This window comes from Dyella flava (genome assembly GCF_016904955.1).
GTDB classification, from domain to species: Bacteria; Pseudomonadota; Gammaproteobacteria; order Xanthomonadales; family Rhodanobacteraceae; genus Dyella_B; species Dyella_B flava.
On sequence record NZ_JADIKE010000025.1, the window covers coordinates 1 to 57,671 of the forward strand.

The window sequence follows — 57,671 nt, forward strand, 5'->3', positions numbered from 1 at the left end:
CGCCAACGCTGGGTGACGCACCTGGGCCATATCGATGGCGGCTGCCTCTCCGTCGATGCCTGGGTGCGGATGGAACCGCAGCCACCGGCACACGGCAGCGTGGTGAACACGCGCCAGCCCGTGGCCTGCGCCACGGTATGCCTTAACCGCCCCATTGACTGGCGTTATCAGCTGATTCCGTTGCGGGTGATGCACCAACTGGCACAGCAAGCCGGAGTTCAATGGAGCAAGTCCCCCGATGACGATCCCGACATGAGGCTTCCTGACGGGCTGCAAGCCATTGCGGCAAAGCTTCTCGCCGAACAGTCTCTGGACCCTGATGAAGAAGCCATGCTTGTACGTGGGTATCTACATCAATCCGCCAACTGGAACATCACCAACGACAACGTGCACGAAGGCGACGATGGCACGGTGCCGCATCACAAAGGCGGCCGCTCCATCAATCTGTTGTACGTCAACCGTCCGCAACCTCCCGCGAAAGATGGCGGAGTCAGTCAACGCAAAGTGTTGCGCAATGAAAATCGCTGACGTGCTCAAGCGCCTGCTGCCATGGCTCGCGTTGTTCCTCGCAGGCTGTGCGCTGACACAAAGCACTCCCCGCAACGGCCTGCCCTACGACAGTTGGTATCTGGGATTCCGGGCACCAGCACGCATGGAGGTATGGCTGGAAACAGCGGATATCGAAGATACGCAGGGGCGGATTTTCGTGGGCATGATGCAAGGCATCGTGGCACTGGCATATCGAGGTGATCCAGTAGGCTGGGGCCCCCGAATAAGTTCGGGAGCAGGCCGTGATATCTACAACGCAGGCTTGCCCAAGCGTATCTATGTGCGCTGGCAATCGCTGGTGGAACCACAGACATATCGGGCGATCATCGAAATACCGGAACAAGCGCGCCAAATGATGTTGACCAAGGTGCAATCGGTGTTGCGCGCGGACGACTACGAATACCAGAGTGACCTGAGCATTGGTTTGGCACCAGGTGGTTGGATCAAGGTATGGGTGAAGAGTCCCGCCAGTCGAGCAGTGGAAGTGCTTTGCATGCGCGCCCAAATCGAACCGAAGGGCCCCTATCAAGGGCATTACAACGGTGAGTACGTGAGATTGAATCCCGAGATCCATGATTACCTGAAAACCCACACCATCCCCTACGACTCCTGGAAATGCCCGGGCATGTAACCGCACACCATGGAGATCATCGACACGCACCTGTATGCCGTCGAAAAGCCAGTGGAGCAAAACGGCAGCCTGTATATGCCGTTCCCTGGCAACACCCGGGCCTACCAGCTTGCCGACGCCGAACGCCAACGCTGGGTGGCGCACCTGGGCCATATCGATGGCGGCTGCCTCTCCGTCGATGCCTGGGTGCGGATGGAACCGCAGCCACCCGCACACGGCAGCGTAGTGAACACGCGCCAGCCCGTGGCTTACGCCACGGTATGCCTTAACCGCCCCATCGACTGGCGTTATCAGCTGATTCCGTTGCGGGTGATGCACAAGCTGGCGCGAGAAGCAGGCGTGTCTTTCAAGCCGGTGCCTGACGATAAACATCACCGCTTGCCTGCGAAATTGCAGGTGATTGCTGCCAAGCTGCTGGACGGCCAGCCACTCCATCAAGACGAAGAGGCCATGTTGGCCAGGGATTATTTGCATCAATCCGCCAATTGGAATCTCGCCGACGGCAGCGTGCACGAAGGCGACGATGGCACGGCGCCGCATCACAAAGGCGGCCGGTCCATCAATCTGTTGTACGTCAACCGTCCGCAGCCTCCCGCGAAAGATGGCGGAGTCAGCCAACGCAAAGTGTTGCGCAATGAAAATCACTGACGTGCCCAAGCGCCTGTTGCCATGGCTGACGCTGTGGCTCGCAGGATGCGCACTGACACAAAGCACTCCCCGCAACGGCCTGCCCTACGACAGTTGGTATCTGGGCTTCCAGGCACCTGCACGCATGGAGGTATGGCTGGAAACAGCCGATATCGAAGACACACAGGGAAAAATTTTGGTCGGCATGATGCAGGGCACCGTCGCACTGGCATACCACGACAATCCGGAAGGATGGGGAGACAGGATTCCTTCTGGCAAAGGCCGTGATATCTACAACGCAGGCTTACCCAAGCGCATCTACGTGCGCTGGCAATCGCTAGTTGAGCCACAGACGTATCACGCCATCATCGATATACCAGACCAGGCGCGTCGCATCATGCTGACCGACATCCCTCCCGACAAGCCTGGAGGCCTAAGCGGAACGCGGCGTTTTCTGAGCATTGGCCTCGCGCCCGGAGGCTGGATCAAGGCGTGGCTCTTGGGGCCGGGTAGCCCGCCGGTGGAAGTGCTTTGCATGCGTGCCCAAATCGAACCGAAAGGCCCCTATCAAGGGCATTACAACGGTGAGTACGTGAGATTGAATCCCGAGATCCAGGATTACCTCAAAACCCACACCATCCCCTACGACTCCTGGAAATGCCCGGGCATGTAACCGCACACCATGGAGATCATCGACACGCACCTGCACACCGTCGAAAAGCCAGTGGAGCAAAACGGCAGCCTGTATTTGCCATTCCCTGGCAACACCCGGGCCTACCAGCTTGCCGACGCCGAACGCCAACGCTGGGTGACGCACCTGGGCCATATCGATGGCGGCTGCCTCTCCGTCGATGCCTGGGTGCGGATGGAACCGCAGCCACCGGCACACGGCAGCGTGGTGAACACGCGCCAGCCCGTGGCCTGCGCCACGGTATGCCTTAACCGCCCCATTGACTGGCGTTATCAGCTGATTCCGTTGCGGGTGATGCACAAGCTGGCGCGAGAAGCAGGCGTGTCTTTCAAGCCGGTGCCTGACGATAAACATCACCGCTTGCCCGCGAAATTGCAGGTGATTGCTGCCAAGCTGCTGGACGGCCAGCCACTCCATCAAGACGAAGAGGCCATGTTGGCCAGGGATTATTTGCATCAATCCGCCAATTGGAATCTCGCCGACGGCAGCGTGCACGAAGGCGACGATGGCACGGCGCCGCATCACAAAGGCGGCCGCTCCATCAATCTGTTGTACGTCAACCGTCTGGACAAAAATGGACCGGAAGTAGTTAAACGCACCTAACTACCCCCGGTCCATTTTTGCGCGTTGGGTAGGGACAGCGTGCCGGTTTTTTTGGGAAGAGAACGCAGGCCACCATGTGGCGAGCCGTTTCGGTCCATCGCCAGGAGGGCCAAACAGCAGCGAGTAGTTGCCATGTCCGCAACCCGAAGCGGGCACGAGCTCACGCCGATGTCATACGCATGGCTCTATATCGAATTTGCCCTTGCTATCGCATCGAGGCGACATCGTTTCGCCAGATATCGCATGCCATTGCCTCACGGACTGTGGAAGAATCGCGACTATTCAGGGGAAATCCAAAGGCGGGTTATGAGTCGCATCCGGGTGACAGGTTTGCTGGTGACCGCGTTACTGGCGGCAAGTCCGTTGGCTCAGGCAGCCGGATTCGATTGCAGCCGTGCCAAAGCAGGCGTGGAGCAACTCATCTGCAATAACGACCAGCTGTCGCAACTCGATGAACAGCTGACCCAATCCTTTGCTCAAGCTCGTGCCCGCGCCGGGCAGCATCTTGATGCCTTGTTGCGCGATCAACGCAACTGGCTCACCGAGCGCGACGCGGCGGTGTTGAAAAGTCCCGGCTTGGACGGCCTGGGCTCCCACGTCTACCAGGATCGTATCCTCTTTCTCGACCACTTGTTCCGTGATCCGAAAATAACGTCACCACTGCTGGCGGCCATCGGCGCGCATATGGCAGCTGAGCCGTCGGCTACCAAAGGAACGGGGCTATTCGTTACTTGGTGGCCATACCTTGGCGGCAGCGGAAAGGTTTTCAACATGGGGACAGAAGTAGAACTCGATCATGCAAAATCGCTCCCCTTCGATTCCAACGACGTACTGAAGCTGTCCAACGTTTTCAACAGCGTACAAACCGACACCCCTAACATCATCCTGCTGGACACTGCGCATTTCGGCGGTGCTTACGCCCATGAGGGCAGCGATCAGGATAGCGTGTGGCAATTGTTCAGTTGGCACGATCACGCCCTGCAGGCCATCGATCTTCCGAACGTGTTCAACCCCACTACCTCTGGAGATGACGGCAAGCTCGCTACTTACCAGGGCAAGGTTTACGCTGTGCTTATCGACGACCTGGGGCTGGCGACAAGCAACATTACGGCCCAACCCTACCTGGGTGACCACTGGGGTGATCCGCTGCGCCTGCAATTGCGTTACGACACTTATCTGTTGCCACCGGTTTCCTTCTGCAACGAGAAGGATTGCACTGGGCTCTTGGCGCTGGGCAACCAGATCATCAATCGCTACAACCAGACCCATGACAGCGACGCCTTGAACGCCGATCTTACTGCAGACCTGCAAGCGAAATTCGCCACGATGCGATTACAAGCGGAAAAGCAAGCAAATCACCTTTTATACAAACTACCGAATTTCAATAACAAGCCTAACTATGTCGAAGGTGATACATCCTTCCTGGTGTTTGACGAAAGCACCTTCGTTCCCGTGCAGTGGCACGGGGAAGTGCTGCTAGCCAGAATCGGCACCCGGGCGTACGGTCTGTATAGCACCGAGGATCTTTTGCTGGCCATCTGGCGCTGGGATGGCCGAACCTTTACGCCTGTGCTTGGCATGTTCAGACCCAAGCGACGTGGGGACTTTGTACTGGATGCGTGGCTTCCGCCGGATCTTCATACGCCGCACTAACTGAGCTCCGGTGGCAGCGCGTAGGTTGGGTTAGCGCAGCGTAACCCAACGATGTTTGTCGCTCCGGCCGAATTCCGTTGGGTTACGCTGCGCTAACCCAACCTACGCCGGCCCCTGCTTTCAGGTGTCCGTGAAATCGGAACTACTCCAAGTTCACTTCTTAAGTGAACCTGACCTTTGGGGCGCCGATCAGCCCCCGGTTTGACCAGATCTATCAGCTACGGGATGCTGCGGCTTGGGAGTATTGCCCGGCGAGGTAGTTGCGGGTGCCGACTTGTCGGCGTCAGCGGGAGATTTGTTCGGCGTACTGTCTGAGTTGTCGTCGGCTGCTTTGGATTGTCCTCGGGAGTACACAATGGCTTTATTGCCTTCGCACTGACCGACCACCTTGCCTCCGCTCTTATCTGCCTGATCAGCAGCCACCACATCCAAGCTGTAATTGCTCACACCATTCGCTTTGATTTTTGCGTCGATGTCGGATTTCACGGCATCGCAAGAGGCATGGGCGAACAGCGGCAACGTCATCAATGTTAACGCGGCGATAAACATACGAGGCTTCATGGTTCTTCCTTGTTGGTTGGTTTCAATAGCTGATAGCGGACATTCAACGTCTGGTTCAAGCGGCTTTGACAGGCGTCCGATTGGATGAGTAGTTAGAGAGCACAAACTTTCGCAAGCTATAAACGACAAACGCCGTAACGGGAAAAGCAACAAAGTACCAACACGTGGGGGCTAGCCTTATTACGTCAAGGAGCCCACCCAAGTCAAAGCTAATTGTGGCAACCCCGAAGATCAGACCGAATGGCACCGGAACAATGGTTATTGTGGCCGGGCCCCTACCTAGCGTGAACAACAGTGTGGCACAGGTGACCAAGACAATTGTTCGCGTCAAGGCGAATCGAGCATCAGAGCTTAAGCGCCGGCACGAGGGCGTCCGCTAGCCGATATGAAGGAGATCCTGGAAGATCCCATTGGAGCCGATTATCAGTGCGAGCTGATTAACCATGCTTCCGACTGACAAACCTCTTTTGTTTCTCACGAACGTAGTTGTCAATCCGTACAACGGCTGCCATGGCCTTTTCCTTCAATACATTGGGGTCTCCGTCGCTGCCTGACTGCGCGTTGGCGGGAAGATCAAAAACCATATGCTCGTACTGTGCCTCGGGCTGTCCGTGACCGAAAGGGGCAGGTGTTCCGAGCAGGCGAACGTACATGTCCATGCCCACTTCCAGTTCGTGGACGCAGCCTAGCAATGCATCTGTCAGTTTCGTGATTTCGTCACCCCATAGCGCTTCGGCTTCAGTTCGTATCGACTGCAATTGAACTACTGATTCACGCACCGGCTTAAATCTTTTCTCAAACATATGCAGATGCGCATTCCGGCTTTCTGTAACGTTCGCCGTATCCGATACATAGCCTGGAGGAAACTCGCTTTCCAGGATCACCCATCGGCGCGCGCTGTTGAAGCAATCCCGGGTGTTGAAAGTCGCTATCAGGAGGCGGCGCCCCACGTCCAAGTCTGTTTTGGCCCATTCAAGCGCGCGCCACTGTGAAAAACCACGTAAGCCTGCATAAACGGCGAGCAATATCCCTGCTGCAATGACCACGTCTTTTACGACCGCTGTCGTCCCAGGCCAATCGATTGCACAAGATATGGCAGGCAACTTTGCGATGATCATTTGCAACCTCCCTCTCTGAGCCCGAGAAGCTTAGGAGCAAGCAACGCTGAAGCAGGGTGCTTAGTGGCCGATGTCCTAACCGTTTGGTAAGCGAGGGCATCTGATCCCGTGTTTGGGAAGCCCTGGTGCCGTGGCGGGGGCCCGCCACATACGTGGGATGACCGACACCCAACCCACACTCCTTTGCCGGGATGCGCTTCCCTATGGGCGCGGCTCAAATCCCGCCTTTCGCCAAGCTTACGTGTTCACGTGCCTCGTGGTGCCCTCTGATGCCCTCGTATTTGTGGGTATCTCACAGGGTATGACATCCGATGTTTGGTACTCGAATAGCAATGTAAAAAACTGGTTAGATTGCTTATGTAGCCTGGGTTATGTCGCTTTAGGTCGAAAGCGAACACGCCAACCAGATGCTACCGGGGCAGCGCCGGTTGCGACTGCTGACTCTGGCTCTTCGCTATTGCCATGACCTGCTCAATCGCGTCGATGACAATTTGCGGCCGATCCAGCTGAATAAAGTGTCCCGTTTTCGACACAATCTCGTTTACCCCATGGGTCGACATGGCGGCGACTTCGTTGTGCATCTGCTCCCATACCAAGGTGCGTTGGTCCCTGATTTCCTGGGTTTCGTCTTTGGCTTTGGGGTATGGAGCGTGAGTCAACACGATGATCGGCATGTCGCCGAAATCGCGCCGCGTTGCTCTCGTTTCGTCCGCGCTCTTATAGAAGATATTTTCCCGCTCGGATAATGCGGCGCTCTGCCAGCTGGCTGTCGACCACACACGTGTCGCCGCGTCATTGATGGCCTGGCTCATATACGGGTCGGGCTCGGGAACGCATTTCTTATAGGCCTCCGTGCCTTTGACGAAGCCATGCTTCGCTTCATCGACGCACAGTCGCTGCTCCTTCAGCGAGGCCTCCCATTCGGCGTAGCCGTTCCAGTTGGGCGGACCAATTTTCCATTCACGCTGTGACTGGTCCTCATGTGACGGGTCGATCAGTACCAGACCGACCACCTCTTTGGGGTAGCGGTCTGCAAAGACACGCACGTTCATGCCGGCGGACGAGTGGCCAACAAGGATGTAAGGTGGCGCTATATGTGCCGCTTGAAGTAGCCGGTGCAGATCGTCCGCGATATTCAGCGTTGTACCGGGGCGAGTTGCCGGATCACTAAAGCCAAGCCCGGCTCGGTCGTACGAACACGTCCGCGTTTTTACTGCAATGGCGGGTTGCACCAGCCCCCAGGTGCTGGTCGATTCACCAAGACCCGCATCGAATACAACCGTTGGCGCGCCGGATCCACGGCAGTAGATATTCAATCTTCGTCCATGGTCTATGTCGACGAGATGCTGAGGTTTCGTATAAACCGGATCGGTAACCAAGGGACTCTTTGGTGCCTCTTGTCCATGGCTTTGAACAGCCGCAGTCAAACCCAACACCATGATCGCCATCACGGCGAAGCATCTAGACATAGTTCCCCCGGTTGGTCGAAACCCCTGACTAAGCGATGGGGTTTCGCATTTCGTTGCGCCCCTGCCCTAGCTTAATTGAAGTCGGGCCAACGTCGTGATGGGTCGGAGGTGCGCATTCTGCGCTCTCCGGACTCCGATACGTGGCGGTCACTATTTGGGCGTTTTCTCGCAAGAGACGGCGGACAAGAAGTCCTCAATGTGAGCCATGAACTCATCATGCGATTCGATATTTATAAGGTGTCCCCCAGGAATCATCTTGAGTACCGATCCCTTGATTCCTTTAATGAGTTGTCCAGCGTCACTCCGGGGCGCAAGACGATCTTCATCGCCACACACGACTAACGTTGGCATGCGAATCTTTGAAAGCTCCGCACGGCCGTCAAAGGCCAGCTGCGCATCGAGCAAGCGAAGCCAGTCTTCTCGCGATTGCTCAGCGGATTGATCTTCCGGGTAGACCTTATAGGGTGCCGCACGCGGATCGGATAGAAACTTTTCGGAAAACAACCATGGCAGCACCAGCTCATACAGCTGCTTAGCCGTGGCACCCGCTCGATAGACTGAGCCAACCGCCTTCAGAAAGAGGCTCGCCTGTTGATTGGTCGTTGCAAATGTTGCTGCCAGGACGAGGCTTTTAACGCGATGCGGAGCCGCCACCGCGAGCGCCTGGGCAACCAGTCCTCCCATCGAGAATCCAATGACGTGAGCCGACGAAATCCCGGCGTGGTCCAGCACGGAAATGACATCGTTCGCGAGGTCTTCGATGGAAAACGGCCCGGTGCTCCCTGCGGATTGTCCTGAACCTCGAAGGTCGATGGCCAAAACCCTGAAGCGCTCGCCGAGCGCTTTTTGCTCTGCCTCCCAAAACCCGCTATCGCCCCCAAGGCCATGGATGAGTATGACGGCGTCTAGCGCGGCCGCCGGGCTTTGTTCGGTCCAGTGAATACCTGATTTGGACGTGTACGCAGTTGGCATGCCTTCTCTCGTGACTTTCAGAGTAATGGTTGTTGCGGCACAAAATTTCCTTCTCGTCCAAGCATGCCATTGAACGGTGGGGTCACACGCTGAACGACCAATGTCTTATCGCGCAAGCCTCCCCTTCAATGGCTTCATAACGGCAAGAAGGAGTGCGATTTGAAAAGTTGGCCAACGCGCGGTGGCGAATGATTCAACGCGGCACCCGACAGCGCGGCAACGCTGCCGGACGCCTGACCAAGCAACCGCCCATGTAGGAGGCGCCAATGGATAAGCACAGCTTAACAATTCGCGGGAATATGTCCCGCGCACCCTTGGACATCCGTTCGGCTGGCTACAAGCCGCAAGAACAAATCAACCACCTTACTTGGCTGCAAATTGCATGTGGCCTTGTTGCGTGGACCGTGTTCCTGACAGGCGCACTTGCTCTATGCCTAAACGCCAGCGACGGCCTTGCCCAGACGGGTGTCGAATGAAAAGGTATCCGACCTTTTATCGAATCATCGAGCTCGCCCTATGCATGAGCGGAACAACTTTGCGTGTCGGCTCGGCTAGCTTTGATCACTTCGACTGCGGATCAACGCGCGAAGTACCATGATGACCACGCCCACCCACGCATTCATCACGCCGCGCCATATTCGCGCCGATGGCACGAAGGAAACCCTCACGACACGGCGCGTTCCCTACAAGTGCATGCAACCCATGGGCAATATACGTCGTGTCAGATCGCAAACGCTCACGTATCACATGGTGCAGATCGATGGACGATGGCAGCACGTTGTGTACCGACCGTCACACCCTGGCGTGCCCTACATCATCACGAACAACAAACGCGAGTTCATTTCGTTTGATGGCGTGGACTTTGGCGACGTTGATGGAGACGCGTAATTCGCTTTCCAAAATGGGGATGCGGCAGGGCCGATCGTCGACCGATCGAACGCCTGCATCACATCCCCCGAATCCGATCAGTTGGTGACGACCTGGAACGGAACCGAGCAGGTGGCCACTTGCGGGTAGTAGCCAACGCCTGGGCAGTAGTAATAAACCCGCCCAGTCGGTTGCGGCGGTGCTGCGGGGTCCACCTGCTGAACGGGTTGCGGTGGCGCACCAGGGTCTACCTGCTCAACGGGTTGAGGTGGTGCACCGGGGTCTACCTGTCCAACCGGTTGGGGTGGCCCCGGGGGGTATGCCTGCTCGACAGGTGGGGGCGGTGCGCCTGGGTCTACCGGCTCGACGGTTTGAACCTCTTCGACCGGTTCCTCGTAAACCACGTCAGACACAAAAACCGGATAGGGATAAACCGGCTGGTCATAGAAATACCAGGCGCCACCCACAAACCACCACCATCCCCAGCGTCCATTGTGAAACTCATGGCGCCAGCCACCGCCGCGCCACATGGCCTGGTCCGCGGGTGAGAAATGCGCAAAATCGTGACCCTCGAAATGATGGAAATTTCCGGGAAGGCGGACCGGACCGGGGCCTAGCGGGCGTGCATAAGCGCCCGCGCCGACGGGGCCATGCGGATAGGCCTGAGGGGGCACGTGGTTGCCATATTGCCCTGGGGCGTACTGTGGGTGGCCGGCTTGCCAGGCAGGCCGTGCGGGTGCCGCTTGTTTTTGACCGCCCTGCTCGTGCTGGGGAGGTTGATCTTGCGCCAAGACAGCAGTGGCCGGCATGGCTGCCAACAACGCAATACAAAGTAGTTTCCGCACAAAGATTCCCCAGTGGCTAAAAGACGTTCGCGTGAATCATTGCTCGCGGATGGCTAGCGCCGCCTGAATGCTCGACTGCATCGCAAGGAAGTGCTGCCATGGTCTTTCAGCTCCGCCCGCGGTCCCGTTTGAACACCTGGTACGCGCCTCGGGTTTCGCCCGGCGCGGCCCCAACCGGGTGTCTGCTTTGAGCTGCGAACATTGGCTATCTTTGGGAAGAACAAGAAGCGACGCCCAGTGTTCGAACAGACATAGGGCGCACTGTCGATCCGCCTCAAGGACGCGTCCATGACTACGACCAGTGTTCCAGTTCAGAGCGCAATACCAGGCTACCAGGGGAGTGTCGTGCCGGTGCTCGTCATTGCCGTGCTCTTTGGCATAGCGCACATGCTGACCAACGGGCAGTACGGTTTTCACCGGGACGAATGGCAGTTCCTGAGCGATGCACAGCATCTGGATTGGGGCTTTGTGCCTTACCCACCTTTGACCGCTGCAGTGGAGCATCTGGGTCTGAAGATGTTTGGCCTGTCACTCGTGGGCCTGCGATTGTTTTCGGTGCTCGCGCAAGTGCTGGTGATTCTCGCCAGCGGCCTTATGGCTCGCGATTTGGGGGGCGGACGGATGGCGCAAACCTTTACGGCCATCGCCGTAGCGCTGTCGCCGTTGCCAATGTTCGAGGCAACGGAATTCCAGTATTCCTCATTCGACCTGCTGTGGTGGGTGCTGATCGCCTGGTGCGTGATTCGTCTGAGGCGTGACGATGAGCCACGCTGGTGGGTGGCGATTGGCATACTCGCCGGCCTTGGCCTGCAGACCAAGTATTCGATCGCGTTCGAGCTCGCCGGCGTGCTGGCGGGGGTGCTGTTCACCGACGCACGACGATATGTCACGAGTGGCTGGTTCTGGGTCGGTGGCGCCATCGCACTGCTTATATTTGCCCCCAACCTCGCCTGGCTGATCCGGCACGACTTCGTTTCCTACCATTTTCTGCAAGGCATCCATGCGCGCGACGTACATCTGGGGCGCACGGACGGCTTCCTGCGCGATCAGTTCCTGTTGAACGCCAACCTGTTCGCCGCGCCTGTCTGGCTGGCGGGTTTGTTGGCCTTCTTCAACGACCGCCGCTATCGCATGCTGGTCTGGATGTATGTGGTGCCGCTGCTGCTGTTCCTGCTTGCGAAGGGCCGCTTCTATTACATCTGTGGTGCTTACCCGATGCTTCTGGCCATGGGCTCCGTTGTGGGCGAGCAATGGCTGCGCACCCTGCGCCCTGCATGGCGGGTTGGAATTACCACACTGGTACTTACGGGCGTCTTCGCCATCGGCATCTATGCGACGCTTCGTATCGTACCCATCGCATCAAGCGGTCCGCTGCGAGACTTTGCACTCCAAAACAACGGCGACCTCCGCGAAGAAATCGGCTGGAACGAACTCGTCGCACACGTGGCAGCCATTCGTGATGCCTTGCCGGCCGAACAGCAGGCGAATCTTGGCATTGCCGTGGGCAACTATGGCGAGTACGGCGCCATCGCCCTGCTGGGCCGGCGCTATCACCTGCCCACACCGATCACGACGATCAACTCCGGATGGCTACGCGGCTATCCGCAGACGCCACCCACCACACTTATCGTGCTGGGCAATTCGCGCGAGGACGCCGATGCGCTTTTCACCGATTGCCGCGTCGCTGGCCACACGACCAACGCTTTGGGCCTGCTCAATGAGGAAAGCCGGGATCATCCCGATATCTTCGTGTGCGGTCCCGCGCGAAAGCCATGGAGCGAGCTTTGGAAGCGCGGGCCGGATTTTGGGTGAGTTGTTGCACAACTTGACAGACGGTTGAAGGGATACGCGCTGTTAGCGATGGTAGCTTTGGGTCGGAATAGGACCTAGACAATCATCCTTCTTTCCGCCGCAGGTGGTTGAACAGATGACGTAACAGCGCGAACCACAGAGAACCCTCAGGGCCGGAGGTAATAAGACACACTTGATTACCTCCGGCCCCTATCGGTATCCCGTCTACCAGTTGTAGGCAATCTTCCCGAACCAGTAACGGCCGTCGAACCCGAACGGTGAGAGCGACGAGTATTGCAGGCCCACGGACGCATCTTCATCACCGGCAATATTGGCCAGGATCACCTTGGTGGGATATTGGTTGAACAGGTTGTCGACACCCGCCGAGAAGGTCCACTGGCGCCAGTTGTAGGAAGCCGTAAGGTCGGTGATCCAACGTGCGGCATATTCCTGCCCGACCGAGGGAGCACCAAAGTCGTTGAGCGATTGCGGCGTATCGATGCTTATCTCGCTGACCTCGCCATAGCGGGTGAGATCGGCGTGCAGCTTGAAGTGGTGGTAGTTCCAGTCACCGCTGAGGACGTACTTGGTACGCGGCGTACCATCGGTGAGCAGCGCCTGGCTGTACGGACCGAACAGTGTCGGATCGGTGACTCCGTCGATGCTGATCCGGTTGTAATTACCGCTTACGCTGCCGACCAGATTGCCCCAGTTGCCCAGATCCTGGATGCCGTTGAGCACAACGTCGGCACCACGACTGGTGACGTTGGCTCCGTTGAGGAAGAACTGGATTTCGCTGTATTGCGGATAGTTGGGATTGGTATTGTCCATCTGGTCGCTGTAGACGATCTGATGGTTGACGTGGACCTGATATACGTCGATCGTGCTGTTGAAGTTGCTGCTGGGCTGCCACACGCTGCCCACCGAGACGTTGGTGGATTGCTCCGGGACCAGCGGCTTGGCGCCATAGGAGACGGCCAGCGGATTGTTCGGCGTCAAGGTGCCGACCTGGACCAGCTGCCCATTCTGCACCAGGGTCACGGTGGAGCTGTAATACATCTGCGCCAGCGATGGCGCGCGGAAGCCGTTGGACACTGTGCCACGCAACGCGAACGTATCGGTGAACTGATAACGCGCCGACAACTTGCCGGCTGCCACGCTGCCGATGCCATCGTTGTAGTCCTCGAAGCGACCTGCGGCGCCTACTGACAGCTTGTCGGTAAGGTCATTCTCCAGGTCGACATAGACAGCTCCGTTGTTGCGCGACCAGCTGCCGGAGAGATTGGGTGTGATGCCTGGCCATACCTGCGATCCGCCCGTATACACATCACCGGTGTTTGGATCGATGGTGTTGGGATTGAAGTACCAGGACGCGCTGTCGCCGGAGCCGATGTCGTAGGAATCCTGTTTGAACTCCACACCCCAGGCAAATGACAACGGGTTCTTCAGGAAGCCCAGGTCGAATTCACGGTTGGCGTCCAGATCCAGCGTGAAGAGCCGCGTGGTGTAACTGCCGGCATAAAACGATGTCGGCGAGTAACCGGTGGAGTAATACAGGTTGCTGTTGATCGAGTTCTGTACGTCGAATTGCAGATTGTTTTCGCCGTAGTTGGCGGAAAGATCCCAGTTCCAGCCTAAAGCCTTGCCACGCACTCCGAACACGCCTTGATAATCCCTGGTCGGGTTGACAATCTGCGGCAAGTATCCGTTCGGATAGACGGCAGGCACGTTGTTGTCGTAGTCGTTCCAGAAGCGCCAGAAGCCGTTGGACGTGACCCTGCGGTCGCTCAAATCGAGGAAGCCGTAGAGCTCGGCGTTGTTGTTCAAGTCGTATTGGAAATTGATGACGGCCTGGTAGATCTTCTGGGCCGGTTCGCCATAGCGCTCGTAGGGTGTCGGCGGCGGGTAGTTGGTACCAAAGATGACGGAAGGTGGATAGTTGTAGGTGGGGTCGGTATTGGCCGCCCGATTGGTGCTCATCACACTCTGGTAGTTGAAAGACAGGCGCAGCCATCCCGGCGCACTGGCGCCATTGCTGGCTTTGCCGAGCGGAATGGCCATGGAACCTTCCACCCCGTTATTGGCGCCATCACCTTTGTCCATGATGCCGCCGTAGGTGTCTATCTCGTTCTTGCCCGGCCCGGGTGCACCCTTGAGGATGATGTTGACCACGCCGGCGATGGCGTCGGAACCGTATTGCGCGGCAGCACCATCACGCAGCACCTCGATATGATCGATGGCTGACATCGGAATCGAGTTGAAATCCACCGGTGCCGAGCCGCGGCCGACGGCATAGTTGTAATTGACCAGTGCCGATGTGTGATAGCGCTTGCCGTTGACCAGCACCAACACGTCATCGGGCGACAGCCCGCGCAGCGTCGCGGGACGCAGGGCGTCGTTGCCGTCGGTGATGGCGGTGTGCGGGAAGTCCAGTGAGGGCAACAGGACGTTCAGCGCACTGGCCAGATCGGTTTGGCCTGTCGCCGCCAGATCCTGGGGCGAAATCACATCGACCGGCGACAGCGACTCGGCCACCGTGCGATCGGTGGTACGTGTACCTGTAACAATAACCTGCTGCAATTGCTGGACGTTCTTGTTGTTCTGCTGCGAGCTGCCATCCGGTGAGGCATTGTCCTGAGCGTAGAGTGATGAAGCAGCCAACCCCGCAAATACCATCGACAGCCATAATGCGTGACGCTTGCATGGCATGCCTTTTCTGCCAACGGTCATAAAGTCCCCTTTTTGATTTTATAGACGCAAAACCAAACACGCTGATGGAGTGACATACCCGTCAGCGCACCGGCACCCCCAGTGCCGATGTCTGTGCAATATGCCAAGAAGATTCGCGTGAGGTGTTGCGCGACGCAGCAAGGGTGCCGATGCTTGCGCTTAGCTGACGAAAATTTGTTCGACGATGCAAACGATGGGAGATGGCATGTGAGTGGCGAATGTGGTGAGAGCCAACATCGCATGCATGTCGATTTGCGCCTGTTCGGTGGTGGCTGCGCTCGCATCACAGGAGGCAAGCTCATTGACCGTCCAGCTCCACAACGCTCACGTCAAAAGCCTTGGACTAGCCAAGACAGACGGCGCAGTTCAATGATTAGTTGGGCCGCCGGCTGCGTAACAGCCCCTTGGACGCCAGAACAAACAACAGGACGCCTGCAACAAAGGCAGGCCATGCAAGATACGAAGCGACAGCCGGAAAATAGAGCGTCGCCAAGACTCCAGCCGCGAAGCCAATTAGAACTCTTGCGATGATGAACATCCATATTTCACCGCCGCTTAGGTTTTGAACACGCCGACGATTTCCTTCGAGCATCGCTCTTCCTTAGTCGAATGTTTCTAGCGCCTAATGTTTTAGCTGAGCGGCCGGAAACAGCTGGCTGGCGGCAAATGCACCAGATGCCACATAGTGAAAGACCCGCTATCAGGAGGCCGTTCGCTCTTCATCCTTGAGAGCGGTCATGACATGTTCAACCGCTTCTTCAAGTGAAAGGAAGCTATCGATCTTCTGTACGCAGTCGATGACGCACCATGTGCTTTCCATTCGATAGATGTATCTGGAGTGCCGCCATCCGGCAACACCTTCGCGATGAAAAGGACCCAGCGCGACGAATATGGAATGGCCCAAGGACCAATCCCTGGTCTGAGCGTGGAATCCGGCAGACTTAAGATTTTCGATTGCCTCCATCTCATTCATTGATTGCGTCCTCTCAATTCCATAGATGGCTGTTTGGCTACTACCTATTTCCGCTTCGCGTTGCGACTTCAGCCGTTCGATGCAACACACTATAAGCCCGCGCAAGCAGATGGAGCATTGCGTTAACCGGCTGAATCCGCAGTCGAAAGCGAACGTCAACCCCAATCAACCTGCTTACAGCCACCTCACGGTCTCGATGCGCCCCACGAAAAGGATCGGATGCGTTTCTCGGACACCGTGGATTTGAAAGGCACCCCTACCCTTTTCGAGATGGATCATAGTGTAACCCTGGCTCTTCACCGGGGCTTTTTCACCCACCAGATGGCGCGTTGTATCCATGCGCTTGCCTGCCTCGGGTTCCATTCGAAGGTCGCCACGCTTTCCGGCGGCATCGTGTATTCGAAGCGCGTCTGGCCCTCTTCGACCGAGACGCTGCGCGCAACCGCATTGCTGTTTGCCACCACCAGAACAATCGATCCGTCGGAGGCATTCTGGAATGCCACATTGTCGATGCCCTTGTCCTCGGTCGCGGTGGACCCTACCCGAACGGCGCCGGGCAAGACGAATTTGCTGAAGTGCGCGATTGCGTAGTATTCATCGTTGCGGCTTATCACTCCGGTACGCGAGTCGATCGTGATCATGCCCTTGCACAAGGCGCACCCGCCGAAATGGGGCCCGTGTTGCTCGTCGAGTACCAGGTTCCAGTACACGACACCGCGAGCCCACTGCCTGGTTCCGGTGATCAACAGGTTACGGGTAAACCAGAGCAGCTCGCCGTTTGCGGCCGATGCCCAATCGCCCCCGGAACACTCGCTGATGTAGACATCCTTTTGGGGATACGCGCGATGTACGCGACCCTGCGCATACTGGCTGCCTTCATAACAATGCCAGGCGACGCCATCGATATAGCGCGCGGCATTGGGGTCTGCCAGAACGCTCAATGGTTGTTCGGGATGGCTCCAGTTGTGATCCCATTCCAGAATCTGGGTTTTTTGCGGGCGAGCTGCCAATTTCGGGCCGAGATATTGGGAAACGATGCGCGCCCGCGTCGCTGCAGGCATTCCCATGCCCGGATAGGTGATCGGCTCGAAGGCGGGCTCGTTTTGCACGGTCAAGGCGAAAATGGGAATGCCGTAGCCGCGGTAAGCATCGAGATATTTGACGAGATAGTCCGCGTAAGTACTTTCATATTGTTCCAGCAGCTCACCGCTGATCAGGTTGTCACTGGTCTTCATCCACGCCGGCGCACTCCATGGCGAGGCGATGATGTGCAGGTCCGGATCGATGGAAAGGACCTCGCGCACCGTCGGTATCACGTCTTTCAAATTAGCCGTGACGTTGAAATGCGACAGTTGCGGGTCGACCTGGCCAAGGGGGACGTCGTCCAGGGTATACGGCTTCAACGAGAAATCCGACGCACCTATGGTCAGGCGCATCATGTTCAGACCGAGGTTGGGGGGCGGACCATACAGCTCGTGCAACAATTCGCGGCGGCGCAGCCAATTCAGCTTGTTCTGCAGCAACCATGCCGACGAATCCGTCATGGCCGCGCCGAATCCGACCATGGTTTGATATTTCTTGTTGACGTCGATGACCACATCGGCAGGTAACGTGCCGCGAGCGGTCATCTCAATATCGGGCTGCTGCGCCAGCTTCAGCCGGCGATCCTGCGTGCTCAGCCACAGCTGGACGGAGGGCAGGACCGACTGCGTCGAAACGGTAACTTCAGGCTTTACGGTGAACGTGAAGCGTGGCGCATACAGGGCAACCAGCGTAAGCAGGACGATTAGGGCGCTGACCGCCCAACTGGATTCCGACTTGCGCTCATTCATGGCACGTAACTAGCCCATCGCTCAGGTTGCAGTTACTTGGATCACGAAGCCGCAAGCTTTCGCAGAAAAGAGCGGCGTGCTTTTTCTACAGAAGAAACGCACGATGCCCGTTTCCTTTCTCAATGATGCGCAAAGTTGCATACGAACGGAAGGAAGACTACATAACACGCCGAGTATTGACTACTAGCCATGGTTCCAAGAACCGGCGTGCGTTCGCCTCGGATCGAGAGCGGACTTTGTAAGCGTAACAAGACGCCGGTGGGCCGTATCCGGCTTTTTTGAAGCCTCGACGTGCCGTAATAGTATTGGGATCTCTTTCATCCACGTGGCAGTGAGCCCACGGCTGCATACCGAGGTAACGCGAGCCGGGGTATCCCAATCATGGCGTGATCAGCCTGCGGAACCGAAGAGCTTGTGCATGATGAACCAGCGGCCATCGCAACGAAGCAGTGAAAGCACGTTGTAGTAGTGGTTGCCGAGAAAGTGCAGCTCTGCCGTGACCGTAGCCATGTCGCCGAGTACTTCGATGGACCGCGGCGCCATGGTGAACGGCTCGCCGGCGCTCGACGGACTCTGGCGCGAGCCCACCGCTTCGATGTATTGAGCTGCGGAACGCGAACGGAATGTCCCGGTGACCATGTCTTCGACCCGAGCATTGGGGTGAAACACCTCGCGAAGTCCCTGCGCGCTTCCTTCATGCACACTGCGTAGGTAATGGTCCACCAGATCGAGCACGGCCTGATCGTCGTTCATAGGTTCAACCTGCTGTCGGCGCCATCACATCCGTGCGTGATCCGGCCACCGTGCGAACGCGTGAGATAAGCTGCTTTGCATCGATGTAACCAGGCGCAAGACTGTAGAGCTTGTCGCCGTCTTCGAGCAGCAACGATGGAAAACTGGCAATACCCCAGCGCCGTGCTTGCAGGAAATCGCCACGCGTTTCATCCATCGCTTCTGCCGATTGCCAGACCTTGAGGAAATCATCGGGCGTCGTCGCATAACCCTGATCGGACAATGCACGGGCACCCACATCCGCCAGTACTTCGCCCTTCGTGATGTCCTGTCCGTCGACATAAAACGCGCGCTGGATGGCGCGAAGCACCTCAAGCTGGTCAGCGTCAGGAGCCAGTTGGCGGACGGTGACTACGGCGCGGCACGCGGGCTCGGTGTTGTAGACCAGATTGTCGTTGGCGAGGAACGCCTGGCGATTGAACGGCAGTCCGCTTGCTGCTTCGACGCGGTTCCAGTGCTCAAGACGCGCAACGCGCTGGTGCCTGGGCATCACCGATGTTTCGTCAGGGCGAAGGCCGCCTACGACCACTTGCAGCTCAAGCCCGGGGGCGGCCTGGCGCAGCTCTGTCACTTCCTTGCCGAAGCCATAGCACCAGGAACACATGGGGTCAGCGACCAGAATAAGTTTCATGCTCATTTTCTCGAACAGTGTCTCGACTGCCCTGGATCCCATGCGCGGGCACGGTGGACACCAGGAATGGATGGATGACTCGACGTCGAGGCGCACTGTATTCCTGCGTTCCAACGCGATAAATATGGTTCAATGCACTTCACTTGATACGTGGCGTAACGAATCATGCGGCGCCAATTTGATGATGTGCTGCTGGGGAGCATCGAGCTGTTTTGTCTGGCAGGTGAGCTAGGCAGTTTCACCGCAGCAGCAGCGGCCGCTGGCGTGACGCCTGCCGCGGTCAGCCGCTCGGTGGCACGCCTGGAGGAACGCATGGGCGTTCGCCTGTTCGTTCGGACCACCCGGCACATTCGCCTCACCGACGTGGGCCGCGCCTACTTCGAAGAGTGCCGGCAAGCGCTGAGCCAGCTGATCGATGCGGAACGCATGGCGACGGGCCAGCAGCTTCGGCCGGTCGGTACGCTGCGCGTCAGCGTACCGACCACATACGCCCACTACCGCCTATTGCCGTGGCTTCCGGAGTTTCGAGCGCGCCATCCAGAGGTGCGGCTGGATATCCACGTGAGCAACCGCAACGTTGATTTTTCCGACGAAGGCTACGACCTGGCGATTCGCGTTCGCGCCCCCGCCGATTCCGGCCTCATCGTTCGCCACCTTGAAGACGCGGAATTGGTCGTCGTGGCCACCCCCGCATACCTTGCTCGACGGGGCACACCCATGACGCTGGCGGATCTCGGCCAGCACGAGTGCATCCAGTTCGACCTTCCCAGCAGTGGCCGCCGGATTCCCTGGCTGTTCCGGGATCAGGGCAAGGAGATCGAAGTGACCGGCGACGGCGGCTATGTACTCTCCGAGGACGTGCTTGGCGGGGTCACGCTCGCCCGCCACGGTGCCGGCTTGTTCCAGACGTATCGCTTCATCGTTGAAGAAGATCTGCGCGAGGGTCGTCTGGTCACGGTGCTGCAGGCGTTCGGCGGCCGGTCCCGACCTTATAACCTGCTGTACCCACATAACCGCCACGTACCGCTGCGCGTGCGCAGCTTCATCGATTTTCTGGTGCAAAAAGTGGCCTGATACTGCCGTTGGCTGGCGCGGGCCGCGTGGTGGCCGAGCCACTTGTTACGCCAGGTATCAACTGAAGTGCTTCGCAGCGGATTTATGCGCGGCGTGGCAATAACTAGCATGTGCCTCTGTCAGAACTAACGGTTCATCGGGGACGCCATGATCGATCTCTACACCTGGAAAACTCCCAACGGGCGCAAACCCGTCATCGCGCTGGAGGCGCTGCAACTGGACTACGTGGTACATCCCGTGGACATCAACCGCGACGAGCAGTTTCTGCCGAACTTCGTAGCCGTGTCGCCGAACAGCAAGATCCCGGCCATCGTTGACCGCGAAAACGGCATGAAGCTCTTCGAGAGCGGCGCGATTCTTCAGTACCTGGCCGAAAAGACCGGAAAACTGCTGCCCACCCGTGGCGCCACGCGCTACAGCACCTTGCAGTGGCTGAACTGGCAAGTGGGCGGCGTAGGGCCGATGTTCGGACAACTGGGATTTTTCGCGAACCGCGCGAAGGAACGACTCCCGCTCGCCGTGAATCGATACCTCACCGAGTCCAACCGCCTGCTCGACGTGCTGGAACAGCGCCTGTCGCAGTCGGCTTACGTGGGCAGCGACGACTACAGCATTGCCGACATTGCCATCTATCCCTGGGTCGTTGCCGTGATTACCAACAATCCGGCCTTGCTCGCCGACGCCCGCGCCAATCGTCCGTCGATGGACCGCTGGATGACGAAACTGGCCGAGCTCCCGGACGTGATCAAGGGCATGAATGTTCTACAGGAAGCCGGCGTCAGCTAGATCCTGACGTGGTATCTCGCAACGACCCGGAATGGCTGTCCGTGAAGGGCAGAGCGGCTTGTGGCGATGTCTGCTTCGGGTGGAAACAGACATGACGGCCCGCACCGTTCCCTCCCCGGGCTCTCAGCAGGAAATCCGGCTCGAATTCCGTTACAACCAATTAACAAACTGTGCAGTATAGTTAACCCATGTCGAGAGACATCAGTCCCATCGCCTAGCCGGGCCTCCCCTCCCCGCGAAGCAACGTAAAGATGGATGAACCAAAACCCGCGGGTCCCCTCGCGGGTTTTTTATTGCCCCGGCACTGAACTTCTGTCAGCGCGCCGATCGAACGAAGGTGGCACTGCAAGAATCCGATGCGGGTCGATTCTGAAACTTGATAAGTTGTTGCCACGCTCAAAAGCGGTCGACGTCGATCACTGCCTTGGCGAAATCCCGTGGCGCCTCCTGCGGCAGGTTGTGGCCGATACCGCCGGTGACGGGGCGATGTTCGTACTTGCCGGTGAACTTCTTGGCGTAAGCGCTCGGGTCGGGATGTGGCGCGCCATTGGCATCACCTTCCAGCGTGATGGCGGGCACGTTGATGTTCGGTAACGTAGCGAGCTTCTTTTCCAGCGCGTCATACTGTGCTTCGCCTTCGGCAAGACCCAGGCGCCAACGGTAATTGTGGATAGCCACGGCAACCTGATCGGGGTTGTCCAGGGCTGCGGCGGAGCGCGCGAAGGTGGCGTCGTCGAAGCCCCACTGCGGCGAGGCGAGTTCCCAGATCAGACGCGCGAAGTCGTGGGTGTACTTCGCGTAGCCCGCTTCGCCGCGCTCGGTGGCGAAGTAATACTGATACCACCACTGCAGCTCGGCCTTCGGCGGCAATGGCGCGCGATTGAGTTCCTGGCTGCCGATCAGATAACCGCTTACCGAAACCAGCGCCTTGCACCGCTGCGGCCATAGCGCGGCCATGATATCGGCGGTACGCGCTCCCCAATCGAAGCCGGCGACGATGGCTTGATCGATCTTCAGCGCATCCAGCAACGCGATGGCGTCCACGGCAATTGCCGCCTGCTGGCCGTTGCGCTTGGTGTCGGCTGAAAGGAAACTCGTGCCGCCGTAGCCGCGCAGATAGGGAATGATCACGCGATAGCCGGCGGCTGCGAGGATGGGCGCGACGTCGACGAAACTGTAGATGTCGTAAGGCCAGCCATGCAGCAGCAGCACTGGCTTGCCATTGGCCGGACCATCCTCGGCATAGGCCACGTCGAGCACGCCGGCCGTTACATGCTTGATGGACCTGAAGGAGGTATGGCCACCGCTTGCGATGCGCTTGCCGGCGGCGGGTGCCGACTTGCTCGTCTGGGCCTGGGCGAGAGAACTGAGCCCAATGGAGCCGAGCGCGAGGCCCAAAGCCGACGCGCCAAGCAAGGTTCTACGCTTCTGATCGATCTGGTCCGACATGACGCCTTTCCCCGCAAGTTGATGTGGGCGTAGAAGACCATGCCGGTGTGTCGCCTCTGTGTTGAGACATGGCGGAATTGCAAGGTCATGTAACAGAGCGTCGGCTGGATACAGTGGGATACAAAACTCAGGAAGCCGATAGCCTCGGCTGACTTGGCAATGCGATGGCTGTCTTCAATTGTCCCTCCGACGTTGAAGGTGGGGCAGTGTTTGGCCGCACCGAGGGGATTCAAAGCAACATGGATCCCCGCTTACGCGGGGATGATGGCTCGAAAAACGTGGGGTTACCGCATAAGCAGATTACGTTTGCTGGTGGTGCAATCACCGAACAAGCAAACGCCACGCGTTTTGGCACGCCCCAATCAGCAGCGCGACCACCGCAACGTATATCAACCTCGACGCAAACGCACACGCCTCAAGCACGCTCACGCCGGCCATCACCAGTATCAAGGTCAAGACCATCGGCGCGACGTATTCCACGAGTCGCGTATTTGACAGTTCCGAACTGCGATACCACCGCCAATGGCTCACATGCCAAATGATGCGCGCGAGGCTCAGCCACAACAGACCCCATCCAATCACATAACGCGAAATGCCTGGAACCAGGAAACACAATCCAATCAGCAGCACCGCCAGGAAGTCGAAAAAACTGCGCTTGGCGACCAGCAGTATCCAGCGCCGTTCTTCGCTCGATGCAGTATTCAACTTCAAGGAAAGCGAGACAAACAGCAGACCACTCAAGGTGGCCGCGACTTCGGCAATCGTTGCGTAGGCGGTCTGCCATTCATTCATGGCTCCATAACTCCTACTGTTTGTGCGATCCCGTGTGGTCAGAATCGGGCCAGGTTCACTTGGCTCATGCGAAGTCCCTGCCAAGCGAACCTGAACCCATTTTGGTTGCTATGGCCCCGCCGCTGTCAAACCATATCCGGTGGCGCGTGCCTCGATTTGCGGATCAAGCGCACGCGCGGCGGCCAGATCGGCATTACCCGCATCCGTCTGGCCACTGCGGATTTTCGCCAGGCCGAGGCCATAGCGCGACCACGCGGAACGCGGGTGTCCAGCGACGGCCTGCTCGTAAGCCTTGATCGATTCGGGATAATGCCCCAACCGCAACTGCACCAGGCCGAGACTGTCGAGGTAGGCAGGGTTGTCGCCATCGCGCTTGATCGCCTTGCGGCAATCGTGCAGGGCATCGTCGAGCATCTGGTTGCTCAGGCCACGCGCCCAGCAGCGCTCGTTGAGTGCGTTGCCGAGCATGGCGTCATTGTTATGCAGGCGAATCCAATCATCGAGCAAGGGTAGCGCGGCAGCGGGTTGGTCGAGTTGGATGTAGAGAGCGGCAATCGAGCGCGCCTGCGTTGATCCCGCAGGTGCCAGGGCGACTGCCACCGTCACGTCTGCTGCCGCGCCGGTACGATCCTTGTGCCAGAGACGAAGTTCGGCGCGCAGCAGCAACGCATCGACATTCTTGGGATCCAGGCTCAACGACTTGTCCAGATCGGTGAGCGCCGCATCGGGCTGTTTGTCCGCCCCTAATGCCCTTGCACGCGCAAGATAGTAAGCGGCTTGATCGGGCGCCATGCGAATCGCTTCGTTCAGATCGGCTACCGCAGCGTCCGGCTCACCGCGAGACAAGTCTGCTTCGCCGCGCAGCGCGTAATCGCCCGCCGTCTTGGGCGTTTCGCCTGCGGCGGCACCTACACCGGATTTGTCGCCGTCGCTTGGCGCTGTGGCGAAGGCAAACACGCGACCGCCGTTGTAGGTGAAATAAATTTTCTCCCGACTGTTGGCGATGAACATGCGATGGGCGAGGATAAAATCCGCGCCCAGCAGCATATCGGTTTCACCGTCGCCAAATTTTCCGTCGATGACCTGCATCTGGCTGTGCTGGATGGTTTCCGTGCCAACCGAAAACGAATCAATGTTTACGGTCCATGTCTTGTCTCTCTTGCTGCCAACGCCGAAGGTGCTGTTGCCTTTCTTGACGTCTGGCGCATCAAGGTCGATGCCGATTCGCTCGGCGGCGCTGCGGCTCAGCACGGTGGCGGCCGCCCCCGTATCGAGCATCGCCCGCACCTTCTTGCCGTTTATCGTCACGCTGAGAAACGTCCGTTTGTCGATCCGGTTATCGGACGGCTCGATTTCAGCCATGTTGTAGCCATCCTTGGACCAATACGCCAGCGGCGCTTTCTTGCACTGGTCTGTGTCGAACAGCGTTAATTTGCCATGCGCAAGATCGATTTCCAGATCGGCGACATCGAGCAGGTTGGCGCCGATCAATCCATAGCCCATGTCGGTACCGCCGACAATGAAATCGATGTTGTTGAGTGTCGTATCGAGGATGCCGAATTCTTTGACCCGCGTGAAATGCGCCTCCGCGGTACCGCCAACACCCGTAATGCGAAACCAGTCTGGCGCAGCTCGTAGCTTGAGTCCTAACGACGACGCGTCAGCGCTCGGCATAACGTTGAAGAAAGCCCCGGTGTCGAGCATGAACCGCGTATTGTTCCCATTGATCTTCACCATGGTCGTGGCTCGCCCGCCAACCATTTCCACCGGCAACGTGCCGTAGTCCTTCAATTGGCAAACCCCTGCCTGAGCCTGGCTTGCAAGCAAGACGCCTACGCAAAGACAGCAGAAACGCAACATCCTCATCACCATTTCCCCGTGTGCCATGGCCGCCAGATGGAGGCCTGTCCGTTGAGCACCGACATTTCCCGTAAACCATTTCAGCACTACCCCTCTTCCCTTAATCCTATTGGGCAATGCTGCAAGCTGGAAGGAGATAAAACAGGCAAATGTATTTGCGACCATGAGTTGCGCAACGACCTTGGCCTTCTCTCCCAGAGAAATTTGCCGCTCGTTGCTGTTTACCTGATGTCCGCAATTGAAAGCGGATATTACGAGTCTTCACGTATGACCTGGACGAATAGCTCGTTTGTTGGGTGGCCACTTGAAACTCGCAACCGTACGGGGATGCCATCTCCATGGCGATACGTACTTTTAATAGTGAAGCGGGTCAGGGTGCTTTACTCCGCTTGCAGGAAAAGCGCGCCGACCCGTTTTTTTGTTCCAATTAATTCGGCTGCGTTCTGAATGCGCAGCACGTATCAATATACGATCAGCCCGCCTGATCGTGACTCAAGATGTAACGAATCACAGGGGTAATTGACACTCGTTTCTTCTTCCACGCCGATACTTGCTGCAGCAGACCGGCTCCGTTATAGGAACCCCAGCCGCTCGCATTGTCGTATCCGGTAACGGCGTTGTAGTAGCCGTTATTACCCGTGGTCACGTCATGCATGGCATTGGCATACCCTAAGCTGCTCTCGCCAATGGAATAGAGCGCAGGATTGGCGAACCCTACACGGACTTCAGTGGTGTGGGATAACGCTTTGCTGATGAGGCTCCACACGGCGGCCCACTGAGGTGCGGCCGCGCTGGTGCCACCCCAGCCACCCCAGCCAGCACCGCCATCGGCAGTGCACTGACTGCAATAGATATAGAAGCCTGTGTCCGGATCGCCATCCGCGGTAACGTCAGGCACGTTGCGCATGGTTTTGGAGAACTGGCTGGACACCGCCTTGACGCCGGCCTGGTAGTCGGGGATCGGCCAGTATTCGCTGATACCGCCGCCGCTGCCCGACGGATACGGCGACGTATCGGCGTCGTACCAAACGGATTCTCCGGAATAGCCTTGCGACGACGACGTCGTCAATGTCGTTGCACCAACACCGGTTGCATAGGGTTGCGATGCAGGATCACTGACACCCTCGGCCATTCCCCCGCAGCCGTTGTAGCCATAGTCTCCGGTTGCGGCAAACAAGGCGATACCTTCCGCCGCCATCTGCGTCAATATCTCGTTCTCGTCGCTTGCTGCTTCTTGCGTGATCTCTTGTTCGCATAAGCCCCACGACGTGCTTACCTGGCCGACGTGGTCGTCCTCGGCGATTTGGAGGAGCATGTCCAGGCCGTCGCCAAACGAATTGGGTGCTGTATAAACGTAGATGTTCGATGGGCTGGAAATGGCCATCACCATTTCGATGTCGAGCATCACTTCGACGGCATTCGTCGTGTCTGTGTTTCCACCATCGACGGCGATTTGCGTAAGCGTCGGGTTGGGCAAATTGTAATTGCTGGCATACACCGCGGCGTCAGAATAATTGGCCCCCGAGAACTCGACCAATGCGACGGGCTCGCCGCCATTCTCGATGCTGTTGAGGTTATAGGCCGTCCTGATATCGGAGGGTGTGTAGAGTCCATATGGGCCGGACCCCGCGCTCGGTTTGCTGTTGGCAGAATGGTGAGTGGGCACCACAGACGGCCTGAGTGGCGTTTGGTTCAAACCCACAACGCCGCCGCCCAAGCTGGAAAGATCGGACGGTGCCGTAGGAGTGGCATCGGCAGCGAGGTATTGCTTGCCCTCCTTGGTTTGACGCCAAACCATGTTCGCCTTGAAAAGATCGCGAACGGCTGCCGCACTACCCGAGACACTGAGCATGGTGTGACCTGCGTGTTCACGGGTGATCTGCAGGCCATGCTTCGCAGCAAAGGCTTTCAGCGCCGAATAATCATCCGTGGAAGGCGCGAACCTGGATTCGAAATCCGACGCGCTCAGGAAATGGTGGTAATTCGGATTTAGCGGGTTGTACATGCTCTTCAGTTCACGGCTTAGCTCGTCTTGATTCCGCAATTTCAGGGTTAGCGCAAACCGGACGCTCTGCGAATCGTCCGCGGCTTTCACGGTGATATCGGGGGCCGCATTCGTGCTGTCCTGAGCCTTCAGCGGCGCGGCTGCCATTAGCAAGCAGGTCAATAAGAATGTGCCTGTCAGCCCCGCACACGTTTTCCGCATCGCGGATAACACACGGGCCTTTGACGTCCATTTGCGTTTTAGCACCATGATCTGAAGTCCTGAAGGTTAAAGCTGTAATCAGTTAGGGTCGTGTCCGTCGGTTGGCGATGGCTGCACGAAAATGCACCTCGGTGCGGCAACACACGGCAACGAGCGATTCCCGATCGCATGCCGCGACCGTGATAGCCCGCTGAAGGTCCCCTGGTTGCCGCCGACGCGTTCCCGAATTATGAGTTGTAAACCGTGACGCCGATGATCGTCGGACGACCCGCTGTACAGACTGTGTTCGAGACGGTAACGACGACTTGCGATCCCGTGGAGAAGGCGGTCAAGACAGCTGCGTACATAGTGTTGTAGCCTCCGTCGCTGATGCTCATGACGTATCCATCCGAATACGCGCAGCCCGCCGGATTAACAACTGCATTGGTCACGGTGATGCTAAAGGTGTCGGCGCTCCATCCTCCGCTGACCGAAACGATTGACCCTACCGCGCCGGTGGTTTGTGCGAATGCGGTCTGGAGCGAACCCAGGGCTACGACGCATACGATGGCGACGACCTGCATGATTACTTTCTTGAACATAATCCCCCCTTGTAGAAATTCCGTTTAAAAACACCAGTTACCTGCTTTGAAACTTTGAACAGTCGCGCCGCTCGCAGCTGATGCAGAGTCGCGTATAACCCCTTGTGCGCCTGCGTCGAAAACTAGGTGGTGAACGGGGCGTTCGTTACGGTCGAACAGTTATGGATCTTGCCGTTCTTATCACGCACCTGCAAGCGTCGAATTGGACACGCTGACCAGCGCATCTCGCTCATCGAGGGCATACCCGGTTTTGTGACGTTTGGGTTGCGGTTTCAGCCGGTCGATGCAGCACATTGCTGAATCGCGGTCGAAAGCGGACTCCATCTTGGGCGTGCCTTTTAGGGGGATTAAGAGTGCTTTAACTCATTGAATCGGGGAAGATGATCCGATACAGATTGTTAATAAGAATGATTCGCACTATCCTTACTCTTCTGGATACCGGCCCAGGGAAGCGGCGCAGGTGACTTCAAAATAGAGAAAGGGTGTGCGATGCGGGGGCCGAAAACGCGGGGGATTGAGCAACAGGCATGCGGTCCGATGATGCCGGAGTCTGTGCGGAAGCTGCGCTGGTCACGGCTTTATTCGCAGATACGCACCACTTACGGCGCGGCCGGGGGTGTTGTCGGGCTGAGTCTGATCATGCTGCTCGCCGCCCATGCCACCGAGCCAACTGCGCTGACGCCTTCACCTACGTCACCATCAACCGCTGCGAGCGATAGCGCACCCGCGAGTGCATCGTCCACCGTCCAGGCGCTGCAGCCGGTGGTGGTCACCGGGAACGCGTTAACGGTACAAGAGCAGAACCAGGCGTTCGACACGGCACGCGATCAGATTCTCCTGCCGAAATTCGGTGCGACGGAGTACACGATCGATCAGCAGGCCATTGCTACGCTGCCGCAAGGTCAAAACACGCCGATCGATAAAGTGCTGCTGCAGGCTCCGGGCGTTTCCTATGACTCGGCGATCAGCAATCCGGATTTTCACGTGCGCAATGAATACGCGAACGTGCAATACCGCATCAACGGCATCCAGCTCCCCGACGGCGTCTCCGCGCTGGGCTCGGTGCTGGAAACCAGTTTTATCGGCAATCTGAATCTGCTCGACGGCGCGCTGCCCGCGCAATATGGCCTGCGCACGGCAGGCGTGGTCGACATGACCACCAAGAGCGTTTTCGATAACAGCGGTCAGGTCGATCTCTACGGCGGCAGTCAGGGCACCATTAGCCCGAGCGTCGAATACGGCGGCACCACCGGCAACACGCAGTATTTTGTAACCGGCCGTTACCTGCAAAGCGATGAGGGTTTGGAAAGTGCCACGCCCACGACCAACCCGATCCACGATCACACGACCCAGGAAAAATTCTTCGGCTATGGCTCCACCCTGATCGGGAATAACAGCCGCCTGACCTATATGGGCGGCGCCTGGGTTGGCGAGTTCCAGATTCCGAACGTGACCGGGCAAACCCCGCTGGGCGATTATGGCCCGACCACTCTGTCTTCAGCCAACATCAACGAGAACGAGACCGATCGCTTTTATTTTGGCCTGGTCGCGCTGCAAACCCAGTACGAAGACGTCAATACCCAGTTCTCGGCCTTCACCCGCTACGCCGCCACCGACTTCGTCCCCGACCTGTACAACGATCTGGCCTTCAACGATGTCGCCTCGGCCGTTACGCGCAAGAGCATGGTCGATGGCGTGCAGTTTGATATGTCCGATCGCCTCAGCGATGCACACACGCTGCGCGCCGGCTTCGGGCTGAGCCTTGAGCAGACCCGGGTGAATAACCTGTCGACGGTGTTGCCACTGGACGCCGAGGGCAATCCCCTGCCTACGCCGATCAACCTGGATGATTACACGTCCAAGCGCGGCTGGGACGTAGGTGGTTATGTGCAGGACGAATGGACGTTGAGCCCGGATATCACCCTGAACACCGGTGTGCGCTTCGATCAGATGGAGCAATTCGTCACGGCCCACCAGTTCAGTCCGCGCATCGCGCTGATCTACAAGCCGCTGACGGATACCACCTTGCATGCCGGCGTGTCGCGCTATTTCACACCGCCGATGCAGGCACAGGCGACACCGAACAATCTGGCGCTTTTTCAGAACACCACGCAAGAGCAGACGATTACCCTCGATGATCCGGTGAAGCCGGAGCGCGCCACCTACTTCGATGTCGGGGTGGATCAAACGCTGCTGTCGGATATCACCGCCGGCCTTGATGCCTATTACAAACGCTCCACCGATACGCTCGATGACGGTCAGTTCGGTCAGGCGGTGGTGCTGAACCAGTTCAACTACGCCCATGGTTTCAGCCGCGGCGCGGAGTTCAAGATCAACTATCAGCACGATGGGCTGCGGGTATACGCCAACGCTTCGCACGAAATAACCATGGCCAAGGAGGTTGTCTCCAACCAATACCTGATTGGTGATCCGGTCGAGCTGGCTTATTTGGCGGAGCACTACACGCCGGCCTCTGACGCGCAAAAGCTCACCGCATCCACTGGCGTCTCCTATCGCTGGGGCAAGCTGCTGGCCAGCGTGGACGGCATCTATGGCAGCGGGTTGCACCAAGGTTTTGCCAATCTGCAAACCATTCCCGGTTATACCCAATGGAACGCTGCGATCGCCCGGGACTTCGCGCTGTGGCGCAACGGTCTGCAACCGCTTACGGTGCGCCTTAGTGCCATCAACCTGTTCGACCGTAGCTACCTGCTGCGTGGCGGCACCGGCATCGGCGAGTTTGCGCCCCAATACGGCCCGCGCCGCGAAATCTTCCTTGAGCTGACCCAGAAATTCGGTGGCAACTCATAACCCGTCGATCAGCCGTTCGATTTTTGCAAGCAATCGTTCGCAGGTATTTAGCGTTGACTGCGCAGGACATCCCGCAGAGCCTCGCTATAGGAGCGGCTGACTCTTAACGGTGTGCCATCGAGCAGACGCAGCAACGAGTCCTTGTTGGTCAATGTCTTGATGTCGGCGATCAGATCGACACGCACAATCGTCGAACGGTGAATTCTTACAAAGCGACTTGGATCGAGCTTTTCAAGCAAGTTGTGCACGGTCTCTCGGAGTAAGTAGGCCTTGCCCTTGACGTGCAGACCGGCGTAGTCACCCATCGCTTCCACCCACTCTATCTCGCCCGCACTCACAAAAACGGAGCGATTACCTTCCCTGACCATAAAGCGATCCGGAAACGGAGCCTTGTTTTCCGGCGGGGCTTGCGTCAGGTTTCTGGCCAGTCGTCGTTGCGCCAGCATTTGGCGCGATCTCGATAGAGCTTCGTCAAAGCGAAGATCGTCAACAGGCTTCAATAGGTAATCAAGTGCGGATACCTCGAAAGCCCCTAACGCAAATTGCTCATACGCGGTCAGAAATACGATAAGCGGCCGATCGTCCCGCGCTACGTCGCGTAATACATCCAGCCCGCTTATGCCTGGCATCTCGATATCCATGAACACCAAATCCGGCGCCAGCTGCGTAAGTTGCATCCTGGCCGTTTCGCTATCCTCAGCCTCGCCAACGACAATGACGTCTGGATGTTCGGCAAGCCGCCGAATAACGCCGCGGCGCGCAAGAGGCTCGTCATCAACCACCAGCACGCGCATGGGTTGATCAAGCGTTCGCATGGTCGTGATGCTCAAATCGCCGATACGGCATATCGATGGAGACTTGCGCACGCCCGTCTCCTGAAACATTTAGCGTCAAGCTCTGATCTTCGCCATAAAGGTGGCGAAGACGCTCTTCGACATTGCGCAGTCCAACCGTCATTCTGTCGCCGCCTGTCGCTTTCTCCGCATCTTGCACGGCGCCATCATTTTCAAGGAACAGCTTCAGGCGATCGCCTTGTACATGAAGCTGTAACGAAATCCGGCCTTTTCCGGGACGGTTTGCCACACCATGCCTGACTGCGTTTTCAATCAAAGGCTGCAACAGTAGATAAGGTATCGCCGCACTCATCGCTTCCGCGTCCACGCTGCACGACACCTCCAAGCGCGGGCCTAAACGCATCTTCTCGATATCAAGGTAATACTCCGCCAGGGACAGCTCCTCCGCTACGGAAACTTCGTGCCCGCCTTTAACGGAAAGCGTTGCGCGTAAAAAGTCGGCAAGCCTGGCAATGGTTCGCGTCGCGTCCTGCGGCCGATCGTCCATGATCAGGGAGGAGATCGCGTTAAGCGTGTTGAAGAGGAAATGGGGATGCAATTGATAGCGCAGCGCGAGCAGGGTCGCTTCTTTCGCCGCTGCCGTGGCTTGCAACGCGCGATGCCTCTCCTCGATGGTGACCCGGTAATAGCCTGCGGAGATGTAGATCGCACAATAGGCAATCAGCAATATCCAGATGGTCTGCGAGCGAAGAACGACCGTTTCCCAGCCAAATTGCCCCGATACGACGTGTGTGAAAAGCGCCGCCTTGTACATCAAAGCGGTTGCTCCCAGGGCCAACGCAAACGTCGCAACCGCCAATGCCCCGGTCATGCTCAGCAAGGTCGCACCGCGCGCCCACATCGCCTGCAGCAGCGGCGTAAGAAATAGCGCCGCAACCGAATAGAACGCAAATAGCAATGCGTCGAACCACATCAGACTGGGCTTGTCGAGCATCACCGTGAGCGCGCCGACGATGCAGGCAAGCAGGCATGGCAACCATCCCGCCAAAACGACCATATACAGCGGCGGTTTGCTACGCCTTGGGGTGTGCGTCTTCATTCGATGGTTCTATGCGGTCACTTGGCCGAATCGTACTGGTTTGGCTTGTGCTCGCATGAGTGCGAAACGTCCTGTCTCGACGAGGGTGTCGGAGTTATCCCACCCCACCTCACCCATCAACTCATTGATTTAACGATGAAATTGCGACAAAGATATTCTTAACCATTCGCTCGTGACGAGGTTATATGGCCTCCCCGCGTTCTGCGACAAGGACAATCAGCTAGCGAGGTCGGCGACCAGGTCGTCCCCACTGCGCATAGCACCTACTTCGGGGGAAAGGATGCTTGTCGCGACCAAAGCACGCACGCCCACCGCCGAATCAGATTGGTAATCCAATGCGCTGTGGCGGGTCGCGTGTACCGCTCGAAACCGATTTATATTCATATCGCTAACCGCCGTTCAAACGGCCAGGCGCTCGCCCGCCAACGATATCAATCCCGAATTTCCGATAATTTCTTTCTGCCTCGGCAAACAAACCTTACGCAAATCGTAGCGTTCTGTAATTGTGCGGCGGGCCTGATCGCGGATCGCTTGCATCCGGTCAGGTTCCTCGCATACACGGTTGATCGCATTTATCAGCTGGTCTGCCGAAAAGAAATCCACGAGCAGGCCATTCTTACCATCCTCAATCACTTCTTCCACAGGTGGCGTTCGGGAACCAATCACCAGGCAACCTGCAGCCATGGCTTCCATCATCGACCAAGACAATACGAAGGGGTAAGTGAGATAGATATGCGCAGTTGATACTTGCAATACTCGCAGAAAGGTTGAGTAAGGAAGCTTTCCAACAAAATGAAGCCGAGATGGGTCATAACGCCCCTCGATTTCGGCCAAGTATTTTTCGCGATAGGTGCCCTTCGGGAGCCGACTGCCGTACGACACATCATTTCCGCCTACGACAATGAAGTGCGCCTTTGGCCGCGCTTTCATAAGTTCGGGCAATGCCCGCATGAATATGTGAAAGCCGCGATATGGCTCAAGGTTACGACTCACATACGTAATAACCTCATCCTTACGAGTTAGCCGCAATTCCTTTTTAGGAAATTGCACGAACGCCTCTGAATCGGGAGCCACTGCATCTGTGTCAACCCCATCATGAATCACTTCAATCTTAGGTTGATACGTCGATGGAAACCGCGTCTTCTGCCAGAGCGTCGGCGCGATACCAATATCGGCCTGCTCCAGCGCCATCAAATGATGAAAATTTCTCACCCTTAGACGCAGAACATCCTCTGCTTTGCTTGGAAACTCGGGATCGAAGTTAAAGTTCTGGCCGGTCGTGTGGTAGTAGAACTCGCAAAAATGGATGAGTCGAGCACGTGGAAATACGTCCTTTAGAAATAAAGTTTCCCCCAACCCGGATGCGCATAGACCACGTCCGGATAGAAACCTGCCTTCTTTAGCCGCAACAAGGCCGTCAAAACCATGTGGCCCCGTTTAACTGCAGCCTCTGTGGCTCATACCAACTTAATTGACCGGCAACACCGCTAGCATTTCCGGAAAGAGAGTCGGTAATCGTCAAATTATAGTTGGACATAAAATTCTACTCGCTCCTGTTTTTAAGAATGGCACTTCCAAAATTTAAAGCCACATCAATGAAACGTCATATACGGATTCCCGCATCCCCCAGCACATATTTGAATAACTTTGCCATGCGATATCCATACGTAGCCACCCATAAAGCTGCTAATCCCCTGATTAATTCCAAGTTCGTGGGGAACTGCTCGCACAACTTCAACATAAGGGATAGATGCTATTTGGCTGTAGTCACGTTCTACTTCCGCTGGACTACTATAGACATGCTTTTCGTCTTGCCGGGCTGAATAAAAATGAAAGAAAGGATAATTAAGCAACGCTGCGAAAGCTTTCTTATCTGACCTCAGAAGAGCCGCTTGTACCGCGTAAGCTGTTTTTTCGTTAGCCTTCCTATCCTCTTCATCGGTTTGCGGCAGAGAAATATCTCTAGATAAATCTATGGACTCGGACGTAATTACCCCTACGCCTTCCCACGTGCCGGATAAGAACTGACAGTTGTAGTCTTGTAAATGATTCCGATCGATATATGGCCTGGACGGCACGTTAAAGTTCAGGTTAAGTTTTCCAGTAACTTTACCTAGATCATCCGTCTCGACTAGGTTCACTTCGTTGCCGTCATGGCTAACAGTGCCGGATACCTGCAATACGCCGGGCTGATGGTTGTAGCCATACTCTCCCACTAAAAGTCCCGATGCTGCCTGGTACTGAAGCGCCATGCGTATGTAGTGATTTCCCAGCGTTCCCTCGTACACCCATTCGTTTTGAAACTCTTCAACATAGCTAGGACATCCGCCACTCGCGGGACGACTAAGTAGCGTCGAGCACGAAAGAAGCACCAAGTTTAAAAAAAAGATAAGTCGGCGTTTGGTTATAACCATGGTTTTTACCTGGACCTGGACGGGTAACAACATGAGCTGAAGGTAAAACATTGAGCAAATTGCGATGCATAACAAAGTGGACGGTCAGCTCAGCACCGCAAGGATTGCCGCTGACATATGCCTTACCAGATTAAATTAGCTTTCGCGCCACGCGACTAGCACGAGCGCCAACGGACGCAAATTTGAGGCGCCTGCGTGATAGTTCTCGCAGCGCAAATAGGTATGGATGATCGCGACAAGCTTAGTAATCACCGTGACAGGTTGAGCAGCATCGACAAATGTCAGTCTCACGCGAATTTTGCATCGCAGCAAAATATCAAGAAAGTCCATATTTATTAATATATTACGCTTGACGCAGAAAAATTTGGATCGAGGCAAATTTTTCGTTTACAGTCGTCGTGACTGATTTGCAGATCCAGGGTCTGCGCATCACGGCGGTTGAGTGCGTTTTGCACATGATCGGGATCCGGTTTTCTCCCGAAAGTCTGTCGCTGACGCTTCCACCTAACGACAGCTTTTAATCATTCCGGGAGAGTCCGCATGGTGTCTCGTCGACAGTTCCTGCAGGGCATTGGCGCGTTTGCGGTATTGGGTAGCCCTTTGCCTGCGCTGGCACGGCTGGCCGATGGCGTTGCTGCAAAGAAGCCGCTGGCGAATGAAGTCGCCAAGGCGGCGGGCGGGTTTTCGCAGTATGTCGATGTGTTTATCGGCACCGGTGGTCATGGTCATACCTACCCCGGTGCATCGATGCCGTTCGGCATGGTGCAGCTCAGCCCCGACACCAATGATGCGGGTTGGGATGCGTCGTCGGGTTATCACCAGGCCGATGGCTCGATCATGGGTTTTTCGCATACGCATCTGAGCGGCACCGGTGCGGCCGATATGCTCGATGTGCTGGTGATGCCGGCGCAGGGTCCGGTGTTGTTGCAGCCGGGCGAGCGTGGCTTGCCGGATGTGAACTATCACTCGCAGTTCGACGGCGCGCCCGGTCCGGGACCGCAGCTGACGGCGAACAGCAAGGCGCATCCAGGCAAGGGTTACCGTTCGCGGTTTGATCGCGCTTCGGAGCACGCACGGCCCGGTTACTACACGGTGCATCTGACCGATCACGATATTCGTGCGGAATTGACCGCCGGCCTGCGCGCGGGTCTGCATCGTTACACGTTCCATCGCCAGGGCAGCGGACATCTGCTGGTGGATCTGGCGCATGGCTTCCACGATGACTACAAGGTGCCGTGCAAGGTCACCGATGCGCAGTTGCGCGTGGTCGGCAACGATACGCTGGTCGGTGGGCGTCGCGTGCACCAGTGGGCCGACGGGCGCCATATCTATTTCGCGATGAAGGTGTCGCGTCCGTTCTCGCAGGCCACGCTGTATTCGGAAGATGCCGCCGCGCCCGACGGCACCACCACCTTGCAAGGCACGCATTTGAAGGCGGCCTTGCATATCGACGATGTCGCCGGTGAGCCGGTGCTGGTCAAGGTTGGCATCTCGGCGGTGGATATCGACGGTGCGTTGCGCAATCTCGAGGCGGATATTCCGGGCTGGGATTTCGAGCAATTGCTGCAGACCGCCACGGATACCTGGGAGCGCGAACTCAGCCGCATCAAGGTCGACACCGCGTCCAAGCGCGACATGCGCGTGTTCTACACCTCGCTGTATCACACCATGCTCGCACCCACGCTGTTCAGCGATGCGGACGGGCGTTACCGCGGCATGGATCTTCAAATCCATCAGCTGCCGCAGGGGCAGAACAACTACAGCACGTATTCGCTGTGGGATATCTACCGCGCGCAGCATCCCTTGCTGACCTTGTATCAAGCCGACCGCGTGCCGGACCTGGTCAACTGCCTGGTGCGCATGGCCGAGGAAAGTCCGCAAGGTCCGCCGGTATGGCCGCTGCAAGGCGTGGAAACCGGCTGCATGATCGGCTATCACTCGGTGGTGTTGCTGGCTGAAGCGCAGGCCAAGGGCTTTACCGGCATCGATTACGACAAGGCCTGGCCGATCTATCGCAAGCGCGCGATGGACGATGACTATCGCGGCCTGCCCTACTACCGCAAGCTCGGTTACATCCCCAGCGACAAGGACTGGGAAGCGGTCAGCAAGACGCTGGAATACGCCTATGACGATTGGGCGGTCGCGCACCTCGCCGACGCCGCCGGTGAGAAAGAGCTGGCCAAGACCTTGCGCGAGCGCTCGCGCAACTATCGCAACGTGTTCGATGCCAAGATGAATTTCGTGCGCCCGCGTGGCGTGGATGGCGAATGGCTGGAGCCGTTCGATCCGCGCGGCATGGGTCATTCCAAGCAATGGCGCGACTTCACCGAATCCAATTCCTGGGAAGCCACCTTCCTCAACCAGCACGACCTGTATGCCTATATGGGCCTGTTCGGCGGCCCGGATGTGTTCGAGCGCAAGCTGGATGAGCTGTTCACCACCAGCCCCAAGCTGCCAGCGGATGCACCGCCGGATATCGCCGGCATGGTCGGCCAGTATTCGCACGGCAATGAGCCCGGCCATCACATGGCTTATCTGTATGCGTACACCGGCGCGCACTACAAGACGCAGGCACGCGTGCGCATGCTGACCGTCAGCATGTATCCGCCGGAACCGGATGGCCTGGCCGGCAACGAAGACTGCGGCCAGATGAGTGCGTGGTACATCATGAGCGCACTGGGTCTGTATGCGGTCGATCCGGTCAGCACCAACTACGTATTCGGCAGCCCCTTGCTGGACAAGGCGGAAATCGCCCTGGCCGGCGGCCGCACGCTGGTGATCCGCACGATCAACAACGGACCGAATCGTCCGTATATCAAGTCGGTGACGTGGAACGGCCAGCCGTGGACGAAGAGCTGGATCAGCCACGCTGAACTGGTTGCCGGCGGCACGCTGGAATTCCAGATGTCGGATACGCCGAACATGCAGTTCGGAGCTGCCTTTGCCGATCGGCCGCCCTCGTTTGGCGCGCCGGCCAGCGAAGCCATTGTTATCGACGCTGCTTAATCAACGAGTGTGACATGGCGGGCCCGGTGCGATTCACGGTCGTCCGGGCCCCCTCTTATGTCGAGCACAAAGCCTTCTTCCGCCCCCTCGATGCATTTGGACGTCCAACTTGTCAGCCGAGGCCAGTTGCTGGTTATTTCGGGCCATTCGTTCGGCAAGGGCATTCGGACGTCCGAACCAAATCGTAAACGGCCTGCACTAAGTCTTGCATCGCTGTGGGGTGATGCATGGTTGACATGATTACCCAGCATGTCAGCTCGGGCCGCTTCCTCTACTCCCTAGAACAATGGGAACGGTCCTTGAAGCCCCGGCAACCTGTCCCCGGTTGCCGGGGCTTCGCTTTTTTTGCGCGCTAAACCTGCTCTTGCGAGCATGAGTTCGTTCCGACAACGATAGGTTTGCCTCGGCGAAGTGCCGAAATGACGCCGCGCATGCAGCAAGCGACGGGCTTTAGACGGCCGCGAACGACAGCAGGCGCGCCCGATACTGACTCGGCGATTCCCCCGTCCAGCGCCGGAATGCCCGGGTGAAGTTGGCCGGATCGGAGTAACCCATGCGCACGGCGATTTCGTCGAAGCGCAGCACGGGATTGAGCACATCACGCAGCGTGGCTTCCTTGCGTGCATCGTCCACCAGGCTGCGGAAGTTCAGGTCAAGCCGTTGCAGCTTGCGCTTGAGCGTGCGGCTGGACATGCACAGGACGTCCGCTGCGGCTTCGATGCCCGGGTAGTCGCCCTCATGACGCTGCAGCACGTCCATGATGCGGGTCACCAGATCATCCGAACGGCGCAGGCGCGCGCGTTCGTGTTCGCATTGCATCTTGATGTATCGGTAGGTGGACGCATTGGCGTTGGCCAGCGGCCGGTCCAGGTCGGCGACGGGAAAACGGATCTGGCATAAGCCGGTATCGAAACGGGTCGTGACGAGACGCTTGCGATAGCGCGCGTAGTGCAGGGGCTCACCGTCCTTGTGCCAGATCTCGATATTCGGCAACAGTTGCTGGGTCAGTTGTTCGCACAGGCGGGTGGTCATCGTCATCAGGCGATCCACCGCGCAGATGCGCATCGGCACCCTCGGTGCGAGATCATGTATGCGCAGCTCCGCGTAACCATGGCATTCATCAAGCTGCATGGTGAAGGTGGTGGTGCGCAGGTCGAGGAATTCCACCCACAGCTGCAACGCCTCGCGCAGCGTGGCGCAACTCATCAAGCCGTAGCCGAGCGGGCCATGCCAGGTCAGCGTACTGTGCAGGCCGATGTGATAACCAATACCGGGATCACGGGTAAGGCGTACCGCGTTGGTCAGCAACATGGCGTCCTGATGGGTGGTCAGGCGCGCATGTTTTTCGAACTGCGCCGGCTGGATGCCGGTACCGTCCAGCGCCTGCTCGCGCGGGATGCCCTGTTGTTCCAGCAGTTGCAGCAGCGCCGCCGCGTATTCGATATGCACATCATCTTTGTACATCCGCTGCCTGCGGTGACCTGCACGCTCCGGCAGCGTGATGTCAGAAGCTGCTTTCGCTAGCGACACAACGGTTTGCTGCTGGGGAGCGGCGTGGAAATCCAGATCTCGAAGATGTCGAGCTGTCGCGTAAGCCATCGTGCTTCTCCCGCAATGACCAGCTGGTCCGCCGTGCGCCGGCCAGCCTGTTCAATCGGTGTGTTGAAATACCAGTCAATGACCCGTTCCAGGCCATGACACTGCGCCTGCGCGGCATCCAGCACCGCCAGCAATTCGTCGGCAAAGGCGTGCCAGGCCAGACTCACACCACGTTGCAACCAGCGCTTGTGCAGATCCTGCTCGGTGAGGCCGAGCCAGGCGGCGAGCTTGCGGCACGAGATGCTGCCGGTGGCGGGGTCGGAGATATCCACCAGGAAGTGGAGAAACTCGATGGCCGCTTTGCTTTTGCGTGAAACCATGGGCGCTGATCCGGTCGAGCACCGACGGATGCGGTGCCGCACAGACCCACCTTGGAATACAACTGTGCAGGAAATTTGGAGATTCCGTGGAATCGGCGCCTCGCGCTTGAAACGCGCCGGAAAAACAGGCGCTAATGCGGCCTAGGGCCTGTTTACACTATTTGCGTGGCTCGCGCCGGGAGCTGTTTGCGCGCCAGCCAAGGAAGAGCGAGGGAGTGTACGTCGGTAAACGACTGAGCGATGACGCCGGATGGTGGGCAAACAGACCCGACCCTTACGGGTTGTCGTTGAGTGGCCGCCATGCGGCAGCGCGCGGCTTGACTTGGCAGCCAGCCAAGCCGGCGCCACGCACTACCACCTGACGACCACTCAACGACAACGCGAGCTACGCAAATAGTGCAAACAGGCCCTACCACCCCACTGACCAGCAGATCCATGCGACCCGGCCTCTCCGCCAAACTTTTCCTGGCCATGTTCGCGGTGGCCATTTTTGCCGTGCTGGCGATGGGCATCGCCGCGCGCTGGAGCTTCGATCGCGGCTTTCTGGGCTACCTTTCCCAGCAGGAAGATCGGCGCATGCAAACCATCGCGACGTCGCTGACCGCCGCTTACCGTGAGCACGGCAGCTGGGAGTTTCTGCGCGACAACCCGCGCGCCTGGTTCGAAGTCATGCGCTCGATCGGCGGTCCCGCGCCGTTTACCGGCCACCCGCACGGCGGCCGCGGTCCGGGTGATGATTTCGGCATGCCGCCACCCGACGAGGGCGGTCCACCCCTCTCCGGCCATCCGCCGTCGCTCGCGCATGGCGACCTGCCGCCGTTCGGCAATCCTGGCCAGCCGCCGGCCATGGGCCATCCTTCGTCGTCACCGTTTGCCGTCTCCGATCTGACCGGCACCGGCATGCGCTTTACCTTGCTGGATGAGCAGGAGCGATTCCTGTTCGGCAATCCCACCATCCTGCATATGCCGCATACGCTGAAAGTGGCGCTGAACGTCAATGGCCGCACGGTCGGCTGGTTGCTGATGCTCCCATTCCGCGCGGTCACCGAGGCGGGCGACGTGCGCTTTCAGGAAGGCCAGTATCGCGCGAGCTGGCTGATCGGCGCCGCCGCGTTGTTGCTGGCCGCCTTGCTCGCGATCTGGCTGGCGCGCACCTTGCTGACTCCGGTGCATCGCATCGCCAAGGCCACCCGTGCGGTGGCAACGGGTGATTACACTGCGCGCGTCAGCACCCCATCGCGCGATGAACTTGGCCAGCTCGCGCGCGACTTCAATCATCTGGCGACCGTGCTGGAGCGGAATGAATCCATGCGCCGTGAATTCGTCGCCGATGTGTCGCATGAACTACGCACACCGCTGGCAATCATCCGTGGTGAACTGGAAGCGCTGGAAGACGGCGTGCGCCGTTTCGACGCGGCAGCCATCAAATCCCTGCAAACGGAAGTGAGCACGCTGAGCAAGCTGATCGACGATCTGTACCAGCTTTCGCTGGCTGATCTGGGCGCGATGGTTTATCGCAAGACCGATCTGGATATCGGCAAGCTGCTGGCCGCCACCGCCGAAGCTTTCCAGGAACGGTTTCGCAAGGCCGACTTGGCGCTGGAACTGCGCCTGCCTGCATCACCGGTGATGATTTACGCTGACGAGAGCCGCCTGCATCAACTGTTTGCCAACCTGATCGAAAACAGCCTGCGCTACACCAACGCCGGTGGCCGTCTTTGCATCGAATGCACACCTGGCGACGACAGTGTGACGATCGAGTTGATGGATTCGACCCCCGGTGTCGATGAAAAGAACCTGCCGCGCCTGTTTGAACGCTTCTATCGCGTGGAAGCCTCGCGCAATCGCGCCAGCGGCGGCGCCGGCCTTGGCCTGGCGATCTGCCGCGCCATTGTCGACGCCCATCGCGGTTCCATCGCGGCGCAGGCTTCGCCGTTGGGCGGCTTGTGGCTGACGATCGGTCTCCCTGTCGAAGGGAGCTGAGATGGAAGGTGCCGTCGACAGCCTTGCGCACATTCTTGTGGTGGAAGACGAACCCAAGCTCGCCGCGCTGGTCGGTGATTACTTGCAAGCGTCCGGTTACAGCTGGCATTGGGTCGCCGACGGCCGCGACGCCGTGCCGGCGGTGAAAGCACAACCGCCCGACCTGATCCTGCTGGACCTGATGCTGCCGGGGCGCGATGGCCTGGATATCTGTCGCGAGCTGCGCAGCTTCAGCGATGTACCGATTGTGATGCTGACCGCGCGGGTGGATGAAATCGATCGCCTGCTCGGTCTGGAGCTCGGCGCCGACGATTACATCTGCAAGCCGTTCAGCCCGCGCGAAGTGGTGGCCCGCATCAAGGCGATCCTGCGCCGCGCCCGATTACCGTTGGATGTCAGCAGCACCACCCTGAACATCGACGACGCTACCCATCGCGCCGTGTTCCACGGCGCCCTGCTGGATCTCACGCCGGTCGAATTCCGCCTGCTCAAAACCCTGGCCGCGGCGCCCGGCCGCGTGTTCTCGCGCGACCGTTTGCTGGACAACCTCTACCTTGATCATCGTGTTGTCACCGATCGCACGGTAGATAGTCATATCAAGAACCTGCGCCGCAAGCTGGAGCAGGTCGCGCCGGGGCAGGATCCGATCCGTTCGATTTACGGCGTTGGTTATAAGCTTGAGATCGACTGAGGGTGCCACTGTCCTGAGGTAGCCGCCATGCGCAGCGATGTCCTGATCGTCGGTGCAGGTCCCACCGGCCTGGTACTGGCGTTGTGGCTGACCCGGCTCGGCATCAAGGTTCATATCGTCGACAAGGCCGCCGAGCCCGGCACCAGCTCGCGCGCACTGGCGGTTCAGGCCAGAACGCTGGAGCTCTATCGGCAGCTCGATCTGACCGATGCGGTGATCGAAGGCGGCCATCAAATACCGGCGGTCAATCTCTGGGTGAAGGGTGAACGGGCGGCGCGTCTGCCGATCGAGGCAATCGGCGCGGATCTGACGCCGTATCCGTTCATGCAGGCATTTCCCCAGGATCGGCATGAGCGGCTGCTGATCGATCGCCTGGAAAGGCTAGGTATTACCGTTCAACGTCAAACCGAACTGACCGGCTTCAGTGAGCAAGACGGGCATGTACTGGCGCGTTTGCGCGGCCCCGATGGCCACGAACAAAACTGGGAAGCGAGCTATATCGCCGGCTGCGATGGCGCGCGCTCGCTGGTGCGTGAAACGATCGGCATGGGCTTTCCCGGCGGCACGTATCGGCAGGTGTTCTATGTGGCCGATGTCCAGGCAGCAGGACCATCGCTGGACGGCGAATTGCATATCGACCTGGACGAAGCCGATTTCCTGGCGGTGTTTCCCCTGGCTGGAACGGGTCGCGCGCGACTGATCGGCACCGTGCGCGACGAACGCGCCGAGCACGCCGAAGACCTGAAGTTCGAGGATGTCAGCGAGCGTGCGATCAAGCATTTGAAGGTGCAGGTCGATACGGTGCACTGGTTTTCCACCTATCACGTGCACCATCGCGTGGCCGAGCATTTCCGCATGGGCCGCGCCTTCCTGCTTGGCGATGCGGCGCATATCCATAGTCCCGCCGGCGGCCAGGGCATGAATACCGGCATCGGCGATGCGATCAATCTGGCGTGGAAATTCGCCAGTGTGCTGACCGGCTGCGCGCCGGAAAGCCTGCTCGACAGTTACGAGGCCGAACGCATCGGCTTCGCGCGCCGACTGGTGTCCACCACCGATCGCGTCTTCAGCTTTGTCACCGCGGAAGGACGCATCGCCGATATCATGCGCACGCGCATCACGCCCCTGCTGCTGCCCAAGGTGGCCCGTGTCGACGTGGCACGCGAATTCCTGTTTCGCACGGTGTCGCAGCTCACCGTGAGCTATCGCGGCGGTCCGCTCAGCCAGGGCTCGGCCGGTCATGTGCATGGCGGCGACCGGCTGCCCTGGGCCGTTGCCGGTTATGAAGACAACTTCGGCAGCCTCACGCTGATGAACTGGCAGGTGCACGTCTACGGCACCGCCCGGCAGGAACTGGTCGACTGCTGCAAGAGCCTGGGTTTGCCACTGCAGGTGTTCGACTGGCAAGCCGAATACGAAGCGGCCGGGCTTACCCAGAATGTGCTCTACCTGCTTCGGCCGGATACGTATATTGCGCTGATCGATCCGGCCGGCATGTGGGAAACACTGGATCGCTATTTTGTTTCGCGCCAGCTGAAGCCGTTGATGCCGGCGCATTAAAGCGAATCCCGCTCCCCCCACGTGTGCGACGGAAGCTGGACTCGTCCATAGATATCCGGATCAAGGCATTTAAATGGTGGCGATGATCCGTCCCACCGCCGCCAACACCGCCGCCCGCTGATCATCATCCATTTGCGCATTGACGTAATACGCCGTGACCAGCAATGGCTGGCGATTCGGCGGCCACATGATGACGACGTCGTTACGTTGCGTGGTACCCATGCCGGTTTTCTCGCCAACCTGCCAGTCGGAGGGCACGCCCGCACGCAGCAGCTTCATGCCGGTGCTGGTTTGCCGCATCCACTCAAGCAATTGTTTGCGTGATGCATCGGATAGTGCGTGACCAAGCGTCAGCTTTTGCAGATCCGCCAGCATGGCGTTGAGCGTGGTGGTATCGCTTGCAGGATCCGCGCTGGGGCGGTTGAGTTCGGGTTCGTTGTGATCCAGGCGGGTGATCGAATCTCCCAGCTGCCGTGCAAACGCGGTGACGGCGGCGGAAGGGCCGCCCAGGTGAGCAAGCAACACGTTCGCCGCGGTGTTGTCGCTGAGTGCTACAGCGGCCTGGCAAAGCTCGGCGATGGTCATGCCCGGCGCCCCTGCGCGCTTGCTGGTGACCGGTGCGTATTCCAGCAGGGCGTCCTTGCCGAATACCAGGCGTTGATCGAGCTGTTCCTGGCCACGATCGACGCGGGCGAGCACCGCCGCGGCCAGCAGCAACTTGAAGGTGCTGCACATCAGAAAGCGTTCGTCATCGCGATAACCCGCGCGTTTTCCACTGCCGGTGTCCAGCATGGCGACACCGAGGCGGCCGCCATGCTGGTTTTCCAGTGCCGCGAGTTCGGCTTTCACGCCGCTTGCCTCGGCAGCCCGCAGTAAAGAGGGACGCCATAGTACGGCGGCCGATGTGCCGATTACGGCGCCTTTCAAGAGGGTTCGACGATCCACGGGGTCTCCTTCAGGGGTGTCATGCGCGTCGTGCGCGATCGTTGCATCCTAGTCAAGGATGCGGGCTTCACGCGGTTGAAGTTGGGGCAAAACCATGGCTGCGATGAGAGCCCCCTTCGCCGGCCGCGCTTTTGGTATCAAGACACGCGGCTTAATTGGCTCTTGCCAAGCAGCTGTGTGGATGACGTGAATACGGTTTGGCATTTCCCTCAATCGTCGCAAACGGAGCATGGCATATGCGCATCACCGGTATGGGTCGACTGTTGTTTGCGTTGTCGTTGTTGGCGCTTGGTGTGTTTGGTCTGTATTCGGACGACTTTGCGCTCGTCTGGCAGCCGGTGCCTGCAGGTGTTCCCGGCAGAGCGTTGCTGGCGTACGTATCCGGCATCATTTTGTGTGCGATGAGTGTGGGATTGCTGACACGGCGGACGCTGGTGCCGGCGTCTTTCGTCGCCTGCCTTTACACGCTGGTGTGGCTGCTCGCGCTGCATATTCCGCATGTCATCGCCCAACCCTTGGTGGAGGGCAACTGGGGAGCGAGCGGTGAGATCATGACGCTGGTGAGTGCGAGCTGGATTCTTTATGCGTCTTCGGCGACGCCCGGCAGCCGTCTGTACTTTCCATCACTGGTCGGCGCGAAGGCGATCCGCCGCGCGCGGATGCTATTCGCCGTGGGCGTGCCGTTGATTGGTCTTGAACATTTTATCTACGCATCCGACACGGTGAATCTGGTGCCTGCGTGGTTGCCCGGTCGTCTGGGCTGGGCTTATTTCACCGGTGCTGCGCACATCGCGGCGGGGCTGGCGATTTTGCTGTCGGTGATACCGCGTCTGGCGGCGGTGCTTGAGACCTTGATGATGGGAATTTTTACGGTGCTGGTGTGGATTCCCGCCGTGGCCGCCAATCCGGCGCAACGGTTCGATTGGACGGCGTTGTGGATGTCGGCGGTGATTACGGCGGCGGGGTGGGTGGCTGCTGAGTCGTATCGTGGTATCGGGTATGCAACACAGCGCGCTTTTCCTCCTCTCCCCTCCGGGGAGAGGACTGAGGTGAGGGGCCAACCTCGCGATGAACTATCAAAGAAACATTGACGAGGTTCTGAATATTTCCGCAAGCGCAGCCCCTCACCCCAACCCTCTCCCCGGAGGGGAGAGGGAGAAAAAAAGCGGTCGGTGTTACACCGAACGTCCGGTTTCAAACAGGAACCACACCCGCCGTTCCGCTTCATCGATCCAGTTTTCCAGCAGGCTGGCGGTCGCCACATCGTTGTATTCGTCACACAGCGCATGCGTCTTGCGCATGTACTCGGCCACTCGCGCATTGTCCTCGCGCAGCTCGGCGAGCATGTCCTGCGGCGTGACGAAATCCGCATCGTTATCGGAAAGACGCTGCTGCTTGGAGATCTGCCCGATGGAACGCAGCGTGGTTCCGCCCAGCTTGCGCACGCGTTCGGCGATCGGATCGGTGGTCGCGTAGATTTCGTCGGATTGCTCATCCAGCATCAGGTGGTAGTCCCTGAAGTGCGGCCCCGTCATATGCCAATGGAAGTTCTTGGTCTTCAGGTACAGCGCGAAGATATCCGCCAGCAGCGCATTGAGTTCAGCGGAGATATCGCGCCGTGCATCCTCGCCAAGTGAACTGGGCGTTTTCAGGGGGGCTTTACGCTGTTGCTTGGCTTTGTCTGTCTTGGCCATGGCAGTTCCTTTCATTTCGGGTGGGGGTCGTTCAAAGGAGATGCTGACGCAGCTTTGTGACCTTAGGCCAGCATCGATATGACAGCAACTGCTTTGCCGCGGATCGGGCCGGATTTCCAGCGCCTACCGGCATGAATCGTCGTCAGTGTCATCTTTCGTGGTTAGACTGCCAGCCTACGCCGCGAAAGGTGCCGACGTTCTATGTCAGAAGCCGCTGCCATCCCGCTTAAGAAACCCGCCATGCTCCTCGCGGGTGTGGGCGCGCTGGGGGTGGTCTTCGGCGATATCGGCACCAGTCCGCTGTATACCTTCAAGACCGTGCTGGATATGACGGGCGGCGACAATCCGCACACCATCTACGGCGTGATTTCCCTGCTGATCTGGACGCTGATCGTGGTGACCACGATCAAATACGCCGGCTTTGCCATGCGCATCGACAACGACGGTGAGGGCGGCATCCTCGCCCTGATGGCGTTGCTGGGCGTGAAGCGGCACAAGCGCCCGATGATCGTCGCGGCGGGCCTGTTCGGCGCGGCGCTGATTTACGGCGACGGCGCGATTACCCCGGCGATTTCCGTGCTTTCGGCACTGGAAGGCCTGAATATCGTGGAGCCCTCGCTACAACACTATGTGTTGCCGCTGACCGCGTTGATCCTGCTGGCGCTGTTTGCCTTTCAGCCAGCGGGTACGGCCCGGATCGGGCGCGCGTTCGGGCCGATCATGGCGCTGTGGTTCATCACCATGGCCGTGCTCGGCATCTGGGGCATCGCGAAACATCCGGCTATTTTGTGGGCGCTCAATCCCTACTACGGTCTGGCGTATCTGCTGCATAGCGGCGGCGGCGGCTTCCTGGTGCTGGGTGGCGTGTTTCTCTGCGTCACCGGCGCGGAGGCGCTGTATGCCGACATGGGGCATTTCGGCGCCGGCCCGATCAAGCTGGCCTGGTCCGGCCTGGTTTTTCCGAGCCTGGTGCTCAATTACGCCGGCCAAGGGGCGATCGTGCTGGCCGGCGCGCCGACCGCGGGCAATATTTTCTATCGCCTGTGCCCGGCAGCGCTGACCGTACCGCTGATCGTCCTTGCCACCATGGCCACCATCATCGCCAGCCAGTCGATCATCACCGGTGCGTTCTCGATGACGCGGCAGGCGATCCAGTTGGGATGGATGCCGCGCCTGAAGGTGTCGCAAACCTCCGAGGAAGGCTACGGACAGATCTACGTGGGCGCGGTGAACTGGCTGTTGATGCTGGTGACGATCGGCCTGGCCCTGGGTTTCAGGAAATCCGACAACCTGGCGTCGGCCTATGGCATCGCGGTATCAGCCACCATGTTGATGACGACCGTGCTGCTGTTTATCGCCATGCGCGAGATCTGGAAGTGGCACCTGGCGGCAAGCATCGTGGTAGCCGGCCTGTTCTTCGTGGTCGATCTCTCGTTTTTCGCCTCGAACATGACCAAGCTGCTCGACGGCGGTTACGTGCCACTGATGCTGGCCATCCTGGTGTATCTGGTGATGTATATCTGGCATCGAGGGCTCGTGGCGCTGGGTGCGCGCCTGGGCGAGGATCCGATTCCGGTCGACGCCTTTCTCGACGAGCTCACCCGAAGCTGCGTTGCACGCGTGCCGGGCACGGCGGTGTTTCTCACCCGCGCCAAGGCCACCACGCCCGCGGTGATGCAGTTGTACGTCAAGCACACCATGGCGTTGCACAAGCGCGTGCTGGCAGTGACGCTGGATATTGCATCCGTACCCTACATCGCGCGCCGGGATCGCCTGGCCTTGGCGGAAATCCAGCCGAATTACTGGGCAATCACCGCACGCTACGGTTTCATGGAGCGACCGGATATGCCGGCATTGATGGCGCAGATTGCCACTCACGGTTGCCCGATTGATCCGACGCAGCTGACCTATTTCGTCGGCATGGAAAAGATCGTGGGACGGGAAGGGCCGCAACGTTTGCCGCACTGGATACGCTCGATCTTCACGATCATGCTGCGCAACTGTTCGCGCATGACCGATTACCTGCGCATTCCCGCCGAGCAGGTGGTGGATATCGGGCGGCAGGTTTCGATTTGAATGGACTGTGGGATACCACCACCCGCAGCTAGCCCACAAGCTTCATGTCACTTCGTCCTCATTTCGGCCGAAGCCGGAATGATCGCGCCATCTCAAACAACGGCTGCCCAATAAACCACCCTGCCTCACGCCCGGCGGACAGACAAACACGCCGCCGCCGATATGCGTGACGAACGGGTTCATCATGTCGAACTTCGGCATGTTGCTGCGGTTAAATAAGATTACTACGAATCATTCTCATTAATAATCGTGTGCGGACAAATCAGGGAAAAAGTGACGCGCAGCGTGACAAGCCGCGTGTTTCGGTCGGCGATCCATCGCGTATGTTCTTGCGGCATCACGGTGCAAACGCGGCACGGCTGCCTCGCCCAACCAGGTCGCCTCACGCCTGCCACAGCTGAAAACCGCTGCGTTTTCGAGCAGCGAATGCCGGGTATCTGTCTACATTTCAGCAGCACGACACCACGCACAGCCAGGCATTCGCTGGATGACGTCCGCACGCCGTTTAACGTTTGGACGTCTGTTTGAAATCCGCCTTCGCCAAGCGTGGCACGCTCCTTGCCTGCCCTCCCTCAAGCAGGCATGCACGGTCACTCAGGAATGAAACGCACGGGTGACACGGCAGGCCGAATCGTTCAAGCACTCGCGTGTACCGGGGGAATCAGCAATAGATGTTGACGGCATCAAGAACCGACAGGTGTTGAAGGGCGTCGGATCAACACGCTTCAACAAGCACTTCCGCGACACGCAACTACGCAAAGAGCTCAGTTGAAGGTCTTCCGTGACGGATCTCACGATGCAGTTAAACGTCGAGACACTATCGCTTATCAATGGCTGCCAGGCTTTGGTGCTTGCGCTGATCCTGTGGTTCGGCACGCACGGCGGAAGCATGCATGCCATCAACGGATTGCGCCTGCGCGCGGTCGCCCTGCTGCTGGAGGCGGGTGGGGACCTGACCCTGTTGCTCGCTTCGAAGATGTCGCCGCTCACCGTGGTGCTGGTGGGCAATAGCCTCAATCTCGCCGCACAGGCGGTAACGATCATTGCACTGCGGATGGTGCTGCAACGCAATCTGCGCTGGCGCGAGGCGACACTGCTCGGCGCCGCAGCATGGCTAGTGGTGACTTATCTGAGCACGGCCCACCCCGATTATGAACTGCGGGTGCTGTGGGGATCGTTCTTTCTTGCCTGCAATAGCGCACTCAATATTTCCGCGCTGCGGGGTGGTTGCCGCAAGAAAGAGACTCGCGCTCAGTGCCTTTTGCTGTGGACCTATGTGCTGAGTATCGTGCTGCTGGTCTGGCGCAATGTGTCACTGTGGACGCTTGCTACACCGCCGCACAGCATCAGCGCGCCCGGGCAGGTCAACACCCTTTATGTGTTGCTGTTCGGGATTGCACCCTTGCTGGGCAGCGTCGGCTTTCTGTTGCTCTATAACGAGATTCTGCAGCGCGAGCTGCATAATCTGGCGCGGATCGATCCGCTTACGGGCGTGATCAACCGGCTTGGCTTGCTGGAGGCATCGGAAACCTTGCTGGCGCGCGCCCGCCGGAAACACGAACCGGTCGGCGTGTTGTTGATCGATGCTGATCATTTCAAGAGCATCAACGACCGCTTTGGTCACGACGATGGTGATCGCGTGCTGCTTGAATTGGTCTCGAATATTCGGCGCGTATTGCGCGCCGGCGATTTGGTCGGGCGTGTCGGCGGCGAGGAATTTCTGGTGCTGTCGCCGTCCGTCAACGCAGGCGATCTGATGACCTTGGCCGAGCGTATCCGTGCGGCGGTCGAGCGCACTTCGTTTTACATCGCGGGCGAGCGTTATGGGCTTACGGTCTCCATTGGCGCCGCCATTGCCGATGACGGTGAGCCCGACATGATGGCGGCCAGGCGCAGGGCCGATATGGCGCTCTACGAAGCGAAGCGCGCGGGGCGCAACTGCGTGATGATCTCGGCGCATTGATCTGCGGCAGGTGCTAACGCGTCGGCTTGCTTGCGACCAGGGTGCCCGGCGCCAGCGTGCCGAAGCTCACCAGACGCCAGAACCAACTGCCGATGCCACGTGTCAGCGTGAACGGGAACCCGGCGGCGCGCAGCCGCGCAGCATACTGCGGCAGATGGCGAATGTCGTCGATAAGTACCTGGCCGCCCGGGCGCAATACACGCACGATTTCGTCGATCGCCTGATCGCGGCCTTCGCGCTGGTAGATGTTGTGGATGGCGGTGGACGACACCACGATATCGATCGTCTGATCGGCAAACGGTAGCTGGCGCATATCGGCGGTCCGCGTATCGACCCGCGCAGCGACGCCTTCACGTTGCGCGTTGATGGCCACGGCATCCGGACCATTGCCACTGAGATCCTCGCTCTGCCAGATATCGACGCCGGTGACGTGTCCCTGCGTTGCACGACGCGCCGCCGCAACGGCGAACAGGCCCCGGCCACAGCCGATATCGAGCACATGCTCGTTGCCGCGCCAGCTCAGTCGATCCAGCAGCTGTTCGCGCCGACGCACCTTGCCGTAGCGGCTCGTCCACATCATCGAAACGGCACCGACGGCAAATACCACGCCGATCCATTGCGTACCCTTGATGGTGATCGGCAGCCAGGTAGTGAAGCTCAAGGCAAACAACACCCAGCAGGCGATGGAACACAACGCGAGATTGCGCACGACCGGCGGCGCATCCAGACCGTACGGAAATAACTGTTTCATGACACCCCTCCTTGGAGCATCATGCTGATCGGCACGACCGGCGCCGTTAAGTGATGTTTGTCATGACATCACGCTGCTTTCCGTCAAGCTCGATCTACAGAACAGATAAGGGCTGCGGGACAGCGGCCCGCCGAGCAAAGCTGTGCATTTCCGTCCTTACATAAAGCTGGCATATGCCTTTACCCCTTGGCGTGCCTGCGCGTGAGCAGGCTGGCGGCCGAGGCATGAACGACGTCCACGCGGCCATAAGTCGCAGCGGCCGCGCCGGTCAACGCTCCCCAAACTGACTCGTTTGGTCCATAAGCGTCTTCACTACCGGGCGGGGCTTGTGGCAGCCTTCAAATCGGGCGGTACATCGTAGTATCGAAGCGGCGGCCACCAGCCTTCGGACACACTTGCGACAAGGCAGCATTACGCATGAGCCTGTTGTACGACCTGTCAGCCAATGCCGTGCGCCGCATCTACGACGCACGCATCAACACCCCACCGGTACTGGACACCGGCACCTATTTTCCCGGCGCCGGCAAGTTTGCGGACGCCTGGTCGACGATTCGCGAGGAGGCGCTGGCCATCGCGGCTGAACGCATGCATGCCATACCGCGCTTTCATGAAATCATGCCCGCGCAGGCGCCGATCTCCGCGAACGATGGCAAGGATTGGCGGCTTTTCATCCTGAAGGTGTATGGCGCCGAGGTCGACAAGAACATGGCGGCCTGCCCTACGCTGGCGCAAGCCCTGACCTTGTCACCGGATGTGCTGTCGGCGAGCTTGTCGTTTCTGGCTCCGCGCAAACACATTCCACGGCACCGCGGCCCGTTCCGCGGTGTGCTGCGTTTTCAGCTGGGCCTGTCGGTACCGGTTGATGCTGATGGGCGGCCTGCCGCCGTGCTGTCGCTCAATGATGACGAGCACCGCATTGGCGACGGCCAGCACTTGCTGTGGGACGACACGTATCCCCACGAAGTCTGGAACCACAGCGACGAGATGCGCGTGGCCTTGCTGCTGGATGTGCGGCGGCGCCACATGCCGATGGATATGCGCGTGCTCTCGGGCGCGCTGATCGCCTCGGTCGGCATGGTCGCCCGTTTGCGCGGTGTCGCCTGAGACATGCGCCTTCGCCCGCCGCATACCCCAGCCTGAACGACTCCAGCCAAAGCCACGCGGCAGGACAAACGGGCCTTGGGTTTTCCACCCATTTGCCGATATATCTTGTTGGCTCGCCGTCCATTCGACCGGGACGGCGAGAGTCAGTGATCCCTCAGCCAGCCTCCGGCGACGATCGGAGGGCCGCCACGGCTTGCCCCGCGGGCGGCCATGCCACCCTCGGCAAACTGGATGATCGATCCATCAGGCGGCGGTCCGGAACGATATTGATGCAGCTTCAAGCACAGCTCAGGGTAGGCGCAACGCTATTGCTGGCGGTGGCTGCGGGCATATCCGGCTACGTCTTCCAGGGCTATGCAAACGCCTACCGGCAAAGTACGCGAGACCTGCAGACACTGGCCTCATACAACCTGGTGCTGAAAGCCGGTAACGCGATGTCCGCCGAGCGCTCGCCTTCCAACATCCTGCTCAGCCTGGATCAGGATGCCGGGCCCGTGTACGCGTCGACCGCGATACAGATGGCCGATGCGCGCCATCGCACCGATGATGCGCTCGATCAGCTGGAACACATGCTCGCGGCACAGCCGCCGGCCAGTCCGGATCGGGACAAATTGTCGCGTGCCAGGAAGTCGCTTGCAAAAGGCCGCACCGCCATCGACCAGCTGCTTCAGCATGCCCCGGCCACCCGTTCATCCCAGGATCTGCAGGACGCCATCAATAAAATGGTCCTGGCACGCAAGCAACTGGATCCGCTGATCGGCGACTTCTTCGCCGACACCGTGCAAGACGCCCCGGACCAGGCCCGCATCATGCAGATGGCGCGCATCCTCAGCGATCTGCGTGAATACGGCGGGCGCATCGATTCCATGCTGCTCGTTCCGCTATCGGCGTCGGAGCCGATCGATCCGTCACGACACTTGGTGATCGATCTGCTGCGCGGGCATATCGATGAGCTGCATCGCCTGCTACCCGAACGCCTCGACCCCAGCGATCGACGGGCCGGCAGTATCGATAGCATGCGCGCGCAGGTGGAGCACGACTTTTTCGGCCACACGCTGCCGCTGATCGACAGCCTGATGGCGCGTTCCGGTTCCGACTACGGCATGAGCGCCGCCGCTTTCACCAGCCAGACCATGCCCGACCTGATGGCGCTGGAAAAACTCGAAGACCAGTTCATTCAGCGTGCCATCGACCAGCTGGCCCAGGTCAAAAACGACAATCGCCGTCACATGCTGATGATCGGCGCCTACCTGCTGGCGTTTTATCTTTTTCTGCTGGTCGTGCTGCGCGCGGCGCAAAGCTTTGTGATCCGCCCGCTGCTGCTGGCCCGGCAGGAAATCATCAATCTTGCGCACGGCGACCTGCGGCCAGCGCCGCGCGCCGGCAACAGCGCGGAGGTGCGCGCCCTGCACGAGGCGATCGATACCTTGAGAAGGCATCACCTCAACAGCATGCAGCTGGCGATCGAACGTGACGAACTCAGCAAGGCGCTGCGCCGGCAGGCGCATACGGATGCGCTGACGGGTCTGTTGAATCGTCATGCGCTGGAGGAAATCACCGGCGATCTGTCGGCTGAGCCGGTACGGCTTTCCAAAGACCGCGGCCTGATCCTGATCGATGTGGATTACTTCAAGCCGATCAATGATGAGCACGGCCATATCGTCGGCGACCTGGTGCTGCGTGAGGTGGCCAGTCGCATCATGCGTTCGGTCGCCGCGCCGCACATGGCGTTTCGCTATGGTGGCGAGGAGTTCGCCATCCTTACCACCGGCCTGTCGATGAAAGCACTGTGCCTGCTGGCGGAAGACGTCAGGCATGCCATCGCGGGCGATGAATTCACCGTGCACAACTCCTTGCGGCTGGGTGTCACCGCGAGCTTCGGCGTGGCCAAGGGCGATGCCCTCATCTTTACCTGGCTCGATCTTCTCAACGCCGCCGATACCGCGCTGTACCGGGCCAAAGCACAGGGGCGTAACCAGCTGGTATCGGCGCCCCGTGTCTCCGATGTGCAATACAGCGGGTAAAGCCTGACCCGTGGGGTTGCGCCTCGCCAGAAGATGTATGCGGTATCGCGATGGAAATGAAGAGCGTTATTCACTCGCCGTATCTTCGACACTGCGATGAAGGCCATCGTCGATGAAAGGTTCACGACACGCGTGCAGGGTCTCAAACCTGCATCAAGATCTGCGGCACCTCGCACATTTACTTGCCAAGCTCGGCATGAACCTTGCGCCTCGCATCTATTTTCACACCTGCTAAACAATCAACTAAGCTGCGTTGACATAACTGAAAGAACGCCGTTGCGGCGGCTTCATCATGTGTAAATCAGATGTAACACCCAAGTTGCTGTGAAGCACTGGACGTCCAAACGGGGCGGGAGCAACATCAGTAATCCCGGCGTCCGGCCGGGAGTCTTGGCGGGAGTTGAAACCAGTCAGCGCGACCGCAGCCTGCGTGGCTGCGTCGGGCCCACACGGCGGTCCGATGACTCACCAGTCCTTGTATCTAGCGGGGTAATGTCGACGAATCCATTGGCGGCTGGCAATAAATCCATCACAGGGGGACTCGCTTTTTTCATCTAGACGTTAGGGAGAAAAGACGTGAAAACCGAGCATGTGATGATTGGCGTATCGATCGCTGCGGCGCTTGCGACGTTGCCTTCGATGGCCCTGGCTTCAAATGCTGCGCTGTCGGGTATCGACACCACCGAGGCGCCGCGTGTCACGCAAACTGTCGATAACAGCGTCGTATCCACGCTGAGCAACACCCATCTTTCACTTATTGCCCATGCAACCCTGGCTGGCGCCGTCGACGACGCGATGCCTATGAACCATATGCAGCTGATCCTGCAACGCAGCGCCCTGCGCTCATCGGCCCTGGAGTCGTTGATCACCGCGCAGCACGATCCATCTTCCGCCAAATATCAACAATGGATCACACCCGAAGAATTCGGCAGCACCTTTGGCGTGGCGGATGCGGACATCAATGCCGTGAAGTCGTGGCTGACTTCGCAGGGCTTTACGGTCAATGCGGTCTATCCGAACAAGTCGCAGATTGATTTCAGTGGTACCGCGGGCCTCGTTCGCCAGGCGTTCCATACGCAGGAGAACCACTACATCGTCAGTCATGTCGACCATATCGCCAACGCCACCGACATCAGTGTTCCCTCGGCGCTGCAGGCGGTGGTCATCGGCGTAGCCGGCCTTAACGACTTCCGCCCGCAACCCTTGCACGTGCCGCCACAAGTGGCGCAATACGACAGCTCCAAGCACAGCTTCAAACTCCAATCGTCTTCCACGGTCAGGCCCGGCGCTCAGGCGGTGAACTTCCCCAACTACGGTGTGCGCGGCTTTGCGCCGTATGACATGCAGACGATCTACAGCGTCAGCCCGCTGTATACCAGCGGCCTTACCGGTACGGGCATCGTCATTGCGGTAGTGGAAGACCAGGATATGGACGTGACGGACTGGCCGAACTTCGTCAGCCAGTTCGGGCTCGGCGGCTACGGTGGCACCTTCAAACAGTTCCAGCCGCAGTTGACGCCGTCCACCGGCAACTGCACCGATCCAGGCGGTGCCAACCCTGATGGCGAAAGCATCGAGACGGTCCTGGATTCGGAGTACTCCACGGCAATCGCGCCAGGCGCCCATATCTGGGTCTCCACCTGTTCGGATTCTGACTCCAGCAACTTCTTCGGCGGGGTCTATCTGGCGGCGGACAATCTGATCAACAACACCAATGCCGCCGGCCGTCCGAATGTGATCAGCGCCAGTTATGGCTGGGCCGAAGGCATGACCGATGCCGCCAGCAAGGCGGCGATCGACATCATGTGGGCACAGGGTGATGCGGAAGGTATCTCGGTGTTCGTATCGGCCGGCGACTCCGGCTCCAATCCGAGTTTCAATGGAAGCATCATCAACGGTGCCGGCATTGACGCCAACTCGTTCGGCACCTCGCCGAACGATACCGTCGTGGGCGGATCGGATACCGCCGACATTCTCGACGGCACGACCAGCAAGTACTTCAACAGCACGCCGAACGCGGTCTACGGCACGGCGAAATCGTATGTGCCGGAAATCACCTGGAACACTTCCTGCGGCAATACCGTGGCGGCGCAGAAGCTGGTGGGCTTGACCGCCCTGCAATTCTGCAAGAACGCGCTGATCTACGATCCGTACGGCTTTTATGTGACGTCGGAAAGCGGCAGCGGTGGTCCTTCGTCGGTGGACAGCAAGCCGGCCTGGCAGCGCATCGTGTATGGCGCGGCCAAAGACCAGTCGCGCGACCTGCCGGATGTGTCGCTGTTCGGTGGTTCGTACGGCGGGTACTCGTGGGTGATTCTCTGCACGGGCGCGAATCCGTGCACACCCAACTTCACCTCGCCAGTAGAACTGGTCGCCGGTACATCACTGTCTTCGCCGATGTTTGCCGGCATCCAGGCCTTGATCGATCAAGGTGTGAAGCAGGCAGGCGGTCCCGTCGACCAGGGCAACGCCGCGCCGACTTTGTATGAGCTGGCGCGCAATGAGTACGGCGGCCCAACCGGTTCCCAGCCGCCCACGCTGAGTGATTGCAATTCGAATAACGGCACCAAGGGCACCAGCAAGTGCGTGTTCTACAACATTACTGAAGGCGGCAATTCCACCCAGTGCATCCAGCTTCAAGGTGAAGTCACGCCGGATTGCTATTTCTACGGCACGATCGCGGACTTCCAGCAGGCTTATGGGCCGACCCAGGTGGGCCTGACCTCGACCAGCACGACCAAATACAACAGCAAT

47 protein-coding genes and 2 pseudogenes (1 of these 49 running past the window's edge) are annotated in these 57,671 nt (G+C 58.8%); 22 read left to right on the forward strand and 27 right to left on the reverse strand.

Annotated elements, in window-relative coordinates; genetic code table 11:
* From ISP19_RS02290 to ISP19_RS02315, 6 genes and pseudogenes are all read left to right on the forward strand, one after another.
* A pseudogene (locus ISP19_RS02290) lies at positions 1-528 on the forward strand (DUF2235 domain-containing protein); the annotation flags it as partial.
* The gene (locus ISP19_RS02295; protein WP_204679310.1) at positions 515-1,180 is read left to right on the forward strand and encodes a DUF2931 family protein; all 666 of its coding nucleotides are present in this window, start codon (positions 515-517) and stop codon (positions 1,178-1,180) included. The pseudogene ISP19_RS02290 and the gene ISP19_RS02295, both read left to right, overlap by 14 nt.
* A gap of 9 nt (positions 1,181-1,189) precedes the next feature.
* Positions 1,190-1,828 (forward strand): hypothetical protein, encoded by a 639-nt coding sequence (locus ISP19_RS02300; RefSeq protein WP_204679312.1) that lies wholly within the window; start codon positions 1,190-1,192, stop codon positions 1,826-1,828.
* A complete protein-coding gene (locus ISP19_RS02305; RefSeq protein ID WP_204679314.1) occupies positions 1,815-2,480 on the forward strand; it encodes a DUF2931 family protein in 666 nt (221 codons plus the stop codon). The genes ISP19_RS02300 and ISP19_RS02305 overlap by 14 nt, the downstream gene beginning before the upstream one ends.
* 9 nt (positions 2,481-2,489) lie before the next feature.
* Complete coding sequence (locus ISP19_RS02310; RefSeq protein ID WP_204679316.1) at positions 2,490-3,101, forward strand: hypothetical protein; 612 nt, start codon at positions 2,490-2,492, stop codon at positions 3,099-3,101.
* A gap of 168 nt (positions 3,102-3,269) precedes the next feature.
* Positions 3,270-4,754 (forward strand): lysozyme inhibitor LprI family protein, encoded by a 1,485-nt coding sequence (locus tag ISP19_RS02315; protein ID WP_204679326.1) that lies wholly within the window; start codon positions 3,270-3,272, stop codon positions 4,752-4,754.
* A 189-nt stretch (positions 4,755-4,943) separates the two neighbouring features.
* On the opposite strand, the gene ISP19_RS02320 is transcribed toward ISP19_RS02315, so the two are convergent.
* From ISP19_RS02320 to ISP19_RS02335, 4 genes are all read right to left on the reverse strand, one after another.
* Positions 4,944-5,315, reverse strand: coding sequence for a DUF1161 domain-containing protein (locus ISP19_RS02320; protein WP_204679334.1), 372 nt, complete (start codon positions 5,313-5,315; stop codon positions 4,944-4,946).
* Positions 5,316-5,752: 437 nt separating this feature from the next.
* Positions 5,753-6,433, reverse strand: coding sequence for a hypothetical protein (locus ISP19_RS02325; protein WP_204679336.1), 681 nt, complete (start codon positions 6,431-6,433; stop codon positions 5,753-5,755).
* A 410-nt stretch (positions 6,434-6,843) separates the two neighbouring features.
* Positions 6,844-7,881, reverse strand: a complete 1,038-nt coding sequence (locus ISP19_RS02330; protein ID WP_204679338.1) for an alpha/beta hydrolase — start codon at positions 7,879-7,881, stop codon at positions 6,844-6,846.
* A gap of 171 nt (positions 7,882-8,052) precedes the next feature.
* Positions 8,053-8,874 carry an alpha/beta fold hydrolase gene (locus tag ISP19_RS02335; RefSeq protein ID WP_204679340.1) on the reverse strand — a complete coding sequence of 274 codons (822 nt, stop codon included), beginning with the start codon at positions 8,872-8,874 and terminating at the stop codon, positions 8,053-8,055.
* Between the two features lie 266 nt (positions 8,875-9,140).
* Here ISP19_RS02335 and ISP19_RS02340 point away from each other — a divergent pair, with 266 nt between their 5' ends.
* Complete coding sequence (locus ISP19_RS02340) at positions 9,141-9,350, forward strand: hypothetical protein (RefSeq protein WP_204679342.1); 210 nt, start codon at positions 9,141-9,143, stop codon at positions 9,348-9,350.
* A 118-nt stretch (positions 9,351-9,468) separates the two neighbouring features.
* Positions 9,469-9,762 (forward strand): hypothetical protein, encoded by a 294-nt coding sequence (locus ISP19_RS02345; protein ID WP_204679344.1) that lies wholly within the window; start codon positions 9,469-9,471, stop codon positions 9,760-9,762.
* Positions 9,763-9,839: 77 nt separating this feature from the next.
* On the opposite strand, the gene ISP19_RS02350 is transcribed toward ISP19_RS02345, so the two are convergent.
* Positions 9,840-10,415, reverse strand: a complete 576-nt coding sequence (locus ISP19_RS02350; protein ID WP_204679346.1) for a hypothetical protein — start codon at positions 10,413-10,415, stop codon at positions 9,840-9,842.
* 459 nt (positions 10,416-10,874) lie between these two features.
* On the opposite strand from ISP19_RS02350, the gene ISP19_RS02355 reads away from it, so the two are divergent.
* Complete coding sequence (locus tag ISP19_RS02355; RefSeq protein WP_204679348.1) at positions 10,875-12,398, forward strand: glycosyltransferase family 39 protein; 1,524 nt, start codon at positions 10,875-10,877, stop codon at positions 12,396-12,398.
* Between the two features lie 204 nt (positions 12,399-12,602).
* Here the strand turns inward: ISP19_RS02355 and ISP19_RS02360 are convergent, their stop codons facing one another.
* From ISP19_RS02360 to ISP19_RS02385, 6 genes are all read right to left on the reverse strand, one after another.
* The gene (locus ISP19_RS02360; RefSeq protein ID WP_239556411.1) at positions 12,603-15,107 is read right to left on the reverse strand and encodes a TonB-dependent receptor plug domain-containing protein; all 2,505 of its coding nucleotides are present in this window, start codon (positions 15,105-15,107) and stop codon (positions 12,603-12,605) included.
* Positions 15,108-15,480: 373 nt separating this feature from the next.
* On the reverse strand, positions 15,481-15,699 hold the full coding sequence (locus tag ISP19_RS02365; RefSeq protein ID WP_204679350.1) for a hypothetical protein: 219 nt from the start codon (positions 15,697-15,699) through the stop codon (positions 15,481-15,483).
* A 108-nt stretch (positions 15,700-15,807) separates the two neighbouring features.
* Positions 15,808-16,080 carry a hypothetical protein gene (locus ISP19_RS02370; RefSeq protein WP_204679351.1) on the reverse strand — a complete coding sequence of 91 codons (273 nt, stop codon included), beginning with the start codon at positions 16,078-16,080 and terminating at the stop codon, positions 15,808-15,810.
* 296 nt (positions 16,081-16,376) lie between these two features.
* Positions 16,377-17,912 carry a glycoside hydrolase family 30 protein gene (locus ISP19_RS02375; RefSeq protein ID WP_204679353.1) on the reverse strand — a complete coding sequence of 512 codons (1,536 nt, stop codon included), beginning with the start codon at positions 17,910-17,912 and terminating at the stop codon, positions 16,377-16,379.
* A 390-nt stretch (positions 17,913-18,302) separates the two neighbouring features.
* On the reverse strand, positions 18,303-18,665 hold the full coding sequence (locus tag ISP19_RS02380; RefSeq protein WP_204679355.1) for a nuclear transport factor 2 family protein: 363 nt from the start codon (positions 18,663-18,665) through the stop codon (positions 18,303-18,305).
* Between the two features lie 4 nt (positions 18,666-18,669).
* Positions 18,670-19,335: a DsbA family protein gene (locus tag ISP19_RS02385; protein WP_204679357.1), complete on the reverse strand. Its 666-nt coding sequence runs from the start codon at positions 19,333-19,335 to the stop codon at positions 18,670-18,672.
* Positions 19,336-19,500: 165 nt separating this feature from the next.
* Here ISP19_RS02385 and ISP19_RS02390 point away from each other — a divergent pair, with 165 nt between their 5' ends.
* Both ISP19_RS02390 and ISP19_RS02395 read left to right on the forward strand, forming a co-directional pair.
* Positions 19,501-20,409, forward strand: coding sequence for a LysR family transcriptional regulator (locus ISP19_RS02390; RefSeq protein WP_204679359.1), 909 nt, complete (start codon positions 19,501-19,503; stop codon positions 20,407-20,409).
* 147 nt (positions 20,410-20,556) lie between these two features.
* Positions 20,557-21,195 carry a glutathione S-transferase N-terminal domain-containing protein gene (locus ISP19_RS02395; RefSeq protein ID WP_204679361.1) on the forward strand — a complete coding sequence of 213 codons (639 nt, stop codon included), beginning with the start codon at positions 20,557-20,559 and terminating at the stop codon, positions 21,193-21,195.
* Positions 21,196-21,591: 396 nt separating this feature from the next.
* Here the strand turns inward: ISP19_RS02395 and ISP19_RS02400 are convergent, their stop codons facing one another.
* From ISP19_RS02400 to ISP19_RS02420, 5 genes are all read right to left on the reverse strand, one after another.
* Positions 21,592-22,644, reverse strand: coding sequence for an alpha/beta fold hydrolase (locus ISP19_RS02400; RefSeq protein ID WP_204679363.1), 1,053 nt, complete (start codon positions 22,642-22,644; stop codon positions 21,592-21,594).
* Positions 22,645-22,965: 321 nt separating this feature from the next.
* Positions 22,966-23,436 (reverse strand): hypothetical protein, encoded by a 471-nt coding sequence (locus ISP19_RS02405; RefSeq protein WP_204679365.1) that lies wholly within the window; start codon positions 23,434-23,436, stop codon positions 22,966-22,968.
* A gap of 108 nt (positions 23,437-23,544) precedes the next feature.
* A complete protein-coding gene (locus ISP19_RS02410; protein WP_239556413.1) occupies positions 23,545-25,302 on the reverse strand; it encodes an aspartyl protease family protein in 1,758 nt (585 codons plus the stop codon).
* Positions 25,303-25,768: 466 nt separating this feature from the next.
* Entirely contained in the window at positions 25,769-27,550 is a 1,782-nt protein-coding gene (locus tag ISP19_RS02415; protein ID WP_204679367.1) for a S53 family peptidase, read from the reverse strand.
* A gap of 179 nt (positions 27,551-27,729) precedes the next feature.
* On the reverse strand, positions 27,730-28,083 hold the full coding sequence (locus ISP19_RS02420; RefSeq protein WP_204679369.1) for a hypothetical protein: 354 nt from the start codon (positions 28,081-28,083) through the stop codon (positions 27,730-27,732).
* Positions 28,084-28,620: 537 nt separating this feature from the next.
* Here ISP19_RS02420 and ISP19_RS02425 point away from each other — a divergent pair.
* Complete coding sequence (locus tag ISP19_RS02425; RefSeq protein ID WP_204679371.1) at positions 28,621-30,894, forward strand: TonB-dependent receptor; 2,274 nt, start codon at positions 28,621-28,623, stop codon at positions 30,892-30,894.
* A 47-nt stretch (positions 30,895-30,941) separates the two neighbouring features.
* On the opposite strand, the gene ISP19_RS02430 is transcribed toward ISP19_RS02425, so the two are convergent.
* The 5 genes and pseudogenes from ISP19_RS02430 to ISP19_RS02450 form a co-directional block, all read right to left on the reverse strand.
* The gene (locus tag ISP19_RS02430) at positions 30,942-31,760 is read right to left on the reverse strand and encodes a LytR/AlgR family response regulator transcription factor (RefSeq protein WP_338082363.1); all 819 of its coding nucleotides are present in this window, start codon (positions 31,758-31,760) and stop codon (positions 30,942-30,944) included.
* On the reverse strand, positions 31,696-32,787 hold the full coding sequence (locus ISP19_RS02435; RefSeq protein WP_204679373.1) for a sensor histidine kinase: 1,092 nt from the start codon (positions 32,785-32,787) through the stop codon (positions 31,696-31,698). The genes ISP19_RS02430 and ISP19_RS02435 overlap by 65 nt, the downstream gene beginning before the upstream one ends.
* A 399-nt stretch (positions 32,788-33,186) precedes the next feature.
* Positions 33,187-33,891 (reverse strand): glycosyltransferase, encoded by a 705-nt coding sequence (locus ISP19_RS02440; protein WP_425489213.1) that lies wholly within the window; start codon positions 33,889-33,891, stop codon positions 33,187-33,189.
* A 30-nt stretch (positions 33,892-33,921) separates the two neighbouring features.
* Positions 33,922-34,214 (reverse strand): annotated as a pseudogene (locus ISP19_RS21585) (hypothetical protein); the annotation flags it as partial.
* A gap of 165 nt (positions 34,215-34,379) precedes the next feature.
* Complete coding sequence (locus ISP19_RS02450; protein ID WP_204679379.1) at positions 34,380-35,201, reverse strand: hypothetical protein; 822 nt, start codon at positions 35,199-35,201, stop codon at positions 34,380-34,382.
* A 540-nt stretch (positions 35,202-35,741) separates the two neighbouring features.
* Here ISP19_RS02450 and ISP19_RS02455 point away from each other — a divergent pair.
* Positions 35,742-38,207 (forward strand): GH92 family glycosyl hydrolase, encoded by a 2,466-nt coding sequence (locus tag ISP19_RS02455; protein ID WP_204679381.1) that lies wholly within the window; start codon positions 35,742-35,744, stop codon positions 38,205-38,207.
* Between the two features lie 450 nt (positions 38,208-38,657).
* Here ISP19_RS02455 and ISP19_RS02460 read toward each other — a convergent pair whose 3' ends face one another.
* Positions 38,658-39,671: an AraC family transcriptional regulator gene (locus tag ISP19_RS02460; RefSeq protein ID WP_204679383.1), complete on the reverse strand. Its 1,014-nt coding sequence runs from the start codon at positions 39,669-39,671 to the stop codon at positions 38,658-38,660.
* A 56-nt stretch (positions 39,672-39,727) separates the two neighbouring features.
* Positions 39,728-40,126 carry a hypothetical protein gene (locus ISP19_RS02465; RefSeq protein WP_204679385.1) on the reverse strand — a complete coding sequence of 133 codons (399 nt, stop codon included), beginning with the start codon at positions 40,124-40,126 and terminating at the stop codon, positions 39,728-39,730.
* A gap of 435 nt (positions 40,127-40,561) precedes the next feature.
* Here ISP19_RS02465 and baeS point away from each other — a divergent pair, with 435 nt between their 5' ends.
* Genes baeS through ISP19_RS02480 form a run of 3 tightly spaced genes read left to right on the forward strand, consistent with a single transcriptional unit; the run spans position 40,562 to position 44,360 of the window.
* The gene (baeS, locus tag ISP19_RS02470) at positions 40,562-42,109 is read left to right on the forward strand and encodes a sensor histidine kinase efflux regulator BaeS (protein ID WP_204679387.1); all 1,548 of its coding nucleotides are present in this window, start codon (positions 40,562-40,564) and stop codon (positions 42,107-42,109) included.
* Position 42,110: 1 nt separating this feature from the next.
* Positions 42,111-42,800 (forward strand): response regulator, encoded by a 690-nt coding sequence (locus ISP19_RS02475; RefSeq protein ID WP_204679389.1) that lies wholly within the window; start codon positions 42,111-42,113, stop codon positions 42,798-42,800.
* A gap of 27 nt (positions 42,801-42,827) precedes the next feature.
* Positions 42,828-44,360, forward strand: a complete 1,533-nt coding sequence (locus ISP19_RS02480) for an FAD-dependent oxidoreductase (protein WP_204679391.1) — start codon at positions 42,828-42,830, stop codon at positions 44,358-44,360.
* Positions 44,361-44,429: 69 nt separating this feature from the next.
* Here ISP19_RS02480 and bla read toward each other — a convergent pair whose 3' ends face one another.
* Positions 44,430-45,305 (reverse strand): class A beta-lactamase, encoded by an 876-nt coding sequence (bla, locus tag ISP19_RS02485; protein ID WP_204679393.1) that lies wholly within the window; start codon positions 45,303-45,305, stop codon positions 44,430-44,432.
* 236 nt (positions 45,306-45,541) lie between these two features.
* Here bla and ISP19_RS02490 point away from each other — a divergent pair, with 236 nt between their 5' ends.
* On the forward strand, positions 45,542-46,396 hold the full coding sequence (locus ISP19_RS02490; RefSeq protein ID WP_204679401.1) for a DoxX family protein: 855 nt from the start codon (positions 45,542-45,544) through the stop codon (positions 46,394-46,396).
* Positions 46,397-46,480: 84 nt separating this feature from the next.
* Here the strand turns inward: ISP19_RS02490 and ISP19_RS02495 are convergent, their stop codons facing one another.
* Positions 46,481-46,999 carry a Dps family protein gene (locus ISP19_RS02495; RefSeq protein ID WP_204679403.1) on the reverse strand — a complete coding sequence of 173 codons (519 nt, stop codon included), beginning with the start codon at positions 46,997-46,999 and terminating at the stop codon, positions 46,481-46,483.
* A 201-nt stretch (positions 47,000-47,200) separates the two neighbouring features.
* On the opposite strand from ISP19_RS02495, the gene ISP19_RS02500 reads away from it, so the two are divergent.
* Positions 47,201-49,075: a potassium transporter Kup gene (locus ISP19_RS02500; protein ID WP_239556417.1), complete on the forward strand. Its 1,875-nt coding sequence runs from the start codon at positions 47,201-47,203 to the stop codon at positions 49,073-49,075.
* Positions 49,076-49,117: 42 nt separating this feature from the next.
* On the opposite strand, the gene ISP19_RS02505 is transcribed toward ISP19_RS02500, so the two are convergent.
* Entirely contained in the window at positions 49,118-49,276 is a 159-nt protein-coding gene (locus ISP19_RS02505; protein WP_204679405.1) for a hypothetical protein, read from the reverse strand.
* 595 nt (positions 49,277-49,871) lie between these two features.
* Here ISP19_RS02505 and ISP19_RS02510 point away from each other — a divergent pair.
* Positions 49,872-51,038 carry a GGDEF domain-containing protein gene (locus ISP19_RS02510; protein WP_204679407.1) on the forward strand — a complete coding sequence of 389 codons (1,167 nt, stop codon included), beginning with the start codon at positions 49,872-49,874 and terminating at the stop codon, positions 51,036-51,038.
* A gap of 13 nt (positions 51,039-51,051) precedes the next feature.
* Here the strand turns inward: ISP19_RS02510 and ISP19_RS02515 are convergent, their stop codons facing one another.
* Complete coding sequence (locus ISP19_RS02515) at positions 51,052-51,789, reverse strand: class I SAM-dependent methyltransferase (protein WP_204679409.1); 738 nt, start codon at positions 51,787-51,789, stop codon at positions 51,052-51,054.
* A 417-nt stretch (positions 51,790-52,206) separates the two neighbouring features.
* On the opposite strand from ISP19_RS02515, the gene ISP19_RS02520 reads away from it, so the two are divergent.
* The 3 genes from ISP19_RS02520 to ISP19_RS02530 form a co-directional block, all read left to right on the forward strand.
* The gene (locus ISP19_RS02520; protein ID WP_204679410.1) at positions 52,207-52,893 is read left to right on the forward strand and encodes an aspartyl/asparaginyl beta-hydroxylase domain-containing protein; all 687 of its coding nucleotides are present in this window, start codon (positions 52,207-52,209) and stop codon (positions 52,891-52,893) included.
* Between the two features lie 269 nt (positions 52,894-53,162).
* Positions 53,163-54,917 (forward strand): GGDEF domain-containing protein, encoded by a 1,755-nt coding sequence (locus ISP19_RS02525; RefSeq protein ID WP_204679412.1) that lies wholly within the window; start codon positions 53,163-53,165, stop codon positions 54,915-54,917.
* A 576-nt stretch (positions 54,918-55,493) separates the two neighbouring features.
* Positions 55,494-57,671, forward strand: partial view of a S53 family peptidase gene (locus tag ISP19_RS02530; protein ID WP_204679414.1) — the 5' portion only. It continues 108 nt past the right edge of the window; 2,178 of the gene's 2,286 nt are visible here — the first part of the coding sequence; its start codon is at positions 55,494-55,496; the stop codon falls past the right edge of the window.

Coding starts and splice junctions, on each gene's coding strand:
- ISP19_RS02380 (WP_204679355.1), bottom strand. CDS start 18,665: ATGAACGACGATCAGGCCGTGCTCGATCTGGTGGACCATTACCTACGC.
- ISP19_RS02505 (WP_204679405.1), bottom strand. CDS start 49,276: ATGCCGAAGTTCGACATGATGAACCCGTTCGTCACGCATATCGGCGGC.
- ISP19_RS02420 (WP_204679369.1), bottom strand. CDS start 28,083: ATGTTCAAGAAAGTAATCATGCAGGTCGTCGCCATCGTATGCGTCGTA.
- ISP19_RS02525 (WP_204679412.1), top strand. CDS start 53,163: ATGCAGCTTCAAGCACAGCTCAGGGTAGGCGCAACGCTATTGCTGGCG.
- ISP19_RS02345 (WP_204679344.1), top strand. CDS start 9,469: ATGATGACCACGCCCACCCACGCATTCATCACGCCGCGCCATATTCGC.
- ISP19_RS02305 (WP_204679314.1), top strand. CDS start 1,815: ATGAAAATCACTGACGTGCCCAAGCGCCTGTTGCCATGGCTGACGCTG.
- ISP19_RS02515 (WP_204679409.1), bottom strand. CDS start 51,789: ATGAAACAGTTATTTCCGTACGGTCTGGATGCGCCGCCGGTCGTGCGC.
- ISP19_RS02450 (WP_204679379.1), bottom strand. CDS start 35,201: ATGGTTATAACCAAACGCCGACTTATCTTTTTTTTAAACTTGGTGCTT.
- ISP19_RS02295 (WP_204679310.1), top strand. CDS start 515: ATGAAAATCGCTGACGTGCTCAAGCGCCTGCTGCCATGGCTCGCGTTG.
- ISP19_RS02415 (WP_204679367.1), bottom strand. CDS start 27,550: ATGGTGCTAAAACGCAAATGGACGTCAAAGGCCCGTGTGTTATCCGCG.
- ISP19_RS02375 (WP_204679353.1), bottom strand. CDS start 17,912: ATGAATGAGCGCAAGTCGGAATCCAGTTGGGCGGTCAGCGCCCTAATC.
- ISP19_RS02395 (WP_204679361.1), top strand. CDS start 20,557: ATGATCGATCTCTACACCTGGAAAACTCCCAACGGGCGCAAACCCGTC.
- ISP19_RS02390 (WP_204679359.1), top strand. CDS start 19,501: ATGCGGCGCCAATTTGATGATGTGCTGCTGGGGAGCATCGAGCTGTTT.
- ISP19_RS02425 (WP_204679371.1), top strand. CDS start 28,621: ATGATGCCGGAGTCTGTGCGGAAGCTGCGCTGGTCACGGCTTTATTCG.
- ISP19_RS02495 (WP_204679403.1), bottom strand. CDS start 46,999: ATGGCCAAGACAGACAAAGCCAAGCAACAGCGTAAAGCCCCCCTGAAA.
- ISP19_RS02520 (WP_204679410.1), top strand. CDS start 52,207: ATGAGCCTGTTGTACGACCTGTCAGCCAATGCCGTGCGCCGCATCTAC.
- ISP19_RS02320 (WP_204679334.1), bottom strand. CDS start 5,315: ATGAAGCCTCGTATGTTTATCGCCGCGTTAACATTGATGACGTTGCCG.
- ISP19_RS02500 (WP_239556417.1), top strand. CDS start 47,201: ATGTCAGAAGCCGCTGCCATCCCGCTTAAGAAACCCGCCATGCTCCTC.
- ISP19_RS02325 (WP_204679336.1), bottom strand. CDS start 6,433: ATGATCATCGCAAAGTTGCCTGCCATATCTTGTGCAATCGATTGGCCT.
- ISP19_RS02360 (WP_239556411.1), bottom strand. CDS start 15,107: ATGACCGTTGGCAGAAAAGGCATGCCATGCAAGCGTCACGCATTATGG.
- ISP19_RS02385 (WP_204679357.1), bottom strand. CDS start 19,335: ATGAAACTTATTCTGGTCGCTGACCCCATGTGTTCCTGGTGCTATGGC.
- ISP19_RS02410 (WP_239556413.1), bottom strand. CDS start 25,302: ATGAGGATGTTGCGTTTCTGCTGTCTTTGCGTAGGCGTCTTGCTTGCA.
- ISP19_RS02340 (WP_204679342.1), top strand. CDS start 9,141: ATGGATAAGCACAGCTTAACAATTCGCGGGAATATGTCCCGCGCACCC.
- ISP19_RS02335 (WP_204679340.1), bottom strand. CDS start 8,874: ATGCCAACTGCGTACACGTCCAAATCAGGTATTCACTGGACCGAACAA.
- ISP19_RS02355 (WP_204679348.1), top strand. CDS start 10,875: ATGACTACGACCAGTGTTCCAGTTCAGAGCGCAATACCAGGCTACCAG.
- ISP19_RS02300 (WP_204679312.1), top strand. CDS start 1,190: ATGGAGATCATCGACACGCACCTGTATGCCGTCGAAAAGCCAGTGGAG.
- ISP19_RS02475 (WP_204679389.1), top strand. CDS start 42,111: ATGGAAGGTGCCGTCGACAGCCTTGCGCACATTCTTGTGGTGGAAGAC.
- ISP19_RS02310 (WP_204679316.1), top strand. CDS start 2,490: ATGGAGATCATCGACACGCACCTGCACACCGTCGAAAAGCCAGTGGAG.
- ISP19_RS02330 (WP_204679338.1), bottom strand. CDS start 7,881: ATGGCGATCATGGTGTTGGGTTTGACTGCGGCTGTTCAAAGCCATGGA.
- ISP19_RS02480 (WP_204679391.1), top strand. CDS start 42,828: ATGCGCAGCGATGTCCTGATCGTCGGTGCAGGTCCCACCGGCCTGGTA.
- ISP19_RS02455 (WP_204679381.1), top strand. CDS start 35,742: ATGGTGTCTCGTCGACAGTTCCTGCAGGGCATTGGCGCGTTTGCGGTA.
- ISP19_RS02490 (WP_204679401.1), top strand. CDS start 45,542: ATGCGCATCACCGGTATGGGTCGACTGTTGTTTGCGTTGTCGTTGTTG.
- ISP19_RS02405 (WP_204679365.1), bottom strand. CDS start 23,436: ATGAATGAATGGCAGACCGCCTACGCAACGATTGCCGAAGTCGCGGCC.
- ISP19_RS02315 (WP_204679326.1), top strand. CDS start 3,270: ATGTCATACGCATGGCTCTATATCGAATTTGCCCTTGCTATCGCATCG.
- ISP19_RS02465 (WP_204679385.1), bottom strand. CDS start 40,126: ATGGTTTCACGCAAAAGCAAAGCGGCCATCGAGTTTCTCCACTTCCTG.
- ISP19_RS02370 (WP_204679351.1), bottom strand. CDS start 16,080: ATGAATGAGATGGAGGCAATCGAAAATCTTAAGTCTGCCGGATTCCAC.
- ISP19_RS02400 (WP_204679363.1), bottom strand. CDS start 22,644: ATGTCGGACCAGATCGATCAGAAGCGTAGAACCTTGCTTGGCGCGTCG.
- ISP19_RS02365 (WP_204679350.1), bottom strand. CDS start 15,699: ATGCTCGAAGGAAATCGTCGGCGTGTTCAAAACCTAAGCGGCGGTGAA.
- ISP19_RS02510 (WP_204679407.1), top strand. CDS start 49,872: ATGCAGTTAAACGTCGAGACACTATCGCTTATCAATGGCTGCCAGGCT.
- ISP19_RS02435 (WP_204679373.1), bottom strand. CDS start 32,787: ATGAAGACGCACACCCCAAGGCGTAGCAAACCGCCGCTGTATATGGTC.
- baeS (WP_204679387.1), top strand. CDS start 40,562: ATGCGACCCGGCCTCTCCGCCAAACTTTTCCTGGCCATGTTCGCGGTG.
- ISP19_RS02460 (WP_204679383.1), bottom strand. CDS start 39,671: ATGTACAAAGATGATGTGCATATCGAATACGCGGCGGCGCTGCTGCAA.